This is a genomic window from Sphingomonas sp. GW821-FHT10F11, assembly GCF_058809095.1.
Genome location: NZ_JBXASH010000005.1, coordinates 57,672 through 114,578, shown reverse-complemented (window position 1 = coordinate 114,578; position 56,907 = coordinate 57,672). Strand labels below are relative to the sequence as shown.

General features: G+C 64.8%; 52 protein-coding genes and 1 tRNA gene (2 of these 53 running past the window's edge). 25 read left to right on the top strand and 28 right to left on the bottom strand.

All coding sequences use genetic code 11. The annotated features are described in order from the left end of the window. From erpA to AC1RT8_RS15850, 3 genes are all read left to right on the top strand, one after another. Positions 1-274, top strand: partial view of an iron-sulfur cluster insertion protein ErpA gene (erpA, locus tag AC1RT8_RS15860; RefSeq protein ID WP_493076621.1) — the 3' portion only. 68 nt of this gene lie to the left of the window's left edge; only the last 274 of its 342 coding nucleotides appear in the window; its start codon lies beyond the left edge, outside the window; the stop codon is at positions 272-274. A 5-nt stretch (positions 275-279) separates the two neighbouring features. Beyond that, the gene (xth, locus tag AC1RT8_RS15855; protein ID WP_493076620.1) at positions 280-1,050 is read left to right on the top strand and encodes an exodeoxyribonuclease III; all 771 of its coding nucleotides are present in this window, start codon (positions 280-282) and stop codon (positions 1,048-1,050) included. Between the two features lie 79 nt (positions 1,051-1,129). Further along, positions 1,130-1,918, top strand: a complete 789-nt coding sequence (locus AC1RT8_RS15850; protein ID WP_493076619.1) for a transporter — start codon at positions 1,130-1,132, stop codon at positions 1,916-1,918. 13 nt (positions 1,919-1,931) lie between these two features. Here AC1RT8_RS15850 and AC1RT8_RS15845 read toward each other — a convergent pair whose 3' ends face one another. Next, positions 1,932-3,092, bottom strand: a complete 1,161-nt coding sequence (locus AC1RT8_RS15845) for an N-acetyltransferase (protein WP_493076618.1) — start codon at positions 3,090-3,092, stop codon at positions 1,932-1,934. Between the two features lie 151 nt (positions 3,093-3,243). On the opposite strand from AC1RT8_RS15845, the gene AC1RT8_RS15840 reads away from it, so the two are divergent. After that, entirely contained in the window at positions 3,244-4,350 is a 1,107-nt protein-coding gene (locus AC1RT8_RS15840; protein WP_493076617.1) for a fatty acid desaturase family protein, read from the top strand. Between the two features lie 312 nt (positions 4,351-4,662). On the opposite strand, the gene lptG is transcribed toward AC1RT8_RS15840, so the two are convergent. From lptG to AC1RT8_RS15815, 5 genes are all read right to left on the bottom strand, one after another. Next, positions 4,663-5,760, bottom strand: a complete 1,098-nt coding sequence (gene lptG, locus AC1RT8_RS15835) for an LPS export ABC transporter permease LptG (RefSeq protein WP_493076616.1) — start codon at positions 5,758-5,760, stop codon at positions 4,663-4,665. Next, the gene (lptF, locus tag AC1RT8_RS15830) at positions 5,757-6,968 is read right to left on the bottom strand and encodes an LPS export ABC transporter permease LptF (protein ID WP_493076615.1); all 1,212 of its coding nucleotides are present in this window, start codon (positions 6,966-6,968) and stop codon (positions 5,757-5,759) included. Before lptF ends, lptG begins: the two co-directional genes overlap by 4 nt. 93 nt (positions 6,969-7,061) lie before the next feature. Further along, positions 7,062-9,002 (bottom strand): hybrid sensor histidine kinase/response regulator, encoded by a 1,941-nt coding sequence (locus tag AC1RT8_RS15825; protein ID WP_493076614.1) that lies wholly within the window; start codon positions 9,000-9,002, stop codon positions 7,062-7,064. Positions 9,003-9,056: 54 nt separating this feature from the next. Further along, entirely contained in the window at positions 9,057-10,319 is a 1,263-nt protein-coding gene (gene spt, locus AC1RT8_RS15820; protein WP_493076613.1) for a serine palmitoyltransferase, read from the bottom strand. A gap of 5 nt (positions 10,320-10,324) precedes the next feature. Then, positions 10,325-10,567 carry an acyl carrier protein gene (locus AC1RT8_RS15815; protein ID WP_478014889.1) on the bottom strand — a complete coding sequence of 81 codons (243 nt, stop codon included), beginning with the start codon at positions 10,565-10,567 and terminating at the stop codon, positions 10,325-10,327. Positions 10,568-10,830: 263 nt separating this feature from the next. Here AC1RT8_RS15815 and AC1RT8_RS15810 point away from each other — a divergent pair, with 263 nt between their 5' ends. Then, positions 10,831-11,292: a Pycsar system effector family protein gene (locus tag AC1RT8_RS15810; RefSeq protein ID WP_493076612.1), complete on the top strand. Its 462-nt coding sequence runs from the start codon at positions 10,831-10,833 to the stop codon at positions 11,290-11,292. Here the strand turns inward: AC1RT8_RS15810 and AC1RT8_RS15805 are convergent, their stop codons facing one another. The 4 genes from AC1RT8_RS15805 to AC1RT8_RS15790 are packed head-to-tail and all read right to left on the bottom strand — an operon-like array spanning position 11,293 to position 14,990. Further along, complete coding sequence (locus AC1RT8_RS15805) at positions 11,293-12,198, bottom strand: NAD-dependent epimerase/dehydratase family protein (protein WP_493076611.1); 906 nt, start codon at positions 12,196-12,198, stop codon at positions 11,293-11,295. Continuing rightward, positions 12,195-13,307, bottom strand: a complete 1,113-nt coding sequence (proB, locus tag AC1RT8_RS15800) for a glutamate 5-kinase (RefSeq protein WP_493076610.1) — start codon at positions 13,305-13,307, stop codon at positions 12,195-12,197. The genes AC1RT8_RS15805 and proB overlap by 4 nt, the downstream gene beginning before the upstream one ends. Positions 13,308-13,311: 4 nt before the next feature. Next, entirely contained in the window at positions 13,312-14,358 is a 1,047-nt protein-coding gene (gene obgE, locus AC1RT8_RS15795) for a GTPase ObgE (protein WP_493076609.1), read from the bottom strand. A gap of 47 nt (positions 14,359-14,405) precedes the next feature. Continuing rightward, positions 14,406-14,990, bottom strand: a complete 585-nt coding sequence (locus AC1RT8_RS15790) for a TetR/AcrR family transcriptional regulator (protein ID WP_372848325.1) — start codon at positions 14,988-14,990, stop codon at positions 14,406-14,408. Positions 14,991-15,056: 66 nt separating this feature from the next. Here AC1RT8_RS15790 and AC1RT8_RS15785 point away from each other — a divergent pair, with 66 nt between their 5' ends. Continuing rightward, a complete protein-coding gene (locus AC1RT8_RS15785; protein WP_493076608.1) occupies positions 15,057-15,917 on the top strand; it encodes a metal-dependent hydrolase in 861 nt (286 codons plus the stop codon). A 33-nt stretch (positions 15,918-15,950) separates the two neighbouring features. Here the strand turns inward: AC1RT8_RS15785 and AC1RT8_RS15780 are convergent, their stop codons facing one another. The 5 genes from AC1RT8_RS15780 to AC1RT8_RS15760 form a co-directional block, all read right to left on the bottom strand. Further along, on the bottom strand, positions 15,951-18,443 hold the full coding sequence (locus tag AC1RT8_RS15780) for a TonB-dependent receptor plug domain-containing protein (RefSeq protein WP_493076607.1): 2,493 nt from the start codon (positions 18,441-18,443) through the stop codon (positions 15,951-15,953). A 182-nt stretch (positions 18,444-18,625) separates the two neighbouring features. After that, positions 18,626-19,171, bottom strand: a complete 546-nt coding sequence (locus tag AC1RT8_RS15775) for a GNAT family N-acetyltransferase (RefSeq protein ID WP_493076606.1) — start codon at positions 19,169-19,171, stop codon at positions 18,626-18,628. Between the two features lie 171 nt (positions 19,172-19,342). Further along, a complete protein-coding gene (gene rpmA / locus AC1RT8_RS15770) occupies positions 19,343-19,612 on the bottom strand; it encodes a 50S ribosomal protein L27 (protein ID WP_493076605.1) in 270 nt (89 codons plus the stop codon). A 13-nt stretch (positions 19,613-19,625) separates the two neighbouring features. Next, positions 19,626-20,003: a 50S ribosomal protein L21 gene (rplU, locus tag AC1RT8_RS15765; RefSeq protein ID WP_493076604.1), complete on the bottom strand. Its 378-nt coding sequence runs from the start codon at positions 20,001-20,003 to the stop codon at positions 19,626-19,628. 176 nt (positions 20,004-20,179) lie between these two features. Beyond that, the gene (locus tag AC1RT8_RS15760) at positions 20,180-20,824 is read right to left on the bottom strand and encodes a glyoxalase superfamily protein (RefSeq protein WP_493076603.1); all 645 of its coding nucleotides are present in this window, start codon (positions 20,822-20,824) and stop codon (positions 20,180-20,182) included. 276 nt (positions 20,825-21,100) lie between these two features. Here AC1RT8_RS15760 and AC1RT8_RS15755 point away from each other — a divergent pair, with 276 nt between their 5' ends. Next, complete coding sequence (locus tag AC1RT8_RS15755) at positions 21,101-23,851, top strand: TonB-dependent receptor plug domain-containing protein (protein ID WP_493076602.1); 2,751 nt, start codon at positions 21,101-21,103, stop codon at positions 23,849-23,851. Positions 23,852-23,925: 74 nt separating this feature from the next. On the opposite strand, the gene hspQ is transcribed toward AC1RT8_RS15755, so the two are convergent. Next, positions 23,926-24,306: a heat shock protein HspQ gene (gene hspQ, locus AC1RT8_RS15750; protein ID WP_272627605.1), complete on the bottom strand. Its 381-nt coding sequence runs from the start codon at positions 24,304-24,306 to the stop codon at positions 23,926-23,928. A 148-nt stretch (positions 24,307-24,454) separates the two neighbouring features. Between hspQ and AC1RT8_RS15745 the strand changes: the two genes are divergently transcribed. The 5 genes from AC1RT8_RS15745 (at position 24,455) to AC1RT8_RS15725 (ending at position 29,448) form a co-directional block, all read left to right on the top strand. Further along, positions 24,455-24,542: transfer RNA gene (locus AC1RT8_RS15745), tRNA-Ser, on the top strand. Between the two features lie 222 nt (positions 24,543-24,764). Then, positions 24,765-25,673: a hypothetical protein gene (locus AC1RT8_RS15740; RefSeq protein ID WP_493076601.1), complete on the top strand. Its 909-nt coding sequence runs from the start codon at positions 24,765-24,767 to the stop codon at positions 25,671-25,673. Between the two features lie 240 nt (positions 25,674-25,913). Further along, positions 25,914-28,013, top strand: a complete 2,100-nt coding sequence (locus AC1RT8_RS15735; RefSeq protein WP_493076600.1) for a TonB-dependent receptor — start codon at positions 25,914-25,916, stop codon at positions 28,011-28,013. A gap of 109 nt (positions 28,014-28,122) precedes the next feature. Next, a complete protein-coding gene (locus tag AC1RT8_RS15730) occupies positions 28,123-28,656 on the top strand; it encodes a GlcG/HbpS family heme-binding protein (protein ID WP_493076599.1) in 534 nt (177 codons plus the stop codon). A 210-nt stretch (positions 28,657-28,866) separates the two neighbouring features. Further along, positions 28,867-29,448, top strand: a complete 582-nt coding sequence (locus tag AC1RT8_RS15725; RefSeq protein WP_493076598.1) for a hypothetical protein — start codon at positions 28,867-28,869, stop codon at positions 29,446-29,448. Between the two features lie 40 nt (positions 29,449-29,488). Here the strand turns inward: AC1RT8_RS15725 and AC1RT8_RS15720 are convergent, their stop codons facing one another. Next, positions 29,489-29,971, bottom strand: a complete 483-nt coding sequence (locus AC1RT8_RS15720) for a carboxymuconolactone decarboxylase family protein (protein WP_493076597.1) — start codon at positions 29,969-29,971, stop codon at positions 29,489-29,491. A 241-nt stretch (positions 29,972-30,212) separates the two neighbouring features. Here AC1RT8_RS15720 and AC1RT8_RS15715 point away from each other — a divergent pair, with 241 nt between their 5' ends. From AC1RT8_RS15715 to AC1RT8_RS15705, 3 genes are read left to right on the top strand one after another with little or no spacing between them, the layout of a single operon-like run. Next, complete coding sequence (locus AC1RT8_RS15715; protein WP_493076596.1) at positions 30,213-30,605, top strand: DUF6152 family protein; 393 nt, start codon at positions 30,213-30,215, stop codon at positions 30,603-30,605. A 5-nt stretch (positions 30,606-30,610) separates the two neighbouring features. Continuing rightward, positions 30,611-31,462: a hypothetical protein gene (locus tag AC1RT8_RS15710; RefSeq protein WP_493076595.1), complete on the top strand. Its 852-nt coding sequence runs from the start codon at positions 30,611-30,613 to the stop codon at positions 31,460-31,462. Beyond that, positions 31,459-32,169, top strand: coding sequence for a hypothetical protein (locus tag AC1RT8_RS15705; protein ID WP_493076594.1), 711 nt, complete (start codon positions 31,459-31,461; stop codon positions 32,167-32,169). Before AC1RT8_RS15710 ends, AC1RT8_RS15705 begins: the two co-directional genes overlap by 4 nt. A gap of 32 nt (positions 32,170-32,201) precedes the next feature. Here AC1RT8_RS15705 and AC1RT8_RS15700 read toward each other — a convergent pair whose 3' ends face one another. Continuing rightward, the gene (locus AC1RT8_RS15700; RefSeq protein ID WP_493076593.1) at positions 32,202-33,470 is read right to left on the bottom strand and encodes a cation:dicarboxylate symporter family transporter; all 1,269 of its coding nucleotides are present in this window, start codon (positions 33,468-33,470) and stop codon (positions 32,202-32,204) included. Between the two features lie 613 nt (positions 33,471-34,083). Between AC1RT8_RS15700 and AC1RT8_RS15695 the strand changes: the two genes are divergently transcribed. Next, entirely contained in the window at positions 34,084-34,806 is a 723-nt protein-coding gene (locus AC1RT8_RS15695) for a GntR family transcriptional regulator (protein WP_493076592.1), read from the top strand. Positions 34,807-35,085: 279 nt separating this feature from the next. Further along, positions 35,086-36,000, top strand: a complete 915-nt coding sequence (locus AC1RT8_RS15690; protein WP_493076591.1) for an MBL fold metallo-hydrolase — start codon at positions 35,086-35,088, stop codon at positions 35,998-36,000. Positions 36,001-36,083: 83 nt separating this feature from the next. Here AC1RT8_RS15690 and AC1RT8_RS15685 read toward each other — a convergent pair whose 3' ends face one another. Beyond that, positions 36,084-36,986, bottom strand: coding sequence for a hypothetical protein (locus AC1RT8_RS15685; RefSeq protein WP_493076590.1), 903 nt, complete (start codon positions 36,984-36,986; stop codon positions 36,084-36,086). 232 nt (positions 36,987-37,218) lie between these two features. Between AC1RT8_RS15685 and AC1RT8_RS15680 the strand changes: the two genes are divergently transcribed. Continuing rightward, complete coding sequence (locus AC1RT8_RS15680; protein WP_493076589.1) at positions 37,219-37,980, top strand: SDR family oxidoreductase; 762 nt, start codon at positions 37,219-37,221, stop codon at positions 37,978-37,980. Positions 37,981-38,005: 25 nt separating this feature from the next. Here the strand turns inward: AC1RT8_RS15680 and pdxR are convergent, their stop codons facing one another. Next, entirely contained in the window at positions 38,006-39,439 is a 1,434-nt protein-coding gene (gene pdxR / locus AC1RT8_RS15675) for a MocR-like pyridoxine biosynthesis transcription factor PdxR (RefSeq protein ID WP_493076588.1), read from the bottom strand. Between the two features lie 398 nt (positions 39,440-39,837). Between pdxR and AC1RT8_RS15670 the strand changes: the two genes are divergently transcribed. Further along, positions 39,838-40,767 (top strand): hypothetical protein, encoded by a 930-nt coding sequence (locus AC1RT8_RS15670; RefSeq protein ID WP_493076587.1) that lies wholly within the window; start codon positions 39,838-39,840, stop codon positions 40,765-40,767. Here the strand turns inward: AC1RT8_RS15670 and AC1RT8_RS15665 are convergent. Genes AC1RT8_RS15665 through AC1RT8_RS15655 form a run of 3 tightly spaced genes read right to left on the bottom strand, consistent with a single transcriptional unit; the run spans position 40,743 to position 46,358 of the window. Then, the gene (locus AC1RT8_RS15665; protein ID WP_493076586.1) at positions 40,743-41,039 is read right to left on the bottom strand and encodes a PqqD family protein; all 297 of its coding nucleotides are present in this window, start codon (positions 41,037-41,039) and stop codon (positions 40,743-40,745) included. The genes AC1RT8_RS15670 and AC1RT8_RS15665 overlap by 25 nt on opposite strands. Before the next feature lie 16 nt (positions 41,040-41,055). Continuing rightward, entirely contained in the window at positions 41,056-41,208 is a 153-nt protein-coding gene (locus AC1RT8_RS15660) for a hypothetical protein (RefSeq protein ID WP_372848309.1), read from the bottom strand. A gap of 38 nt (positions 41,209-41,246) precedes the next feature. Next, the gene (locus tag AC1RT8_RS15655; RefSeq protein WP_493076585.1) at positions 41,247-46,358 is read right to left on the bottom strand and encodes a beta strand repeat-containing protein; all 5,112 of its coding nucleotides are present in this window, start codon (positions 46,356-46,358) and stop codon (positions 41,247-41,249) included. Positions 46,359-46,574: 216 nt separating this feature from the next. On the opposite strand from AC1RT8_RS15655, the gene AC1RT8_RS15650 reads away from it, so the two are divergent. After that, positions 46,575-46,907, top strand: a complete 333-nt coding sequence (locus AC1RT8_RS15650; RefSeq protein ID WP_493076584.1) for a DUF6481 family protein — start codon at positions 46,575-46,577, stop codon at positions 46,905-46,907. Between the two features lie 85 nt (positions 46,908-46,992). Here AC1RT8_RS15650 and AC1RT8_RS15645 read toward each other — a convergent pair whose 3' ends face one another. Further along, positions 46,993-49,041 (bottom strand): NAD(+) synthase, encoded by a 2,049-nt coding sequence (locus AC1RT8_RS15645; protein WP_493076583.1) that lies wholly within the window; start codon positions 49,039-49,041, stop codon positions 46,993-46,995. A 90-nt stretch (positions 49,042-49,131) separates the two neighbouring features. Between AC1RT8_RS15645 and AC1RT8_RS15640 the strand changes: the two genes are divergently transcribed. Beyond that, a complete protein-coding gene (locus AC1RT8_RS15640) occupies positions 49,132-49,338 on the top strand; it encodes a TOBE domain-containing protein (RefSeq protein ID WP_493076582.1) in 207 nt (68 codons plus the stop codon). After that, positions 49,338-49,730, top strand: coding sequence for a winged helix-turn-helix domain-containing protein (locus AC1RT8_RS15635; RefSeq protein WP_493076829.1), 393 nt, complete (start codon positions 49,338-49,340; stop codon positions 49,728-49,730). Before AC1RT8_RS15640 ends, AC1RT8_RS15635 begins: the two co-directional genes overlap by 1 nt. On the opposite strand, the gene AC1RT8_RS15630 is transcribed toward AC1RT8_RS15635, so the two are convergent. Together AC1RT8_RS15630 and AC1RT8_RS15625 are read right to left on the bottom strand one after the other, a co-directional pair. Continuing rightward, positions 49,725-50,594, bottom strand: coding sequence for a cytochrome-c peroxidase (locus AC1RT8_RS15630; protein WP_493076581.1), 870 nt, complete (start codon positions 50,592-50,594; stop codon positions 49,725-49,727). The genes AC1RT8_RS15635 and AC1RT8_RS15630 overlap by 6 nt on opposite strands. Positions 50,595-50,716: 122 nt before the next feature. After that, positions 50,717-51,268: a homogentisate 1,2-dioxygenase gene (locus AC1RT8_RS15625; RefSeq protein WP_493076580.1), complete on the bottom strand. Its 552-nt coding sequence runs from the start codon at positions 51,266-51,268 to the stop codon at positions 50,717-50,719. A gap of 85 nt (positions 51,269-51,353) precedes the next feature. Between AC1RT8_RS15625 and AC1RT8_RS15620 the strand changes: the two genes are divergently transcribed. The 3 genes from AC1RT8_RS15620 to AC1RT8_RS15610 all read left to right on the top strand — a co-directional run bounded on the left by AC1RT8_RS15620 (position 51,354) and on the right by AC1RT8_RS15610 (position 55,342). Beyond that, a complete protein-coding gene (locus AC1RT8_RS15620) occupies positions 51,354-53,510 on the top strand; it encodes a TonB-dependent receptor plug domain-containing protein (RefSeq protein ID WP_493076579.1) in 2,157 nt (718 codons plus the stop codon). 78 nt (positions 53,511-53,588) lie between these two features. Continuing rightward, on the top strand, positions 53,589-54,980 hold the full coding sequence (locus tag AC1RT8_RS15615) for a M20/M25/M40 family metallo-hydrolase (RefSeq protein ID WP_493076578.1): 1,392 nt from the start codon (positions 53,589-53,591) through the stop codon (positions 54,978-54,980). Continuing rightward, positions 54,977-55,342: an immunity protein CdiI family protein gene (locus AC1RT8_RS15610; protein ID WP_493076828.1), complete on the top strand. Its 366-nt coding sequence runs from the start codon at positions 54,977-54,979 to the stop codon at positions 55,340-55,342. Before AC1RT8_RS15615 ends, AC1RT8_RS15610 begins: the two co-directional genes overlap by 4 nt. Before the next feature lie 37 nt (positions 55,343-55,379). Here the strand turns inward: AC1RT8_RS15610 and AC1RT8_RS15605 are convergent, their stop codons facing one another. Both AC1RT8_RS15605 and AC1RT8_RS15600 read right to left on the bottom strand, forming a co-directional pair. Next, complete coding sequence (locus AC1RT8_RS15605) at positions 55,380-56,321, bottom strand: 3-keto-disaccharide hydrolase (RefSeq protein WP_493076577.1); 942 nt, start codon at positions 56,319-56,321, stop codon at positions 55,380-55,382. Positions 56,322-56,459: 138 nt separating this feature from the next. Continuing rightward, positions 56,460-56,907: the end of a TonB-dependent receptor gene (locus AC1RT8_RS15600; RefSeq protein WP_493076576.1), read on the bottom strand. 2,138 nt of this gene lie beyond the right edge of the window; 448 of the gene's 2,586 nt are visible here — the last part of the coding sequence; its start codon lies beyond the right edge, outside the window — the gene reads right to left on this strand; the stop codon is at positions 56,460-56,462.

Sequence of the window (56,907 nt, the reverse complement as noted above, 5' to 3'; positions counted from 1 at the left end):
GGAGAAGCAGGGCAAACCCGCCATCCTTCGCCTTTCGGTCGATGGCGGCGGCTGTTCGGGCTTTCAGTACAGGTTCGGATTTGCCGACGCGGTCGACGCGGATGACGCAGTGGCCGAGAATCATGGGGTGAAACTGGTGGTCGATTCGATCAGCCTCGATCTCGTGCGCGGTTCAGCGGTCGATTATGTCGAGGATCTGGGCGGCGCCGCGTTCAAGGTGACGAACCCCAATGCCGCGTCCGGCTGCGGCTGCGGCTCAAGCTTTTCGGTCTGATCCCTTTGAGAATCGTCACCTACAACGTCAACGGCATCAAGGCTCGCCTGCCGCGCCTGCTGGAGTATCTCGCCGAGCAGGCGCCCGATGTGGTGTGCCTGCAGGAGCTGAAATCGAGCGACGAGACCTTTCCCGAAGCGGATATCCGCGCTGCCGGATACGGTGCGGTGTGGCATGGGCAGAAGGGCTTCAACGGCGTCGCGGTGCTGGCCAAGGGCAGCGATCCGGTCGAGCGGCACCGTGGACTCGCCGGCGATCCGGACGACGAGCACAGCCGTTACCTGGAGGCCGAGGTCGACGGCGTGGTGATCGCCTCGATCTACCTGCCCAACGGCAATCCCCAGCCGGGCCCGAAATTCGACTACAAGCTCAAGTGGATCGAGCGCCTGTCGGATCGCGCCCGCGCATTGCTCGCCGAGGAAAAGCCGGTGGTGCTCGCGGGCGACTATAACGTCATTCCCAATGACGACGACACTTTCTCCGTCCGCGCGATGCAGAACGACGCGCTGATGCAGCCGGAAAGCCGGTCGGGCTATCGCGCTTTGGTCGCCCAGGGCTGGACCGACGCGCTGCGCACCCGTCATCCCAAGGGCGGAGTCTGGACCTTCTGGGATTATCAGGCCGGCGGCTGGCAGCGCGATGCGGGGTTCCGGATCGATCATCTGCTGCTCAGCCCGCTCGCCGCCGATCGGCTGGCGGATGCAGGTGTCGACAAGGAATATCGCGGCCGGGAGAAGGCGAGCGATCATGCCCCGACATGGGTGCGGCTGCGATAGGTCTTATGGCCTTCGACCTCCAGAAGGTGCTTCGCCGCAAGAGCGAGGAACCGGGCGACCTGTTGCGGGCACGCCTCGCATGAAGCGGCTGGCGATCGCGTTTCTGTTGCTGCCGACCGCCGCCTTTGCCGATGATCGCGACTATTGCCCGGCGCGGCCGGGGCTCGGCACGCCCGCCTGCACGATCGCGCCTGGCCGCGTCTCGGTCGAGATGGGGCTGGCGGACTGGACGCGCGACGACAATCCGGACACGCGCGACGACACGATCCTGATCGGCGATACGCTGGTGCGGATCGGACTGACCGACATAGTGGAGGCACAGGTCGGCTGGACGGCATTCGGCCATGTCCGGACGCGCGACAAGACCACCGGACGTGTCGACACCGTCGATCGTGCCGGTGACGCGCTGCTCGGCCTGAAGGTCAATCTCCATCACCCGGACGGCAGCGGTTTCTCCGCGGCGGTGCAGCCCTTCGTCACGCTGCCGGTCGGGCGGTCGCCGGTCGGGGTGGGGGACTGGGGCGCGGGCATGGTGGTTCCGGTCAGCTTCGACCTCGGTCACAAGCTCAGCCTGCAAGTCGCACCCGAAGCGGATGCGGCGGTGGATCAGGACGGGAAGGGGCGACATTTCGCGGCCAGTGCTACGATTGGGCTCGGTCTGGCGATCAGCGATACGGTGAGCGGGACGATCGAATTCCAGGCGGCGCGGGACGACGATCCGTCGGGACGGACCAGCCAGGCGCTGTCGTCGATATCGTTCGGATGGATGCCGCGCGACGACTGGCAATTCGATGTTGGCGCCGTTGCCGGGCTGAACCGCGATGCGCCCGATGCGGAACTCTATATCGGCGTTTCGCGCCGCCTATAGGCGACCCGACGATTCATAGTGTCCGCTGATAGATCTCGTAGGTCTTGTTGACCCGGCTCTGGATCGTCTCGGCGATGGCGTTCATGCCCTGGTTGTCGTCGAGCACCCAGCCGATCTCGCCGCGTGTCGCGCCGTAGTTCGCCAGGGCGGCACGGCGGATATATTCGATCATCATGAAGGCGAGCTGGCTCGCCATGCGCGAGGACTGGAGTTCCTTCAGCACGCCCATCAGCGGCACGCGCATCGTGCGCACCTGCGGTTTGCGCAGCCAGAGCAGCAGCCTGGCCCAGCCGAAGGGCAGCAGGCTGCCGTTCAGCGGCTTGATCGCCTCGTTGAGGTCGGGGAGCGTGATCATGAAGGCGACAGGGCGCCCGTCCAGTTCGGCGATGCGGATCAGGTCGTTGAACACGATCGGCTTCAGCTTGACGCCGACATCGGCGATCTCGGGCGGGGTGAGGGGCACGAAGCCCCAATTGTCCGACCAGGCATCGTTGAGGATGGCGAGGATGATCGCCGCTTCCTCGTCGAACTTCGACTTGTCGACCTCGCGGATGCGGATACGCGGATTCTTCTCGCCCGACTGGATGATCCGCTTCACGATCGGCGGGAATTCCTGCGTGATATCGAGATCATAGGTGTAAAGCGTCTTGGCCGGGGCATAGCCCGCCGCCTCGATCCAGCCGCGATATTCCGGCTTGGCATGGCCCATCATGATCGTCGGCGCGTGATCATAGCCCTGGATCAGCAGGCCGGGTTCTTCCCAGATCGACATGCTGATCGGGCCGAGCACCTTGGTCATGCCCTTGTTGCGCAGCCAGCCCTCGGCCGCGTTGATCAGCGCCTGGGCGGTATTGGCGTCCTCCGCATCAAACAGGCCGAACTGGCCGCAGCCCGGGCCGAAACCCTGTTCCGCCGGCATGGTCAGCGCGAGCGTGTCGATATGGGCCGAGATGCGGCCGACAACCTGATTGCCGCGCTCGGCCAGGAAAAGCTGTGCCTCGGCATGGCTGAACCAGCCATTCTTTTCCGGCGTGATCAGCCCCAGCGCTTCGCTCTTCAGCGGCGGCACCCAGTTGGGGTCGTCCTTGTAGAGCCGGAAGGGCAGATCGACGAATTTCTTGCGATCGGCCTTGCTGCTGATCGGTCGGATGGAAAGCGGGTGCGTGTTAGCCAAGACGACAAGCCTCTCTGTAAGAACTGCGCACTCCCGCGTGCCGCACAAGCTGTCAAGCGCGCTCCTGTCAAGCGCCGGCGATCATGGGGGGCAACGCCATACCCTGTTGCTGCCACCATATAGCCACTATCTTTGTGCAATGCCGCGAACCATGAACACATCGCTTGCCTTCGATCGGCGCGACATCGCGTCGGGCCAGAGCGCCGCCCTGCGAACCGCGCCGGAGCGCATCGCCGATGACAAGGCGATGCTGCGCACGGCCGCCGAACTGACGCGCGACCTCAATGCGCCGAAGCCCGCCATCTACTGGACCGACCTGATCCTGTCGGCCGCGATCGGCTATGCCACACTTGCCGCCACGATCCTGGCGCCCTCGACCGGCTGGTCCGTGGCGGCGGGCGTCGTCGCGATCCTTGCCCTGTACCGTGCCGACAGCTTCATCCACGAAATCACCCATATCAAGCATTCGGCGCTGCCCGGCTTCCGCCTCGGCTGGAACCTGATCGCCGGCATCCCGATGATGGTGCCGTCCTTCATGTATGAGGGCGTGCACAACCTGCACCATGCGCGCACGCGCTACGGCACGGTCGAGGACCCCGAATACCTGCCGCTGGCGCTGATGAAACCGTGGACCCTCCCATTGTTCGTGGTCACCTCGCTGCTGGCGCCTTTCGCGCTGCTGGTGCGCTTCGCAGTGCTCGCCCCGATCGCCCTGGTCTTCCCGAAGATGCGTACCCTGCTCGACGAGCGCTATTCGAGCCTGTCGATCAACCCCAGCTTCCGCCGCCGCCCGCCGGAAGGCGCGTTCAAGACGCATTGGCGCCGGATGGAAGCCGCGACCAGCGTCTGGGCGATCGCGCTGCTGACCCTGACCGCCACGGGCGTCATCCCGTTGCGCGCGCTGCTGATCTTCCTCGGGATCACTTCGGGCGTTGCCATCCTCAACCAGGTGCGGACCCTCGTCGCGCATCTGTGGGAGAATGAAGGGGAGACGATGACCGTCACCGCGCAGTATCTCGACACCGTGAACGTGCCGCCGCCGGCGCTGCTGCCGGTGCTGTGGGCGCCGGTTGGCCTGCGCTACCACGCGCTCCACCATCTGCTGCCCGGTGTGCCCTATCATGGGCTGGCCGAGGCGCATCGCCGCCTGTCCGCTGCGCTGGGCGAGCAGTCGCCCTATCACAAGGCGAGCTATCCCGGTCTGCCGGGCCTGGTCGACCGGCTGGTGCGCAGCACGATGGGCCGCCGCGTGGGTTGATTGAGGCGGCCGGGCATTCGTGCAGGGCGCGCGCTTCACCGGGCGGATCGACATTCAAATGCGCTGCTTTTTTTCCTCTCCAGTGGGAGAGGATACGAAGACTTGAGAGCGAAGCGATCTAGTCGGAGTTGGTGAGGGGCTCCGGAGTTCTCGATAGCTCCCGGAGCCCCTCACCAAGTTACGCTAGGCAGCAAGCTGCCAAGCTACACTATCCTCTCCCACCGGAGAGGAGTCTGTGTGGTTCCCTAGCTACTGTAAGCAAGCGGCTACAGTGGCGAGTGCGCTGCCGTACCGCCGATGTAGCGCGCGGTGCTATTCCTCGGTGCGGACCAGCACCGCTTCGCCGATCAGGAAGAATAGCAGGAACGGCGCCCAGGCGGCGAGGAAGGGCGGGTAGGCGCCCAGATTGCCCATCGCCAGCGCGAAATTGTCGGCCACGAAATAGGTGAAGCCGAGTGCCATGCCGATCACGGCGCGGATGAACAGCCGGCCCGACCGGGCGAGGCCGAACGCGGCCACGGCGCCGAGCAGCGGCATCAGCACCGACGACAGCGGCCCGGACAGCTTGTGCCACAGCGAGCCCTCAAGCGCCTTGGTCGGCCGGCCGGCGTCAGACAGGTCCGAGATCGCCGAACTCAGCGCGTCGAACGATAGGCCGTCGGGATCGACCGTTGCCAGGGTGAACTGATCCGGGCGCACGCCCTTGGCTACGATGATCGTGCCGAGCGGGGTCTTCTTGCCGCTCTTCACATCGAAACGGCTCGCGGGGCCGACCCGCCACGCATCACCGTCGCGCCTGCCGTGCGGGGCGCTGATGATGCCGACCAGATTGCCGCCCTGGCGGTCGTACAGTGTGATGCTGGCGAGCGTGGCCGCATTGCCGCGACCGCGAATCTGGCCGACCTCGATCAGATCGTCGCCGTCTCGCACCCAGACATTGGAGCGGTCGCCACGATCGATCGGCACCGGCGCATATTCGGCCTTTTGCCACTGATCGAGCGTGCCCGTCGCGCGCGCGACGATCCGGTCGTTGAAGGTGAAGGAGATGAGCGCGACGCCCAGGCTGGCGACGATCAGCGGCGCCAGCACCTGATGCGCCGACAGGCCCGATGCCTTGAGCGCGACGATCTCGCTGTTCTGATTCAGGGTCGTCAGGGTGATGATCGTGCCGAGCAGTACCGAAAAGGGCAGGAAGCGCGCGATGATCTCCGGTGTGCGAAGGCTGACGTAGCGCCAGATCTCCGCATCGCCATTGCCGGCATGGGCGAGGATCCGTCCGGATTCGCTCAGCAGGTCGAGCGACTGGAGCACCAGCACCAATGCCGCGAGGATCGCGAAGGTGCGCACCAGGAACATCCGGCCCATATAGAGGGACACGGTGCGGGACGGGAAAAGCTGCAGCGCGATCATGTCGTTGCCGCCTCCTCTTCCTGATCCTTGGGTTTCGCGCCGGGCAGCCAGCGGCCGAGCAGCTTGCCGGCCTTGGAGAAGACCCGCTCGAGCGCGCCGATCGGCTGACCGCCGGGCACATAGGCGATGGTGTAGTACATCCAGAAAATCAGGGCCGAGAAGATGAGGAAGGGTGCCCAAAGGGCGATCAGCGGGTCGACCGTGCCCATGCCGCCAATGTCCCGGGCATATTCGTTCACCTTGTGATAGGTGACGATCATCACGATCGACAGGAAGACGCCCAGCGCCGAGGTCGATCTCTTGGGCGGCACGCCGAGCGACAGCGCCAGGAACGGCAGCAGGAACATCGTTGCCACTTCCACCACGCGGAAATGGAGGGCGGCGCGGCTGGTGTCGCGCAATTTCTCCGGTGCGGCCTGGTTGCCGCCGATCTTCGCGAGTTCGGGCAGGGTCAGTTCGTTCCTGCCCTCCCGGTTCCGGAAATTCTCGTATTTCGGCAGGGCGATGGGCAGGTCGTGGAGACTGAAGGTCAGCACACGCGGCGTCGGCACGCCCGGTTCGTTGCGCACCAGCGTGCCGTTGGTCAGGCGGAAGACGATCTCGTCGGGATTGTCGGTCGCGAAGAACTGCCCGTGATCGGCGGTCACCGCATAGTCGCCACCCTTCTTGTCGACCATGTGCACGAAGATGCCCGAGAGCTTGCGGCCCTGCTCGCGGCTCCGCTCGATGCGGATCGTCATCTTGTCGCCGAAATGGGTGAACTCGCCTACCTTGATCGACGCGCCGAGTGCGCCGGTGCGCAACTCGAACCGCAGCTTCTCATAGGCATAGCGCGCATCGGGCTGGACGAAGCCGACGATCGCGAGGTTCACGGCGGCAAGCCCGATCGCGTACATGAAGGGCACCCGCAACAGGCGCGTGTAGCTCATCCCGACGGCGCGGAGCACGTCAAGCTCCGACGTCGTGGCGAGCTTGCGGAAGGCGAGCAGGATGCCGAGCATCAGCCCGATCGGAATGCCCAGGCCGAGATATTCCGGCAGCAGGTTCGCCAGCATCTTCCAGACGACATTGACCGGCCCGCCTTCGGTGGCGACGAAATCGAAGAGCTTCAGCATGCGATCGAGCACCAGCAGCATCGCGGAGATGATGAGGGTCGAAAACAGCGGCACCGCGATCAGCCGGGCCATGTAGCGGTCGATGGACTTCATGGAGCTAGCGGCTACAGCCTTTACGGAAGGGCAGGGTGAGGCCGCCCGGTCGAGCGGCTATATCCGGGGTAAGGGGCGGCGTCAGCTACCAAATCACTCTGCGGCGATACTGTCGGGGCCGGTATTGCGCGGCGCGGCGATCGCGGCGGCGATCGCGCGCTCCAGGGCGGTGATGGTGAAGGGTTTGCGCAGCACGTGACGCCCGCCAAAGGCAGCCTCATTCGCGTCCCCGGCATAGCCGGTGACGTAGAGGACGGCGACATGGGCATAGCCGTCCGCCAGCGACGCGATCATCTCGGGACCGGTCTGTTGCGGCATCAGCACGTCCGAGACGATCAGGTCGATCCCGCCCATGCGGTCGAGCAGTGCCCGCGCGAGCAGCGGATCGTCGCAGGCAAGGGGGCGGTGGCCCAACTCGGTCAGCGCGGCCATGGTCGCGGTGAGCACGCGCGGATCGTCCTCGACCACCAATATATCCAGGGACTCGGCCGCTGCGACGTCGACCTGCTCCTCCCGTTGCGCCTCGACGATCATGGCACCCATATGGCGCGGCAAATACAGAGTGACGGTCGTGCCCCGGCCCGGCTCCGACTCGATGCCGATCTCGCCATCGGCCTGGCGCACAAAGGCGAATATCTGGCTCAGGCCCAGGCCGGTGCCCTTGCCGACTGGCTTGGTGGTGAAGAAGGGCTCGAACACGCGCTCCAGCACTTCGGGCGTCATACCGCAGCCGGTGTCGGTCACCGCGATCGTCACATACTCGCCAGCGGGGCAGGTGCCGACCTGTTCCGCCGCCAGCGCGGTGCCCGCGGTGGCGATGGTCAGCCGGCCACGCCCGTCCATCGCGTCACGGGCATTGACCGCGAGGTTGAGCAGCACGTTTTCGAACTGGTACCGGTCAGCACGGATTTGCCACCCATCGCCGGCATCGTTCGTCGTGACGGTGATGGCGTCGCCCAGGGTCCGGTCGAGCAGATCGGACATGCCAGCGACCAGCGGGCCGGGCTCGATCGGCTCGAGCTTCAGCGCTTCCTCGCGCGAGAAGGCGAGGAGGCGTCGCGTCAGCGCAGCAGCGCGGTTGGCGCCCTCCATGGCATTGTCGATATGGCGCCTGGCCTGGTCGGGATCGGCGACATTGCGGCGCGCCAGTTCCAGCCCGCCAAGAACGACGGCAAGCATATTGTTGAAATCATGGGCGATGCCGCCGGTAAGCTGGCCGACCGCCTCCATCTTCTGGACCTGGCGAAGCCGCGCCTCCTTTTCGAGCAGGTCGGCTGTCGCCTTGGCGACCGCAGCCTCCAGATCCTCGGCGCGCAGCCGTTCCGCCTCGGCCTCGGCATTCGCCGCCGCGCGTTCGCCGAGCGCGCGGACCGTCATCCAGCCAAGCACGATCGCGCCAAGCACGATGAGGATGCCGAATGCGCCGAGCACGCGCGCGACGCGGGTCGATTGCGCGACTGATCGCAACGCCTCCCCGGTGCGGGCATCCAGCACCGAGCGCTCGCGGGCGATGATCTGATCGAGCAGGGTGTTGATCTGACCCAGCGACGCTGCCTCGCGCGCCTGGTAATAGCGCGCCAGTGCCTGGTCGTTCTTGTGGTAGTTGGTGCTGAGCGCGATCAACGACAATTCCCTGCCGCGTACCTCATAGGAGCGCTGCAGGGCATCGGTCAGCTTCTGCTGCTCCGCATTGTCGCCGGTCACCCGGTCAAGCTTGGCGATCTGCCCGCCCGCCACGCGCCATTCGTCGTAGAAGCGCCGGCCGAGCGACTTGTCGCCGCTGATCACATAGCGGCCGAGCGACGCCTCCGAGCCGGAGATGGTCCCGGACAATGTCCGGGCGAGGATCATCACCTCGAAGCTGTGGGTCTGCAGACGGAGCGCCCGGTCACGCTCGTTATTGGCGCTGTTGAGCGTCAGTATCAGGGCGACGAGCACCAGCGCGCCCAGCAGCCCCATCACGACCAGCATGATAGTGCGCCAGGCGCCCCCAGGCTCCCCGGGAGCCGCGGCTTCGCCTTCGTTCCCGCTCATTGGCCGCGATTCTACCCGCAAGCGAGACTCATGAAAAGCCGTCCTATTTTCGGCTCAGCTTATCGCGCCGGTCGCCTGTCCCGCGGACCTGAACATCTCGATGATCGTTTCGATCTGTGCGGGGCTGTGTTCGGCGCAGACCGAGCAGCGCAGCAGATAGGTGCCGGCCGGCGTCGCGGGCGGGCGCGCCATGTTCACATAGAGCCCGCCCTCGAGCAGCGCCTGCCACATCGCGACGGCCTGGGTCTGGTCCTCAAGGATCACCGCGACGATCGCCGATTCAGGCGTGGCCGTGCCGAGCTTGAAGCCCATGTCGGTCAAGCCGCCATGCAGTCGCCTGCTGTTCTCCCATAGATGAGCGCGCTTGTTATGGGCGTACATCAGTTTGCGGATCGAGGTGGCGGCGGTCGCAACGACCGACGGGGGAAGCGAGGCGGTGAAGATATAGGGGCGCGACACGAAGCGCATGATCTCGAACTTCGGATGGTTCGAGACGCAGAAGCCGCCGACCGTGCCGACCGATTTGGAGAAGGTGCCGACGACGAAATCGACCTGGTCCTCAAGCCCCTGGTCCTCATAGACGCCGCGGCCATTGGGGCCGAAAAAGCCCATCGAGTGCGCCTCGTCGACCAGCACCATGGCACCGTGCTTCTTTGAGACGGCGACCATTTCCTTCAGTGGGGCGATGTCGCCCATCATCGAATAGACGCCTTCGAGCACGACGAGCTTGCCCGGTTCCGGCGGGAGGCGGCCGAGACGCTTGTCGAGATCCTCGACCGAATTGTGGCGGAAGCGCACGATCTCGGCATTGCCCATCGCGCAGCCGTCATAGATCGATGCATGGCTGTCGGCATCGAGGATGATGTACTCCCCCTTGCCGGCGAGCGCGGAGATCATGCCCAGATTGGCCTGATAGCCGGTCGAGAAGACGATCGCGCCGGTGGTGCCGTAGAATTCGCGGAGCGCCGCCTCGACATCGGCATGGTCGCGGAAGGTGCCGTTGAACACGCGGCTGCCGTTGGTGCCCGAACCATATTGGTCGAGCGCGTCCTTGCCGGCCTGGATGACATCGGGATCGAACGTCATGCCCATATAATTATAGGTGCCGAGCAGGATGGTCTCCTTGCCCTTGATCACCGCGACGGTCGGCGACTTCACCTCGTCCATCACGATCGCGAAGGGATCGCGCACGCCGGTGTCGAGCAGCGCCTGGCGCTCGGCGATCAGCGGGTCGTATTTGGTGAAAAGGTCGCGTTCGGGCGGGATGATCGGCGGATCGATCGGCAGCGCGTCGGCGGTCTGGGCGGAATCGGTCATCGGTTTCAGGCTTTCAGCTTCATCACCGCATCGACGAGCTGCCCGACCGTCTCGATCTCGGCCTGCATGTTCATCGTGATGATGATCTCGAATTCGTCCTCGATCGCCGCCACGAAATCCATCACCGTCAGGCTGTCCCACTCCAGGTCGCCCTGGAAGGTCGTCGCGTCGGAGAGCGCGACGCCCTTTTTGTTGAAGGGTTCGATCAGGCCGGTGACGGTGTCGAAAACGTGTGCGCGGTCGGTCAAGACATGTCCTTCGAAGAGTGGAGCCGAGCCCTGCCAAGAAAATGCGGCGGCTTTCTGACGATCCTATAGCAGCCCCGAACGGCGATGCCACCGGGCGGCCGCATTAAGGGGACGCGGGCATGATCGGGAGCCGGATTGAATCGATGGACGATAAATCACGCTGACCCCTTTTTCGGGATCGGTTGGCAAATCGGGAGAGGTCGTGGCACTCTCCGGGGATGGAGCCTCAGCCGCCTCGCACCTTTGCGCCCAATGCGGTTCATATGGTCCGCACCGCGCAGGCGATCCATGTCCAGCTGAGCGCGATGGCGGACCAGAAGGCGAGCATCCTGATGGGTGCGAGCTTCGTGATCTTCACCATCACGATCAACCAGAGCCATGGCACGCTGCCGCCGCTGCCGCTGCTGGTGTTGGGCAGCTTCGCCTTTGCCAGCGCCGTGCTGGCGGTGTTGGCGATCATTCCCAGGACGAAGATGCCGGCGGATGCGCCGGTCAATCTGCTGTTCTTCGGATCCTTCACGCAGCTGTCGCAGGATGCGTTCGTCGATCGGGTCGTGGACGCGATGGCTGACGAGGAGACGATGCTGCGCACCGTCGCGGCCGATCTCTACGGCAATGGCCTGGTGCTTCAGCGGAAGAAATATCGCCGGCTGGAGCTGGCGTACAAGGTGTTCCTGACCGGCCTGGTCGCCTCGGCGATCGCCTTCGTCGCCCAGTTCGTCTGATCAGAGCAAGCCGTTCGCCCGGTACCAGGCGGCAGTGGCGGCAAGGCCGCGCTGAGTCGGCACCTCGGGCTGCCAGAGCGAAGGGGCGGGGCGGCGTGCGGGGTCGATCGTCCAGTCGGGATGCGAGAGATAGCCGACGCGGTCCGCGGTGAGTTTCGCGTTCGGGCCGCGAAACAGCCGGTCGCCCTTGGCCGCCAGGGACAGCAGTGCTCTGGGCAAGGCGAGGGGAAGCACGCGTTGGCCTACCGCCGCGCCGATCGCGCGGGCGAAGCCGTCATGAGTCCAGCCGCCCTCGACTCCGTCGTCCGCCTCCAGGATCACCCGGCCCGGATCGGTCGCGACCAGCGCGAGCAGCAGGCGGGCGAAATCGCCGACCTCGATCACCGATATCTTGCCCGGCGGCGGCAGCAGCGCGAGGCCACGCTTCGCCAGGCGGAACATATCGCGCATCTCCATGTCGCCCGGGCCGTAGATCGCGGTGGGCCGGACGATCGTCCAGTCGAGCGAGGAGACTTCGACGACATGCTCGGCGCCCGCCTTCGACCAGCCATAGGCGGACAGGGAAGGTTCGCGCGCGGCGAGCGAGGAGACGTGGATGAAGCGCCGGGCGCCAGCGCCGGTCGCCGCGTCGACCACCGCCTGGGTGCCGGCGATATTGCCCGAGGCGAAACCGTCGCGATCCGGCGCGTTCACCACGCCCGCGACATGGATCACGGCGTCGGCACCGCGCACGAGGCTGGTCAGCGCCATTCCGGTGTCGAGCGCGCCGGAGACCCAGGTGACGCGGGGAATGTCGGGCTGTGGACGGCGGGTGAGGGCGCGGACTTCATGGCCAGCCCGCACTGCCAGTTCGATCAGCGTCTTGCCGACGAATCCGGTGCCCCCGGTGATCGCGATCAGGCTCACACCAGCGCCATATGGTTGCGATGGACCAGGGCGGCGCGGGGCGCGTAGCCGAGGATCGCGGCGAGCGCGTCGCTGCGGCGGCCGATGATCTTGCCGGCGTCGGGCGCGTCATATTCGGCAAGCCCGCGCGCCACCGGCCTCCCGTCAGGTCCGCAGATCGCGACCAGGTCGCCGCGCCGGAACTTGCCCTCGATCCGCACGGCGCCGGCGGCGAGCAGGCTCTTGCCGCCGAGCAGCGCCTTCATGGCGCCGGCATCGATATGGATTTCGCCCTTGGCGGTCAGCCCGCCCGCGAGCCAGGCTTTCCGCGCGGGCGCCGTCTTCTCGGCGACGAACACCGTGCCGCGGCCGCTTTCGGCAAAGGCGCTGAGCGGGCTGATCTGATGGCCCGAAACGATGGCAAGATGCGCGCCGGCGGCGGTGGCGATGCGGGCGGCGGCGATCTTCGACACCATGCCGCCCGATCCCATGCCGGAACCGGAGCCGCGATCCGCCATCGCTTCTATCCTGGCGTCGATCCGCTCGACGCGGTCGATCATGGTCGCTTCGGGATTGGTGGTCGGGTTGGAATCGTAGAGGCCGTCGACATCGGACAACAGGATCACGCCCTGCGCGCCTGCCGCCTGGCCTACCCGGGCGGCGAGGCGGTCATTGTCGCCGAAGCGGATCTCTTCGGTCGCGACGCTGTCATTCTCGTTGATCACCGGCACGACGCCGAGCGCAAGCAACCGGCTGAGCGTGGCGGCGGCGTTGAGATAGCGGCGGCGATCCTCGAGATCGTCGAGCGTGATGAGAATCTGCGCCGCCGTCAGTCCCTCGGCACCGAGCAGCTCCGCCCAGACCTGGCTCAGCGCGATCTGCCCGGTCGCGGCGGCTGCCTGCGCATCCTCCAGGCTGGCGCGGCCGCCTTTGGGGAGCTTCAGGCGGCGTGCGCCCAGGGCGATCGCGCCGGAGGAGACCACGACGATCTCCTGTCCGGCCTTCGTCCGGGCGGCGATGTCGGCGACGAGGCTGGTCAGCCATTCGCGCCGCACCGTCCCGTCGGGGGCGACGAGCAGCGCGGAGCCGACCTTGACGATCAGGCGGGGGCAGGCGCGGGGCGAGAACATCAGATCAGAGCGGCGACCATTCGATCGCGTCTTCCGCGCCATCGTCACGCACCGGCGTCGTTGCGGCGGGTCCGATCGCGTCGAGCAGCCGGTCGAGCACTGCTTCGAGACCCTCGCCGCCGGCACCGGACATCGGCAGCACCTCCGCCTTGCTCGCGCGCTTGAGCTTGGTGATGAGCTTCTTCACCTCGGCGGGCTCCAGCGCATCGACCTTGTTGAGGCCGATCACCTGGGGCTTGTCGATCAGCCCGGCGCCATAGGCATCGAGTTCGCCGCGCACGATGCGATAATTGCCGACCGGATCCTCCTCGGTCGCGTCGACCAAGTGGAGCAGCACCTTGCAGCGCTCGATATGGCCGAGGAATCGGTCGCCGATGCCGGCGCCGTCAGCCGCGCCTTCGATCAGGCCGGGGATGTCGGCCACGACGAACTCGCGATTGTGGCGGCTGACCACGCCGAGCTGCGGGCGCACGGTGGTGAAGGGATAATCGCCGACCTTCGCCTTGGCGTTGGTGACGGCGTTGATGAAGGTCGATTTGCCGGCATTGGGCAGGCCGACCAGCCCGGCGTCGGCGAGCAACTTCAGCCGCAGCCACACCCAGGCTTCCTGATAGGGCCAGCCCGTGCCGTGCTGGCGCGGCGTGCGGTTGGTCGAGGTCTTGTAGCTGGCATTGCCGCGACCGCCATCGCCGCCGCGCAGAAACACTTCGCGCTGGCCGGCGACGGTGAAGTCGGCGAGCACTTCCTCCTTGTCCTCGGACAGGATCTGCGTGCCGACCGGCACCTGGATCACCAGATCGTCGCCACCGGCGCCAGTCATGTTCGAGCCGGAGCCGCCATGGCCGCGCGGCGCGCGGAAATGCTGGGTGTAGCGGAAGTCGATCAGCGTATTGAGACCGGCGACCGCCTCGAAGATGATGTCGCCACCCTTGCCGCCATTGCCGCCGTTCGGGCCGCCATATTCGATGAACTTCTCACGCCGGAAGGCGACGGCGCCGGGGCCGCCCGCGCCCGAACGGACGAAGATCTTTGCTTGGTCGAGAAAATGCATGGCCGCTCTCTAGCGGAAATCGCAATTTTATCCAGTAGAGGCGTGGATCAGGCGTTTTCGCCCTTGTGCGACGCCATCAGCACGTTGGCGGCAAGCTCTCGCGCCTTCTCGCGGGGCAGGCCGAGCGCCTTCGCCATCGGCCCGCCGAGCAAGGCGTCGCCGAGCGCAGTCAGCACGAGCTGGAGCGTTTCCTCATGGATCGTCATGCGGCCCGGCGCATGATCTTCCGACAATTCCTCGACGAGGTTGTGGATCGCCTCGAGGATCGGATCGAGCGCATCCTGGTTGCCGGTCAGGATCATCCAGGACGCCATCGCGCCGGCGCCGCGCGCAAAGGCGTCGAAAGTCATATCGACCACCTCGCGCGGATTCTGGTCAGTCTCGCGGGCGCGTTTTGCCGCCGCGCCGATCTGCGCGGTGATCTTGTCGGCGAGATGCTTGATCAGCGCGCGTTGCAGGTCGCCGGCCGAGCCGAAATGATGGAGGAGATTGGCGTGGGTCCGCCCGATCCGTGCCGCGACCGCCTTGAGCGTGACGGCCTGCGGCCCTTCCTCGACGAGCAGCGCGCGCGCCGCCTCGATCGCGGCTTCGCGTGATTCTTCCGGGCTGAGACGTTTGCGAATTATTGACACTAGTGTAAGTAAAGCCTATTGACAGTCTTGTAAGCGACCCATGTTTCTATCTGTTCGGAGGTTTTCGTGGCGAAAGCAACCACTCCCGGCGACCTGACCATCACGCCGCGCGATCGCCGGTTCGGCCGCGAGGCGCGAATGGGGCGCTGGTGGCTCAACCAGGACCCTTACGCTACGGCTTTCTACAACGCGTTGTCGGTGACCTTTCCCAAGGGCGAGGCCTTTTTCGTCGACAGCGTCCGCGCCTTTCGCGACGGCACGCCGCCCAAGCTGGCGGGCGAGATCCAGGCGTTCATCAAGCAGGAAGTGATGCACACGCGCGAGCATGTCGCGTTCAACCGGCATGTCGTGGACCAGGGTTATGACATCAGCCGGCTCGAGGCTCGGGTGCAGCAGGGGCTCGACCTGACCAAGGGTCGCCCGCCGATCGCGAACCTGACCGCGACGATGGTGCTCGAGCATTTCACGGCGATCATCGCGCATGAGCTGCTCGCCAATCCGCGCCATCTGGCCGGGGGCGAGGAGGAGTTCGCCAATCTGTGGCGCTGGCATGCCGCCGAGGAGATCGAACACAAGGGCGTCGCCTATGACACCTGGTTGCACGCAACGCAGGACTGGAGCGAGTGGCAACGCTTCAAGGTGAAGGCGCTGGTGATGTTGCGCGTCACCGCGAACTTCACGCGCGGCCGGACGCGCGGGATGCTCGACCTGCTGGCGCAGGACGGGCTTAGGGGGCCCAGGGTGTGGGCGAAGATGTTCTGGTATGCGTTCGGCCGGCCCGGCATGGCGCGCAAGGTTGCCGGGCAATGGTTCGCTTTCTTCTGGCCGAGCTTCCATCCGTGGAATCATGACGATCGGAAGCTGATCGGCATGTACGAGAGCGAATATGAGGCGGCGATCCTGCCCCGCGAGACCGTCGCGGCCTGAAGGGGAAGGCCGGCGAACCGGCCCTCCGCCCTTTTACCAGGTCACGCCGAGCCGGGCGTAGAGATAGCGCCCATTGAAGCCGAACGGCGAGTAATAGGGGAAGCCGACCAGGCCCGTGCTGTTGAGGATGGTCCCGCGCGACGAGGTGAGCTTCACATAGTCGGGATAGGTGTCGAACAGATTGTTCGCGCCCACCGCCAGGTTGATGTTGCGGATCACCTGATAGCGTGCCTCCAGATCGAAGATGGTGTGGCGGCCGGTATGGATGTCGTCCTCGGCAAAGCCGTTGCTGCTCGGTTGGGTGACGTCGCCATAATAGGAGCCGCGTGCCGTCACGCCGAGATCCCCGAGCGACCAGTCGACTGTGCCGACGATCTTGGTGCGCGGCGTGCCCTGTTCGAACGAGATGATTCGCTGCCGGCTGAAGATCGGCAGGACCACGCTGGTCGAGACCCCGTTGACCAGGGCAGTGATCGTTGCCGGGGCGGGGGCACGCGTCACCTTGATGTCGTTGAAATTGCCGGCGGCGGTGAAATCGAACGTGCCGATGCCGTCGGTCACTGCGCGGTAGTGCGCAACCACGTCGATACCCTTGGTCGTCGAACGGATGCCGTTGAGGAAGAAGCGCCCGGCGGTGACGTTGGCGGATGCGGGGTTGGACGCGAGCAGGGCGGCGACCACGGTGCCGCTGAGATTCTCCGACAGGGCGATCTGATCGCGTACCTTGATCCGATAGGCATCGACCGAAAGATCGAAGCCGCCCGAGCGCACCACCAGGCCGGCCGAGAGGTTGGTGGCCTTTTCCGGACGCAACGGCTTGCCGCCGAGTGCGGTGCCGACCGGGCTGACCGAGGGGAACAGGCCCGTCTCGACGATCCCGCCATTGCTCAGCACCGACGCGGTCGAGGTGAAATATTGCTGCTGCAACGACGGCGCACGGAAGCCGGTGGAGGCAGTGCCGCGGATCGCGATCCAGGGCGCGAATTCGTAGCGCGCGCTGAGCTTGCCGTTCACGGTCTCGCCGAAGTCCGAATAGCTCTCACCGCGGACCGCGGCGCCCAGGGTGAGTGCCTCGACCGGCTTGGCCTCGATATCGAGATAACCGGAGACGTTCGAACGGTGCACGTCGACCCGGTTCGATGGCTGGAAACCAGGAAAGCCCTGGGCGCCCGAGCCCAGTGTGGACGGCGCCGGAGTCGGGAGGCTTGGGTTGCGATCATAGGATGCCGGGTCGCCGGCCCCGATCTGGAAACCTTCGCGGCGGAATTCTCCGCCCCCGGCGATGTTGATCGTACCGTCGCCCAGCGGCAGTTCCTTGGAGACGTCGAGGCCGCCGACGATCTGGTCGTAGACCAGCCTGCCGTCATAGAATTCTCGGGCGGAGTTGGCGCCGTACGTCGCGTTGCCGGAATTGCGCGTGTAGAATGTCAGCTTGTTCCGGCCATAGGAGAGGTTCAGGTCGACCTTCCAGCCGGATACTTCGCCGCGCAGGCCTTCAGTGAGCGTCACATCCTCCGACTTGACGTTGATCAGCGGGGTGAAGCCGTCGGGATAGAGGGTGGCGAGAGCCGCCGCACTGAGATTGTTGTCGGTGCCGCCATTGATGCGCGGGGTGGCCGCACTGGTGCTGTCGCGGTGCTGATAGCCGCCGAATCCGTAAAACTCCCAGCCGCTGTCGCCCAATCCGTAGCCGGCATTGGCATAGATGCTGTACTGCTCCACCTCCGGGTCGCCAAACCGCGAGCGCACCCGGATCGGGGTCTTGCGCGGATCGAAATCGCCGCGGCTTGTGGCGTTGCGGTTCAGATATTCGGCGGACAGCGTCAGGAACCCTTGCGATCCCAGGGCGAAGCCCTGCCATCCGGCAACGGTGACCGTCTCGCCGTCATGCTCGTTGCGCTGGCCGCGCGCGGTCTTCACGTCAGTGACGTACTGGCCATAGGTGACGGTCGCGCCGCCGCCGCTACGTGCCTCGCGCAGGCGGAGGTTGACCACGCCGGCGATCGCGTCGGAGCCATATTGCGCGGCGGCGCCGTCACGCAGCACCTCGATCCGGTCGAGCGCGACCGACGGGATGGTGTTGAGGTCGACTGCTGCCGAACCGCGGCCCACCGAGCCGTTGGTGTTGAGCAACGCCGAGGTGTGCGCGCGGACGCCGTTGATCAGCACCAGCGTCTGGTCCGGCGAGAGGCCGCGCAAGGTGGCGGGGCGGATCGAATCGGTACCGTCCACGGCGGACGAGCGCGGGAAGTCGATCGAGGGCACCACCGCCGAGAGCGCGGCGCCAAGTTCGGTCGTGCCCTGACGCTGCAAGGTGGCGTTGCTCAGCACGTCGACCGGCGACGCGCTGTCGAAGCGCGAACGGCCCGTGGTACGGGTGCCGGTGACGACGATATCGTCCTGATCTGCCGGCGCTGCGGCATCGGCCGTGTCGGCGGGGGCGGGTACCTCCTGCGCCGCGGCCATCGAGCCATAAGTGAGAGCAATGGCGGACACTGCCAGGGCCAGGACGGATCGCGAAGTCATGTATGGAACCCCCTTTATTCTGCTTCCCAATCCATAATCTGGCCAAAGGTTGCACCACGGATCAGCGGGTTACCATTATCCCCCTATTCAGTAGGAATTGATGCGAAGAAATCGTTTTTGCGCCTAAAGCCGGCGCCGAAAACGGACATGCCGTCCTCTCCCCATGCCGGGGAGAGGACGGGTCATGCGGCCATCTTCACGTCGCACATTCGGCCCTCGTCGAGATCGAGTTCGAACACCGCGCACGGCACCTCGGTGCCGCGCCCGCGCGAATGGCGGGGGACGATATCGCCGGTCGGCCGGAAGCCGAGCTTGGTCAGAACCCGGCCTGAGGCGGGATTGTCGACGAAATGCCCGGCGCGGACATGCTTCACGCCGAGCGCGTGGCGCGCCATCTGGATCACGGCGCGCCCGGCCTCGGTCGCATAGCCGCGGCCCCAGGCCGAGGGCGTCAGCCAATAGCCGAGTTCCCAGGCATCGTCATCGAGCCACATCGCGATGGTGCCGACAATGCGCGGATACTCCGCCTCATGGCTGAGGATCACGAAGCGCGCGTCCTCGCCGCCGCGCGGGCGGGCGAGGAATTCCTCGGCATCGGCGAGCGTATAAGGCCAGGGCGCGCGCGACAATTTCGTCACGACCGCCTCATGGGCGATCGCCTGGGTCAGCGCCGGTGCGTCCTCGGGCCAGCCGGGGCGCAGCGTCAATCTTGCAGTCCGAGCGAACATGGTACTCCTCCTCGTCGGTCGCATCGCCGCTCGCACGCCGGGATGACGCGGGGACGACAATGGGTGGGGAGGGAGCATGAAAAAAGGGAGCCGGGGCGACCCGTCTCCCTTTTTCGGTTCTCTTGCGAAAACCCGGGTCGCCCAAGTGGGCAACCCGACCGGTTACCCGTTTTATTCGGCGGCAGCCGCCATAATCTCTACCGAGCAGAATTTGCGTCCAAGCTTGCCTTCCTTGAACGACACGCGGCCGTCCACGAGGGCGAACAGGGTATGATCCTTGCCCATGCCGACATTGGTGCCCGGATAGAACTTCGTGCCGCGCTGACGCACCAGGATGTTGCCCGGAACGACCACTTCACCACCGAACTTCTTCACGCCGAGACGACGGCCGGCCGAATCGCGACCGTTGCGCGAGGAGCCGCCTGCTTTCTTATGTGCCATCTGAAACTACTCCTTACGCCTGGGCGGCCGGGGCTTCGCCCTCAGCTGCTGCGGGGGCTGCATCGGCCTTCTTCGCCTTGGCCTTCTTCTCCTGGGCACCGATCGCGGTGATCTTCAGGATCGTGTGCTGCTGGCGATGGCCGTTCTTGCGGCGATAATTGTGACGACGCTTCTTCTTGAAGATGATGACCTTGTCGGCCTTCGCCTGGGCGATGATCTCGGCGGAGACCGTCAGGCCCTCGACCGACTTCAGCTCCGAGCCTTCGCCTGCAAGCAGGACGTCAGCGAGCGTGATCGACGCTCCCGCTTCGCCGTCGAGCTTCTCGACGACGATCTTGTCTCCAGCGGCAACGCGATACTGCTTGCCGCCCGTGCGCACCACTGCGAACATGGCCTCAATCACTTTCCAAATGCATGTGCCCGCGCAGGCATGCCCGGCGGGAGAAGGGGCGCAGCTAAGGGAGACAGGCGATTCTGTCAACGCCGAATTGCCCTTCCGCCGGTCGGCGGGGCCATGCCGGGGCGATATAGGGGCTCGTGCGCGAGTCGTCCACGCCACGGACGTCGTCAGGGGACGGTCGCCGGGCGATACTGGACGAAGGAGATGACGTTGCCGTCCGGATCGCGGACGTGGAAATCCGTGCCGCCCCAGGCCTGTTTGACGAGCCCCTGCGCGACCTTGACGCCGCGGGTGCCGAACTCCTCGAACAATGCCTTGACGTTGCTCACCTCGATCGTCGCCAGGATGAGCGAGCCTTCACGCGCCGCCAGCTCGGCGAAATTGGGCTGGTGCACGAATCGCAGGTGCAGGCACAGGCCGTCGCGCGACACGGAGCCGTAAAAGGGCGGGTTGCCGTGAAGGAAATCCACCGTGAAGCCGAGCTTCTCGCCGTACCAGGCGGCTGCCGCCGCGACGTCGCGCGCGAACAGGATGGGCGTGATGCCCTTCAGTGACGGCGGCGCAGGCTCCGCCCTTGGCTGCGCCAGGCCATCCAGGCCGGCCTTGAGCGCCGCCCAGGTCGGGAAGCCCGCTTCGACGGCAATGATCTCCTGCGCGAGGCCGAGGGGCAGAGGCATGTCGAGCGCCTCGCGATCGGTGAGGTGGCGATAGCGGTGCAACAGGCGGAGCTTGCCGCCGACGGAATAATTGCCCTCGCCATGCCAGCGGACCAGCAGCTTGGCGTGTTTGCGATAGGTTTCGAAACTGGGCATGGCATGGGCTCCGGCTGAGAGTGTCAGCGGGCGGGCCTGGCCCTTTCGGCACCATGCCGATGCACCCCGGGAGAGCGGTGTGAGACTAGGTTTTGCGCCTGCGCCCTGTCAATCGACCAGCCTCGGTAGCCAAGTGGCAGCTAGGTGATTGTGCTCGCAGGGCCACAGAAACTCAAATACGTCCGGGTTGGTCCTAATTACCATGGCGCGGGGGAGGATAGCGCATAGGCTGAGGTCATAAGGGGGACATCCCCCGTAAAAATGAGGGGACCTCCAATGCGTCGATCGATGTTTTCCATCCTGTCCGTATCCGCCTCGGCGCTCGCGCTATCCGCACCCGCCCACGCCCAGACCGCGCCGCCTGTGCAGGAAGAGGATGCGACTCCGGAGGATACGATCATCGTGACCGGTACGCGCGTCGCCAATCGCACCGCGTCGGACAGTGCCGTGCCGATCGACGTCATTTCCTCCAAGTCGCTGGAGGCATCGGGCCTGGGCGAGACCAACAAGATCCTCAACCAGCTCGTGCCGTCGTTCAATTTCCCGCAGCCTTCCATCTCGGACGGCTCCGACGTGCTGCGCCCGGCGACCTTGCGCGGCCTGAGCCCGGACCAGACGCTGGTGCTGGTCAACGGCAAGCGCCGGCACGTCTCCGCCCTGCTCAACATCAACGGCACGGTCGGCCGCGGATCGGCCGCGGTCGATCTCAATACCATCCCGGCGCTGGCGATCGAGCGGGTCGAGGTGCTGCGCGACGGCGCTTCGTCGCAATATGGCTCGGACGCGATCGCGGGCGTGATCAACATCCAGCTCAAGAAAGCCGCCAATGGCGGCCGCGCCCAGGCGAGCTTCGGCAAATACATCACGACCCTGGACGGCGTGGACAATGTCACCGGGCTGCAGACGACCGGTGGCGCGCCGTTCCTCAGCACCACCGATTCGCGCGTGTTCGCGGTCAACTCGAACGGCGAGCGCAAGGCGCGCGACGGCGAGTTCACGACGCTCGCGGCGAATATCGGCGTGCCGATCGGCGAGGGTTATGTGAACCTGACCGGCGAGTATCGCGACCGCAACGCGACCAACCGTTCCGGCGCCGATATCAGGCCCAATTATAACCGCCCGACCGCCGCGTTCGACCCGCGCGAGCTGACCTTCAACCGGCTCAACTTCAAATATGGCGACGCGAAGACCGAGGACTACAATGTCTTCGTTAATGCAGGCGTGCCCGTCGGCGGGCTCGAGCTTTACGCCTTTGGTTCCTACAGCCACCGCGACGGCCTGAGTGCGGCGAACTATCGCCAGCAAGTGACCGCCGCCAACCGCGATTATGGGTCGATCACGCCGGCGACGACGCCGAGCGCCGCCAATTTCACCGCGCTGACGCCCGACGGCTTCCTGCCTTATATCGCCACCGACCTGGACGATTATGCGGCGACGATCGGCCTCAAGGGCGACGTGATGGGCTGGGGCATGGACCTGTCGATCGGCACGGGGCGCAACCAGTTCGACTACCGCGTCGAGAACAGCCTCAACACGTCGTTCGGCACGGCGAGCAAGCGCAACTTCGATGCCGGCGGCCTGGCCTTCCGCCAGATCGTCGCCAATGCGGATTTCTCCAAATCCTATGATGTCGGTTTCGCGACACCATTGTCGGTCGCTGTCGGCGCCGAGTTCCGCAACGAGAATTTCAAGATCCGGCCGGGCGAGGTGCAATCCTATGCCGCCGGGCCGCTGTTTCAGCCCTCGGTCGCGACGACGGCGGCCAACTGCGTCACCTTGGGCGGCGTCTATACGGTGGCGACCGGCATCTGCAGTTTCCCGGGGCGTGCCGCGGCTGCGGGGGCGCAGGGCTTTCCCGGTATCCCCGCATCGGCGACCACCGATCGCAGCCGCAGCAGCTATGCCGCCTATATCGAATTCGACACCGATATCGTCGAAGGCCTGACCAGCACGGTCGCCGGCCGTTTCGAGCATTTCACCGATTTCGGCAACACGGTGAATGGCAAGCTGGCCCTGCGGTACGAGTTTACGCCCGGCTTTGCGCTGCGCGGCTCGATCTCAAACGGCTTTCGCGCACCGTCGCTCCAGCAGCAATATTTCACGACGACGTCGACCAACTTCATCGGCGGCCTTCCGGTGGATATCAGCACGCTCGCGGTCGATAGCCCGGTCGCAAGGACGCTCGGCTCGAAGCCATTGAAGCCGGAAAAATCGCTGAACCTGAGCTTCGGCGCGACAGCCAATCCGTTGCGCGGGCTCAACATCACGGTCGACTATTACAACATCAAGATCCGCGACCGCGTGGTGCTGACCGAGAATCTCGGCGCGGCGGGCAGCGGCACCGCGGTGGTCAACGCGGCCGTGAAGGCGATATTGGACGCAAATGGCTATCAGAGCGTCGGTGCGGCGCGCTTCTTCATCAACGGCCTGGATACGACCACCCAGGGCGTCGATGCGGTGGTGAGCTATCGCACGCCCGTGAGCGGGTTCGGTACCTGGAACCTGACCGCGGCGTACAACCACAGCAGCAACAAGATCGACAAGCGCCTCAACGCGCTTGGGCCGCTCGCGGCGATCCCGAACCTCGTGCTGTTCGGGCGGGTCGAGGGAATCCGCTTCACCGACGGCCAGCCGAGTTCGAAACTGGTGCTGAGCGCCGAGGGCGACATCGGAGACTTCGCCATCACCGCCCGCACGACGCGCTATGGCGAGGTCGTCGCGCCCGATGCGGCGACGCCGATCGCCAACCCGACCAGCCTGGTCGATCTGGGGCCGGACGATCAGGTGCTCAGTGCGAAGTTCATCACCGATCTGGAGATCCGCTATACCTTCGCGAAGACGGTGACCCTGGCGATCGGATCGGACAATATCTTCGATGTCTATCCCGATCGGCGGCCGACCGGCGCGCGCCCGGCCGCGGTGGGCGGCGTCTATCCCGCCAATTTCCAGTATCTGCCCTATACCGGCTTCTCGCCGTTCGGCTTCAACGGCCGATTCGTGTATGGGCGCGTGGCGATCAACTTCTGACCTGAAGCTCGGCATGAAAAAGGGGAGCTTCGGCTCCCCTTTTTTATTCGCTGACGTTCACGCCCGACGCTTGATCAGTGCTTGTGCTCGCGGCGCAGCTGATAGCGCCCGTCGGCGAAATCGGTGAACAGGTCGGAGATCGCCGGATGGTCGATCGGCTCGTCGGTGTCGTCGGCGATCAGGTTCTGCTGGCTGACATAGGCGACGTAGCTCGATTCCATGTTCTCCGCGAGCAGATGGTAGAAGGGCTGGTCCTTACGCGGACGGATATTCTCCGGAATCGCTTCATACCATTCCGCACTGTTGGCGAAGATCGGGTCGACGTCGAAGATGACGCCGCGGAAATCGAACATGCGATGCCGCACGACATCGCCGATGGCAAAGCGCGCATGGGACACGGGCGGCAGGGGGATCGTCGCGTCGAAGGGGTGAGCAGGGATATGGGCACGAGGCATGACGTCAATCTAAGGACTCTTTTGCGCTGCACAAGCGGATAGGCGCGAACCGGTGCTTGTGCGGCGATTGGCTTTGCGTTAGAGGCCCGCGCTCTTCGACCGGTACCCCTTGCTTTCACGGGCCTGGGTTGCTCGCAAAGACCTCTGCGGAGAGGTGCCAGAGTGGTCGATTGGGACGGTCTCGAAAACCGTTGTGCCGCAAGGTACCGTGGGTTCGAATCCCACCCTCTCCGCCACCTGGTCTTCGATATCAGCGATGAAGCAGAGACTGAGCAGGAAACCGCTCCGCTTCATTTCCGTCCGACTCCTTCGCCGTCGGACTCTGCTCAAGAGTCGGTCACACTTCAGGTGGCACGTCAGCATTGATGCTTTAAAAGCCCATTGTTATGGTCTATAGGATATTGGTCGGGCAGGCGAAGAATAGGCGCCGTCGGACGCATTATGGAGAGGGGCGGGCTATGAAGCATGGCTTCGAGAGGATTCGGCATCTCCTGGCGGGAGCCGTCCTGATCACAATCGCATCCGGTCCAAATCAGGCGCAGACGCCGTCCGGCGCCGGAGCGGCCGATGCCAGCGCGCCTCGTGCGGCGACGCCGTCCGATGTCGATCTCGGCAAACTCGATCTCGACCATGCCGATCCCAACGTGCCGAATATATCTGGATTCTGGCGCCCCGATCCCAAGGTGCCGCTCGAACGCTTCTTCCTTCTCGACGGCACGCAATTGCCGCTCCGCGACGCCTATGGGCAGGACAAATTCCCTTACCAGCCGGCGTGGCAGAAAGTCTATGACGCGCGGCGGCAGGCAGAACGGGCCGGACATCCTTATGGCGATCCGAGTGCACTCTGTTGGCCGAACGGCTTGTACAAGGATTATGTCGGCTATCCTGCGCCGCTGGAGATCGTCGAGGCTCCGGGCCGCGTGCTGTTGATGCACGAGCGGATGTCGCCCGTCAGGCGCGTCTATACCGATGGTCGAGGCCATCCGGGCCCCGACGACCTGATCCCGACCGCGAATGGTCACTCGATCGGGCATTGGGAAGGCAAGACGCTGGTGGTCGACACCATCGGCCTTCGCAAGGAATTCTCGCTCTCCGCATCGCCCGGCATGCCGCATTCGGAAGCGCTCCATGTCACCGAGCGGTTTACTCGAACCGATCCGGTGACGCTGACGATCGAAGTGATCCTCGACGATCCCGTCGCCTTCACGCAGCCCGTCAAGAACATCCTGGTCTACAAGCTCTGGGTTCATGATGAGATGGGCGAAGATTTCTGTCTCGACGGCAACAAGTACGTCGCCGACGAGAATCTGAGGATCCATATGGACATGACCGAGAAGAAGCACTTCGGGTTCGATCTTCCGCAATAAGCCGAACATCCCGTCGCCTCGCGGTGGGCATGCCGACTGCGGTCTCGGCCGGGCTGCGACATCCATTCCGCTTCGCGACCCTGTGCTCCTGGCCGCGGCATTATTCCAAGGCTCTTGCCGGGAGCGCCGGCCTGCGATAAAGCTTAAAACCTATAATATAATGTTATATATAAATAGCTGAATCGCGTCGATACGGGCAAAGCCGGGCGCGTGAAATGCAAAAAAAGGAGGGAGAGGAGCATGACCAAGGCGGTGAAAGTCTATATGGCTGGGGCGGCGCTTGCCTCGATGGTCGCGGGTACGGGTATGGCGCGCGCCCAGGAGGTCGCGCCTGAGAAAGCTGCCAGCCCCACGGATCAGAATGCCGCGTCACCCGACGACATCATCGTCACCGCGCGCCTGTCCAATGAGAATGCGCAGCAGGTGCCGGTGACGATGGACATCCTCGGCAGCAAGCTGATCCAGTCGGCTCAGGTCAACAGCGTCGACGATCTCCGCAAATTCTCGTCCAGCCTGGACATACGCACCAAGGCCGACAACACCGTCGACGTCACCATCCGGGGTGTCGGTTCGTTCGGCCTCACGCCGGGTGTCGGCTTCTACAATGACGGCGTCCAGGTCTTCGAAGGCCAGACTGCGCGGTTCAGCGACCTGGAGAGAATCGAGGTTCTAAAGGGGCCGCAAGGGACGCTCTATGGCGGCAGCAATATCGGCGGAGCGATCAAGTACATCACCAAGCGGCCGACCGATACCTTCCAGGGAGAGGCGTCGATCGAGGCGGGGAATTACGGCACGCGGAACGGCGATATCGCCGTGTCCGGGCCGATCATCCCAGGCGCGCTCGATGCCCGGATCAGTTATTCCCACAATTATACGGACGGCTATATCTATAATCGGGTGCTCGATACCGACAAGGCGGCCAAATCCACCGAGGATGGTTTACGGCTGACCCTGGCGCATGACAGCGCCAGGACCAGCGCCACGTTGTACCTTGCCGCCAACTGGCTCAAGACCCAGAACTCGAACGATTATCCGACGCCCGCTTCTCCCGACGACGTCACCTATACGATCAACCACGGTACTCAGAACATCTTCGTGCGATCCATCTATTCGGGATCGCTGAATATCGAGCACAAGTTCAGCGACGATCTGGTGCTGACGTCGATTTCCTCGGCGTTCCATTCGAACTATCGGACCGTCACCGACGTCGACAAGATCGCGCTGCCGATCCTGACGGGCTATGCGCATGGGAGCCGCGATGTCTTCAGTCAGGAACTACGCCTGGCGGGGGACGATCACACCTCGTTCAAGTGGCTCGTCGGCGCCTTTTTTCAGGCCAACAATCCAACCCGCAGGCTGGACTCGGTAACGTCGAGCGGCGCGGTCTCGACCAGCGACGCGCGCAACCAGAACCGCGAATATGCGGTATTCGGCGATGCCACATACTCGGTGGGCAATTGGGAAATCGAAGCGGGCGCGCGGCTCGGCCGGTCGATCGCGAAATTGTGGGATCCGCATGCCGGGCTGGTAGGAGAAACGGCCACGACCGCGTTCCTTCCGAAATTCTCGCTGACGCATAAATTCACTCCGGACATCATGATGTTCGGAACGATTTCGCGCGGCCAGACGCCGGGTGGGCTTTTCGAGGCCTTCGTCGCGCCGACCGTGCCCCAACTCATCACCTATCGTCCCGAAAAGACCTGGAATTACGAACTGGGTATCAAGACGACATTGCCCGGTCGGGTGCGCTTCAATGCGTCGGTATATTATATAAGATACACCGACCGCCTGTATCAGACGACGCAATTGCAAACGACGCAGACCGTCACCGTCATCCGGAACGTCGGCGCATCGAACAATTATGGCGCGGAGTTCGACCTTTTCGTCCCGTTGCTTCCTGGACTGGAGGCCAGCGGCAGCTTCAGTCTTCTTCGCGCGGAATGGAGCAGCGCACTCTTCTTCGATCCGAATACGAAAACAACGATCAATTTACAGGGGCTCACCGTCCCATACGCACCCGAATATCAAGGACGCATCGGCCTGGAATGGTCGCATGACATCGGCGGCGGCTTCAAACTCGGCGCGCGCGGCGATGTCTCGTTTGTCGGAACCGAATATTATTATCCGGTCGGCCGATATCACGGCAAACCATATCGGATCGCGAATCTCGGCGCCGATATTCAGAAGGGCAACTTACGCCTCTACGCCTATGCGTCGAACCTGTTCGATCATCGTTATTATTCGCACTTTTTCAGCGCCGCGGAATTAGGGGCGCCACGATCCGCGGCGCAGATCGCCGCTCCCCGGCAATGGAAGGTTGGATTGGCCTATAAATTCTAGGTGACCGGTCCCGAGGCGGCGCCGCGCCGCTCCGGGGCAGGCCGCCGGCCGACATGAACGAGAGCAGCACGCCGATCCGATCGGCTCATCGGACTGAAAGGAGAACAACATGCGGACGTTGGCGATAATTGGCGCGGCAGCGCTGGCAGCAACCCTATCGAGCGGCGGCAGCCGGGCGCAGACCCCGGTCCAGAATGTCGTGCAGATTCCGTCCTTGTCGGCCGACGCCGCCAAGATCATCGGCGACACCTGCATCGAATTTTCCAAGAAGAATGGCTGGCGCGAAGCCGTGACCATCCTCAATGCCCGAGGCCAGGTAATCTACTTCTTCCGCGTCGAGGGCACGACCGACATGGGAATGGAGACGTCGCGGCTGAAGGCCGAGGGTGCGCTCTATTCGCGCCGCGTCGGGCGAGACACCGGTCCGCTCAATCCCGAACTCATTCGCCTCAAGAATGTCCTCATGTCCCCCGGCGGCATCCCGATCATGGTCGGGAAGGATGCGATCGGAGCGATCGGTGTCGGCGGCGGCGTGAGCATCAACGATCACCAATGCGCGATGGCCGGCCTGGAGGCGGTCGGCCTCGCGCCGAAGGATGTGCCGCCAGCCGCGCTCGCGCCGCATTCGGCGGACAAGCCGTGAACGGCAACCCCGGCCGACCCGGATCATGTCAATCTCGATGAAGTCACCAACCCCCAATCAGGAGCAGCTGCCGTGAAACCGATCACCCATTTCATGCTGGCCGTCACAGGTTGCGTCGTTGCGTTGTCAGCTGCCATCGCCATGCAGCAGGAGGGCGGTAGAGCCGCCGCGCCGAACCAACCCGCCGCCCCGCCATTGCCACGAGGGCCGATGAGCTTTTTCGTGACGAGCGAACCGATCGGCGATGGCGGAAATCTGGGCGGCATCGCCGGCGGCGACGCGCTTTGCCAGCGGCTCGCCGCCGCCGTCGCCCGCGGTGGCGTGACGTGGCATGCCTATCTTTCCACTCAAGGCCCGAATGCGGTCAACGCGCGCGATCGCATCGGCAAGGGGCCGTGGTTCAACCAGCAGGGCATGCAGATCGCCGCCAATCTCAGCGAATTGCATGGCGACACGCTCGAACTGGCACGCAAGGGCATCATGCTCGGCGGCCCGACCGGGTTGAGCGAAAAGGGGCAGCGCATTTCCGGCTTTGGCGAGATCGGCAACGCCCATGACATCATGACCGGCACGCAGCCCGACGGTCGCGCTTTCCCGGATGGGACGGACAAGACCTGCCACAATTGGACCAGCGATCGCGAGGGATCCGCGCAACTCGGCCATGTCGACAAGGTCGGCGGCGGTAACGGCTCATGGAATTCCTCTCATGCCAGTCGCGGATGCAGCCAGGACGACATGCGCCGGACCGGCGGGCAAGGTCTCCTCTACTGCTTCGCCGTCGACACCAATTGACCGCTCGTACCGGTTCGACGGGATGCCGCTCCCTCCGCGCTCAGTCGGGAATGGCGAAGGGGTCGCCCGGGAAATCCGTCCGGGCGACGTTCATCGTCATCGCCAGCATCGCATAATAGCCGCAGAGCCCGACCAGTTCGACGACGCCGCGTTCGCCAAGGAGGTCCCGGGCGTCGCCATAGACCTCATCGGTCACGAATCGGACGCAGTGCAGATCATAGGCGAACGCATAGATCGCACGTTCGTCAGGCGCCGCGTCCACTGGTTCCCGGCCGCCGCTCAATGTCGCGATCGCGGCTCGCGAGACGCCTGCGGCCCGAGCCAGTGGTGCGTGCACGTCCCATTCATAGGCCTGTTGCCAAATGCGCGCGGTCACCAGGATCGTCCATTCCCTGAGCCTTGCGGGCACCGAGCAGCGATAGCGGAGGAACTCTCCGAGCCGTTGCGTCCTGTCCGCCAATTCGGGGCTGCGCAGCATCACGACGAAGGGCCCCCGTACCTGTCCGCGCGGGCTGTTGATCAAGGCTTTCGATGCGTTGCGCTGAGCTTCGTCATATCGGCCTGGGTCGATTTCCCCCAGGCGACTCCGTCCGGGGGGAATATCCAGCGGAGGAAGGTCGCGCACGTTTCTCGTTCCTTGTCCGAATCCGCCACCTTGCCGGAGCATGTATCTAAAACCTAGTCAAACAGACTTAACTGGCCTATGAAAGAATCGGACAAGGCGGTCAAGCGATGCGAACTGCCGGGCAATGCTGGAGTTGAGGATGACCATGGATCGCTTTTTCCGGCTGGGCGGAGGAGGTGTCGCGTTGGCGATTGCTTCAATTGGCCCATTTGCGAGCGCGCCGGCGGTTGCGCACCATTCCTTCGCCATGTTCGACGCCACCAAGCAGGTGGTCCTGGAAGGCACGGTGCGAACGATCGAGTGGACCAATCCGCATGTCTGGATTGAATTGGTCGTCTCGCAGAAGGGACAACCCGTCATCTACCGGATCGAGGGCGGCAGTCCGATCAGTCTGGGGCGAAAGGGGTGGACCCGGACCGCAGTAAAGCCGGGCGATAAAGTCATTCTCACGATCAATCCGTTGAAGAACGGCAATCCTGGCGGGGCGGTGAAGAAGATCCAACTCGCCGACGGACGGGCCTTCGAGGCGTGATCGACATGCCGGATAATAAGCCGGCGTCGCTGGGCCCGTCGCCATCGTCAAGCCAAGGGCGCCTCGCTCTTTTCGTCGTGGTCGCGATGCTCGGTCTGTGCGCCCCGGTCACGCAAGGCAATGCCGCACCGCAGAGCGAGGATGAAAGGGCCGGGAGCGGCGAGGATGAGCGGCCGTGGAACGTGAAGCCGGCACCGAGCGATCCTCGCGATTTCACCGGGGTGTGGATGGCGCGCCGCTACGTGCGCAGCCTCCGCCAGCTCGACGGTTCGCTGCCGCCGATGACGCCGGCGGGCAGGAAGCTGCGGGAACAGCGCCTCGCGCTCGAGAAAGCCGGCGTGCAGGTGAGGGATGCGCCGACCCAGTGCATTCCGGCAGGCGTGCCCCGCGTCAACATGGCACCCCATCCGATCCAGTTCGTCTACACGCGCGGGGCGATCATCATATTGTATGAGGTGATGCACAACGTCCGGTTCATCCACATGGACGGGAAACCCGTGCCGTCGGGCCTGCCGCGCACGCGGCTCGGCTATTCCAGAGCATATTGGGACGGCAACAGCCTGGTCGTCGAGACCACCAATCAGGTCAAGGGGACCGACGTCGACAAGGAATCGCCATCGCACGGCGAAGGGCTCAAGATCACCGAGCGATTCACGAAGGTCGCGAACGACAAGGGCGGCGTGGATCTTCAGGATATCATCACCATCGAGGATCCGGAGCGCTTCACCGCGCCGTGGTCGACCAAACTCACTTATGCTTGGCGCGGCGACCTGACGCTGGCTGAATATGCCTGCGAGGAGAATAACGAGTTCCTTCCAGGCGCACATGTGCCGGCAAAAGGGGAGGCGGGTCGATGAGTCGCAGGGCTGGCCATACGCTCGGTTGCGCTCTTCTGGGCTCGGCGCTGCTCGCACTGACAGCTGCCGCCCAGAGCGGTCCGGCACCCGACCGGGTCTATGACCCGCCCAGCGCGGGCCAGGCCGATTTCACCGGAAAATGGCTGGCCGATCGCCGCGAGATGGCAGGTGCCGGCGCTGCCACGCCGCCATTCACCGCCGTCGGCCGGGCGGCGTATCAGAAACGAAAGGTGGCGTTGAAGGCCGGCCGGGGCGGCGACCCCATCCGGCGTTGCCTGCCGCACGGGATTCCCCGCCTGCTTTATTCGCCTTATCCGTTCCTCATCCTCGAATATGGGAAGCAGGTGACGTTCATCCATGAGGTGAACCATAGCTTTCGGGTGGTCTATTTCGACGCTCCCATCGCGGACGCGCCGGACCCGACCTATCTTGGAACCGCGAACGCGAGCCGGGAGGGGGACGCGCTCGTCATTCGTAGCCGTGGTTTCAACAGCATGACCTGGCTTGATTATGCAGGCATGCCGCATGGCGAGAATTTGAAAGTCGAAGAGCGATACAGATTTGTCACGCCCAACAGGATTAGGCTGACGATCACTATCGACGACGGCCAATATTATACCAAGGCGTGGCAGACGAACCTCATGCTCGATCGACAGAGCGGGATGAGCCTGCGGGAATCGGTTTGCATTCTTGATCATCGAATGTGACCGATGCGGTCGCATTGTCGAGACCGGCGGCGTCAGATATCCGCCTGATCCACAAGGGCTTCGCTTAACGCGGCGTCGAGCTTGCTCGCATCGAACAGATTCTCGGACCGCGCGATCACGAAAACCGCCAGCGTATTGCCGATGATATTCGTCAGCGCCGTACATGTCGACATCAGTCGATCGACGCCGAACAACAGGCCCAGCGCGCCGAGCGGAAGGGATCGCACCGATTGCAGTGTCGCGGCAAGCTTGACGAACGCGCCTCCGGCTACAGTCGACCCCCCTTTGGACGTCAGCAGCAGCACGCCGAGCACGCCGGCCTGATCGATAAATGAAAATGGCGTATCGGTGGCCTGGGCGATGAAGCCCACCGCGATCGCCATGTAGATCGAGGTCCCGTCGAGATTGAAACTATATCCGGCGGGAAGGACAAAACCGACCACGGCGCCGTCGCATCCCGCGCGCTCCAGCTTGTGGAGCAGGCGCGGAAGAACGACTTCGCCCGATGCCGTCCCAAAAACGATCGCCAGTTCGCTTCGGATCAGGCGCAATATCTTGAAGAACGGCAATCGCAACAGCACCGCGATGCCGCCGAGGATCACGAAGACAAAGAACAGGCTGGTCAGCCAGTATAGAAGGACGAGTTTGCCGAGATAAAGCAACGTCGCCGCACCGAAACTGCCGATCGCCGCGGACATCGCGCCGAAGGTGCCCAGCGGCGCCAGCCGCATGATGAAGCCCAGGACCTTGAAGAGCAGATCCTGGAAGGAGGAGATGCCCTTTATCAGAGCCGATTGCTGCCCCATTCCGCTCGCGTTGATCGCGACGCCGAAGATGAGCGACACGAACAGGACTTGCAGGATTTCGCCATGGACAAAGGCAGCGGCCAGCGAGTCCGGAACGATGCCCATGAAGAAGCCGATCGCGGTGAATTGATGGGCCGATGATGCGGCATCCGCAACCTTGTCGGTCAGGGCCAGGCCGGTCGCATGCAAGCCGATCCCGGGCTGGAAGATATTGACCACAGCGAAGCCGAGGAACATCGCCAGAATCGTCACCGCCTCGAAATACAGGATCGATTTGAAGGCGAGGCGGCCGAGCTGTCGCATGTCGGCAATATGCGACAGGCCGATAACGACAGACGTGAAGATGATCGGCGCCAGCATCATGCGCAGAAGCTTGATGAATATGTCCCCCAACGGCTTCATCGCCACGGCGATCTGGGGGGATATCAATCCCAGGGCGACTGCCAGCAGCAGTGAGATCAGCACCTGAACGTAAAGTTGCCGTAAGATCTTCATTGTGAGCCCTGATCAAGATGCAGATTGCGGGCGGTCGCGGCGATCATACCGAGCCATGGCCGCGCTCTTGCGCGCTCCGTGCCGCTGCCCGGGATGTATGGCGACCAACGGCGTTTCTCGCATGCCGAATCCCCTCTCGACCCACCTTCAGGCGCATCGTCCGTGCGCTGACGACCTTGTCGGCGGTGGCGTTAGCCTAGCTACATTCTATATACTAGTTTTTTAGATCAAGCGACGGCGGCAATCAAGTATGGTAATCCTGCGTCGGGAAATATGCCGGGGAATTCGGCATGGGAAAGCTGGTTCCGGGGGTGGCGGTTTCGGCCGGCGGCAGCGATAATGCCTTGCTCGTTCGCCTGTAGTTTAGCATATATAGATAGGTTATAAGATAAGCAGGCATCCTGCACGACGCCTGTCGCGTCGCGCAAAACACGGCCTGCATGAGGCAAGATGAAGTTACGCTGGCCGTCGCGCGCCCCCTTTTTCGCAAGGCCTCATCGGTCGCCGCACGCGCTCCGGATTCGCCTATGATTCATGGATTTGTAGAACCATTCCTCTTGGTTTCTGGCTGGACGCAATTGAAAGTCGTCCCGCTTATCTTATGATGCGGGGCATGAGCTTTAAGACCGGAAACGGCGTCTCCCGTTACATTCAGCTGTCGACGCTGTTCCGGCATCGGATCGATTCGGGCTTGTGGGCCGAAGGGGCGCAGATTCCGACCATTGGTGAGCTTGCTGCCGAATATGGCGTGTCGCCGGTTACGATCCGTCAGGCTGTCGGGCTGCTCGTCGCGGACGGCCTTGTCATACGGCACCGCGCGAAGGGGACGTTCGTCACCAAGAAGGCCAGCGAACGTCTGTGGTGTGAGGTCGAGACTGATTGGCATGGGTTGCTAAACGCTCGCGCGGGCGCGGAGATTTGTGTCCTTCTCGACGAAACCGGGCCACTCGACATATCGCCGCCCCACGATATCGGCAGCGTCGCCGGGCGATACCGCCATCTTCGCCGTGTGCATTCGCGCGACGGGCAGCCCTATCTGGTGGCGGATGTGTTCATCGACGCCGATCTCGCGTCGCGGCTACCGGTGAGTTCCTTGACTACCATGACGGCGCTTCGCCTCGCCGCGAGCATTCCCCGGATCAAGATCGCCGACGCCAGGCAGACGTTGACCATTGGCATGGCCGATATGGAGAGTTCGCGCAGTCTCGACGTGCCGCTCAATGCACCGGTCTGTTTCATCGACCGGTCGGCATCGGATCAGCGAGGCCGGCTGATCCTGTTTTCTAAGGGCATTTATCGTGGCGACGTTGTCCGGATGGACATGAAGCTGCGCTGACGCGAGCCGCAGGTAGGGGTGAGATCAAAAAGATTCTGTCAAAGCGACTGCCTGGAGGCAAACGGGGCTGCCAATTGTTGGCGATGGCCAAGGCTGACAATTCCTTTCGCTGCTCCCCGATCATTGGCGCCCGGATCCGGGGACCTGGCAAATATGCCGTATTGTTTCGCTGTTGGTACAGTTGCATTGCCACCTCTCAGGTCTCGTAGTCGATCCACCCTTCCAATTATTGAGATGTCTCGAAACGCGGTGCCCAAACCGCGGATTCAGGAGACAAATATGAGCCTGGAATATGTCTCGGACCTCGGTGGATCGCGGTCCGAAGAATTGGTCCCTTCACGTTACGCGATGCGAATTGGCGAGATCGACGTGCTTGTGATCAGCGACGGCGTGCTGCCGCTGCCGACCGAGACGATGTCGACCAATGCCGAGCCGGCCGAGCGCTCGGCCTGGTTCAAGCAGATGTTCCTGCCGCAGGACGCGTTCGACTGGGCGCTGAACGTCGTCGTGGTGCGAAGCGGCGATCGGACCATCCTCGTCGACGCCGGCCTGGGCGGTCAGTTCCCCGGCTTCCCGCGCGCCGGGCAATGCATCCAGCGGCTGGAGGCCGCCGGTATCGACCTTGCGTCGGTGACCGACATCGTCCTCACCCATCTGCATATGGACCATGTGGGCGGGCTGCTCGGTGATGACGTGAAGAACAGGCTGCGCCCAGACCTGCGGATTCATGCCGCAGCCGCCGAGGTCGATTTCTGGGCCGCCCCCGATTTTGCCCATACCGAAATGCCGTCACCGGTGCCGGACGTGCTGCGGTCGACCGCCAAGCAGTTCCTGGACGAATACCACAACAGGCTCCAGACCTTCGAGGAGGAGTTTGAAGTTGCCCCGGGCGTGGTCGTGCAGCGTACCGGCGGCCACACGCCAGGACACAGTGTGGTCCGCGTGACGTCCGGCGGTGATCGGCTGATGTTCGCCGGCGATGCCCTGTTCCCCGTCGCCTTCGAGCATCCCGAATGGCACAACGGCTTTGAGCATGATCCCGAGGAGGCGGTCCGCGTTCGGATCCGTATCTTGCAAGAGGCGGCAGCGACCGGCGAGGTGCTGGTGGCCACGCACATGCCGTTCCCATCGGTAGGCCGGGTGGCGGTCGACGGCGATCGCTTCCGCTGGGTCGCGGCCTTCTGGGACTATTGACCGCTTGTGGGTGGGGGCCGCGCAAGATCACGCGGCCCCGATCGCAGTCATGATATCGAGGGCAATTCGGCGGACCCGCGCGATCATGCCACGGTTTCGTCCTCGGCAACCTGCCGGCCGGCCAGCCAGACCGCCAGGTTGCGGACATAGCGTCGGATGGCCCGCTGCGCTTCGGGCGAATGGGCCAGGGCGTCGCCCGGTTTTTCGGCGACGAAGCTGGGGCATCCCTTCGACGGATCCCAATTATAGTCGGCGAAGTGATGGAAAGTGGATTCGGCGAATCCGGGTCCCGCGTCGGCCGATGGTTCGAACGCCACGGCGAGATTGAACCGGTTGCCGCTTACCTGGCTCACGCCCGTCGCGATCACCCGTGCGGAGCCATCCCTTTGCGGCGCGCCGACCGCGCCCTCATGGGGGTGTGACGGGAGGAAACGGATCAGCCCTTCGGGCGTCGAGGGGTCGTGCAGCACGGGATGTGGCGGATCGACGATCGTGATCGTCTGAAAATCGCCATTCGCTCCGGAATGGTAATTGGGCCACAGGATATCGACTGATTCCCGATCGTCGATGACGTGGCGGGCCGCGTCGGGTTCGGGATGGTTGCTGTGAAAGAAGTGCGCGCTGCCGACGCCGCCTAGCGCGCACACTGAACAGCCCAGATCCATATGGTCGCGCGTCACCAGCAGGCCGCGGCCCTGCTCGCGAAAGCGGCCGATCGCCTCGCAATCCGCGGAGGTCAGGCCATCGCCGGTATCGACCGCGAACAGCCAGAGTTCGTCGAAATCCGACCGGTCGATCGTCGACAGCACCGGATCGGGGCTTCCTGGCCGCGTGCGATCACGCGCCGTCACCTCGCAAAGAGGAGCGCCGTCCTCGTCGACCAGGCTGGCGAGATGATCGCGCAGCATCGAGAAGCGTCCGATGTGCCAGTCATCGATGGTCGTCTGGATGGTCGTCTGCAGCAGGATACGGATGGGGGAGGTCATGATCTTCCTCGAGGCGCGTTTTTCGGATTGCCTTGTCCCGCCGGATAGCCAGGAGGGGCTGTCGCCTTAAGGCCCGAGAACCGGTATATGTACTGTACCATTTCTTCCGTTGGTACAGGTGCATTGCCACCTCTTGGGTCTCGTAGCCGGTCCACCTCTCCACTTATTCGAATGCAATCGAAAGGTGGCGCCGAGCCGCGAATTCACGAACGCTGAAAGGAACGCGAGGCTCATGAAGATCGTCGTAATCGGTGGAACCGGACTGATCGGCTCAAAGGTCGTGTCGATGCTCAACGGCAAGGGGCATCGGGCGATCGCAGCCGCGCCCAGCAGCGGGGTCAACACGATCACCGGTGAAGGGCTCGCGGCGGCGATGGAGGGGACGCAGGTCGTGGTCGACCTCGCTAACTCTCCAAGCTTCGAGGATCAGGCCGCGATGGATTTCTTCCTGACCGCCGGGAAGAACCTGATCGCGGCCGAAACCGTGGCGGGGGTCGGGTTGCATGTCGCCCTGTCGGTGGTGAACACCGAGCGGCTGCTCGATGCCGGTTATTTCCGTGCGAAACTCGTGCAGGAGGCGCTGATCCGCAATAGCCCGATCCCCTATACCTTGCTGCACGCAACCCAGTTCATGGAGTTCCTGCGCGGTATTGCCGACGAAGCGACGCGCGATGACGGTGTCCATCTGTCGCATGCCTTCATTCAGCCGATCGCGGCGGAAGATGTCGCGACCGCGGCGGTCGAGGCGGCGCTGGCGCCCGCAGCCAACCGGACGATCGAAATCGGCGGCCCCGAGAAGTTCCACCTCGACGAGTTGATCGCTCGCGTGCTCGAGCATGACAAGGATCCGCGCGCGGTGGTGACCGATCCCAATGCCCGCTACTTCGGTATCCACCTCAGTGAGAATTCGCTGATTCCAGGGCCCGACGCGCGGCTTGGCGTGACCTCCTTCGACCGCTGGATCGCCGATGTCCCTCCGCCGCCGAAACGTTGAGCGGCCGACCGCCGCGCAATCGTCCTCACGCCACGGAGGTCTCATGCTCGGCGATGAGCGCGGCGAGTACATCGCATGCCTTGTCGAGTTGGCCGTTGCGCAGATTGGTCACGCAAAGAAGGAAGCCGGGTCGAGCCTCGGCACGATCCTGGTGCCAGATCGAGAGCGGCAGCGGGGCGATCCCGCGGTCAAGCGCGAGTCGAGCCAACGCCACATCGTCCATGCCTGAGGGCAGCCGCGTCAACAAAGCGAGCCCGGTACAGCTTTCGACCGTGAGGCAGGGGCCCAGCCGCGCGCGCAGCGCATCCCGACGGTCCCGATACAATCGCTTCATATGGCGCAGGTGGCGAAGAAAATGACCGTCGGCGAGGAAGCCGGCGAGGGCGAGCTGGGTCGTCGTGTTCGGTGCGGGGTTGAGGCACGCCGCCACGTCGGCGAAGTGGGCGGCGAGCGATACCGGCGCGACCACGAAGCCGAGCCCGAGTGCCGGGCTCAGCGTCTTACTGAAGGTGCCGATATGGATGACGCGGCCGCTGGGATCCTGCGCTGCCAGCGCCGGCGCGGCGCGCCCGGAAAGCTGCAATTCACTCAAATAATCGTCCTCGACGATCCAGGAATCCTCGCGAATCGCCCAGGCAAGCAGGTCGCACCGTCGCTCAGGGGATAGCGACACGCCGGTCGGCGCCTGCTGGCCCGGCGTAACGATCGCGAATGCCGCATCCGGCGCGGCCGCGACGCCCAGGTCGACGCGCATTCCATCGGCGTCGACCGGCACGGCGATCGGCGTCACGCCAGCAAGCTCAAGCCCCATTCGCGTCACAGGAAAGCCGGGATCCTCGATCCAGGCCGATCGCCCCTGGGCCCGCAAGGCCAGGATCGTGAGGCACAACCCGTTCTTGTAACCGCTGGTCAGGATGATCTGATCGGGCACGCAACTGATACCGCGGGTGATGGCGAGGTTACTCGCGATTTGCGCGCGAAGCTCCGGGTGGCCGCGCGGATCGGGCGGGCCGACCGGCGCCATCGCGTCGTCTCGCGCGGCACGTGTGCGCAACCGCGCCCACAGCTTGGCGGGAAAGGCATCCTGAGCCGGGACACCCATCTGGAAGGGCAGGGGGGAAAGCGAGAATCCGGGCTCGATACCCTCGAGCGGTCGACGGATGCGAACGTCCTCGATCACCGGGCCGGCGGGCCGTCGATCAGCGACCCGGGTGCCGGCCGCTCCCGCCGAAGCGACGAGGAATTCATCGGCGAGCACCTCATAGGCGGCCTTCACCGTGCCTCTCGCCACGCCGAGCTGGGTCGCGAGGTCCAGCCACGAAGGCAGTCGGGCGCCCGGCGCCAGCCTGCCTTCCAGGATCGCCGAGCGCAGCGTGTCGGTGATCTGGACCGTGATCGGCGTGGCGCGCGACCGGTCGATCGCAAAGGCGAAGCCATTCGACGGCCAGGGTAGGGTCATCTTCTTCCTTCACATATTGACCAGTCTCGGGTCCGGAAACGTTCGAGCCTGCCCGCGCCGCCAGCGGATCCCTTGGCTCCCTTGACGATCCAGCTTCACGAAATGTGACATGATCCAGGGAAATCTACGATCATGGGTGGTGGGACGGAAATGGATGGCATTCAGCTTGACCGGGCGAATGGTGTGGAACGCCGGGGCTGCGGGGTGCTCGACGGCCCCTTTTGCCGAACGGTCATCGCTCGGGGGCTGGACCCATGCCGTCAGGGACCGAACCCCATCCTGCGGAGAGCGGCTCGCAACGGACTGACGGTAACGCCACGTCTTCCGGACGAATCGACAAGCGCCGCCGGGCCGCATAGCAGGGCCGTGTTTCAAGCCGAGGGAGTGTGCGCCGGACCATGACGGACCTTTCCGGCAAGCGGCTGACCCATCTTTATTCGCTGTTCGGCCTGACCGTTCGGTCGGAGATGGAGCTGCCCGAGCTTCACCCGGCTGATGGAACCGATGCCGATGTCGATGTCGATATCCGCTTCGACGACCTGGGTCCCGTGCGGTCGGCGGTACAGGAGTTGGTGGTGACCGAGACGGGCGCCGTGCTGCACGTGCCCGATATCGCGCGCTATGGCATCCAGCAGGGCTGCCGCATCCTTGTTGATCCCGTGGAGGGCGCATCACCGCGCAATGTGCGCCTGTTCCTGCTCGGCTCGGCGTTCGGTGCGCTCTTGCACCAGCGCGGGTTGATGCCGCTTCACGCCAACGCCGTGGTCGTCGGCGGTCGTGCGATCGCCTTCACCGGCGCGTCCGGCGCCGGCAAATCGACCCTGGCGTCGCTCTTCCACGATCGCGGCTATCCGCTGCTGTCGGACGATGTATGTGTGATCGGTTTCGACGAAGCGGGCCGGCCGGTCGCGCATCCCGGCATTCCGCACATGCGGTTGTGGCGCGATTCGCTCGAGCGGTCCGGCCGCACCACGGAAGGTTTCGAGCGGGCGCTCGACGGGCGGGACAAATATAATGTGCCGGCGCGTCGCGGCGAGGCACCGGCCCGCATGCCGCTGGGCGCCATCTTCGTGCTCAAACGCTCGGAGGAGGCGCAGCTTGTGGCCATCAGGCGGCTGCGCGGCGCGGAGGCGTTGAATGCCGTGCTCGCGAATACCTATCGCGGGCGGTACATCGCGGTGCTCGGCGATACGCAGCGCCATTGGTCAGCCAGCGTGGCGCTTGTCGGCAAGGTACCGGTACTGGAACTGGAACGGCCATGGAGCCCGGATTGGTTCGCCCCGACGCTCGACGTGGTGCAGGCCTATCTGGGCGCGGACGCCGACTGATGGCCTTCCAGGACGGCCAGGCCGTCCTTTTCCAGGTCTTGAAGTAAAAGCACGACCTGATCGCCGCAGGTGGCGGGATCGACATCGAAATCGGCCGTCAGGGCGTCGCAAATGTCAGCGATGCTCCTGGGGCGATCGAGCAGCGCCCAGATGCGCGCGGCGGTCGCGTTGAAGCTGTAGCAAGTGCCGTTCTCGATATGGAGCGCCACAAGCTCCCCATCGACCTCGGCCTCGACCAGCCCGGGCAGGCGGCGGGCCACAAGCGCGGTCATCACGGCCCCCGGCAGATCAGGAGCCGAAGCTGAGCGCGCCGTCCGGGATGATCGGATCGAAGCTGTTCTCAGCGTCGCCGGCCTTCATCTTTTCGACGCGCGGGGCCACCCAGGCGCGGCGCGGCTGCGATGCGCGCTGCGTCGTGGAAGGCTTGTCGACCTGCTTCATTCCGGTTTCCCCCTTTAAAACCTTGAACAATCCATCGCTTATAGGACGAAATCGGCGCCCGTGAAGCTGTATCCACCCAGCGTGGTGACGGCGATGGCGAAATCGGCGATTCCGTCTCCGTCCACATCGCCCTCGACCGTCCAGCTATTGCCTGCGCCCGACACGCGCAGTTCGCCCGCGACATGATTGAACGCGTCGCCGCCGATATAGGAAAAGACGTTGTTGCCCGCGCCCGAGGTGCTCGCATCGATCACCGAGAGATCGATATGGTCGCCGGCGTTGAAGTCGGTGATCTGGTCCATCGCACCGGTGGTCGATTCAGTGATGGCGCGGAAATTGAAGCTGTCGTTGCCGCCGCCGCCGGTCATCACGTCCTGGCCGAGCCTGCCCCAGAACTGGTCGGCATTCGCGCCGCCGGTCATCCTATCGTTGCCGGAGCCCATCATGAAGCGGAACGAGCCGTCGCTTTCGTCCGAGCCGTCGAAGATCACATCCTCGCCCGCCTTCAGCGCATTGGCCGAGATGGTCAGCACCTGGCCAGCGCCGACATTGGCGTCGTCGAGCGTGACATTGTAATCGAACGAGGTGCCCGGTGGGGCAAAGCGCGCGTCGGTCGCCGACATCAGCACCAGCGTCTCGATATTGGTCATCGTCGTCGCGAGGAAGGTGACCCCGCCCGAATAGTCGCCGCGCAAGCCCAGCTGGTCGTCCGCGCCGCCCTGGCCGTCGACCCGGTCCGCACCGGTGAAGCGCCCGCCATCGCCGAAGAAGAAGGCGTCGCTGCCCTGGCCGCCGGTCAGGTCGTCCTCGCCAAGGCCGCCATAGATGAGGAAGGCGCCATTGGTTTCCGCCGCGCCGTTGAAGGTCAGGCTCTCGCCCGCCTGCAGCAGATTGGCGTTGACCGTCAGCGTCTTGCCCGCATCGACATTCGCATCGACCGTCGTCAGATCGTAGCTGTACGAGTTGCCGCTGGTGTCGCCGAAGCTGGTCGTGCTCCCTGAGAAGATCACCAGCGTCTCGATGCCGCCCAGATTGTTCGCGCCGAACGTCAGCGCGTTCGCGCCGGTATAATCGCCCTGCAGCCCGACCTGATCGTCGCCGCCCGCGCCGCCATCGACGCTGTCCGTCGCGTCGAGCGCAGCGCCGAAATAGAAACCGTCATTGCCCCCGCCACCCGACGCGCTGTCGGTGCCACCATGCTGCAGCATGTAGAGATCGGATGCTGCCCGGCCGGTCAGGACGTTGTTGCCGGTATCCCCGGCGAGGCGGTCGTCCGCCGATGTTGCGCCGTTCACCGTCACCGATACCGTGGCGGTATCGCCGCCGGTCAGTTCATAGGTGAAGCTGTCGGTCGCGCTGGTGTTGAGCGCACCCGTTGCGGTGTGCGTGGCCAGCTCAACCAGCGAGTTGAACGCGCCGTGCGGATCATAGGTCAGCGTACCGTCGGCGTTCAGCGACACGCGGGCGCCGGACGTCAGGGTGGTGAAGTCGCCCGGATTGGTCAGCGTGACGCCGTTGACCGTCGCCAGCACGGCCGCCGGATTGTCGACATCGGTGTCGTTCGCCAGCACGTCGATGACGACGGTCGCGTTCTCCAATACCGTGAAGCCGCTATCGTCGATCGCCACCGCGGCATCGTCGACCGGATCGACGGTGATGCCCAGAATCGCGGAGATGCTGCCCGGGCCCCCAGTGCTGTCGTTATTATAGGTGGTGATGGTGCCGTCGAGCAGGTTGGTGACCACGATATCCAGGTCGCCGTCGCCATCCGCATCGCCCAGCGCGACGCCGACGGGCTGTCCGTCGCTGTCCAGATCGATCGGTGCCTGGAAGGTGCCGTCGCCATTGCCGGCCAGGATCGAGATCGTGCCCGGATCGTCGCCATTGGTGACGACGAGGTCGATGAAGCCGTCCCCGTTGAGGTCGCCCGCGACGATCTGCGCCGGCGCCCCGGTTGCGGTGGTGGTGTAGCCGACAGCGGTGGCGAAGGTGCCGTCGCCATTGCCCAGCGCGACCTGCACGCCGCTGATCGAGCTCGGGTCGGACAGGTCGGCGACCGAGGAGAAGGCGATGTCGAGATCGCCGTCGCCATTGAAGTCGGCCAGCACGACATCGGTGACATGGGCCGCGCCGCTCAGCATCTGAGTCGCAGGGTCGAAACTGCCGTCGCCATTACCGAGGAGCAGGTCGATCGATCCCGGCGAGACCTGGCCCGGCAGGGTGCCGGTATTGCCGGCCAGCACGTCGACGAACCCGTCGCCATTGACGTCGCCGATGGCGATCGCGCCGGTGAACTGGCTGGTCGTCGCTGAATAGACCGGCGGCTGGAACACACCCGGCGCGCTCTGCAGGATCACGCCGATTCGGCCGTTGTCGGCATCGGCGACGATCAGATCGGTCATGCCGTCGCCGTTCAGGTCCGCGGCGAGGAGATCCGTCGCGTAGGGGACAGCCGCAATCGTCTCGGTATCGCCGGTGAGCGACGAGACATAGCCGACATAGCCGGCACCGGCCGCATCATAGCTGGAGAAGCCGATATCGAGATCGCCGTCGCCGTCGAAGTCGCCAAAGGCGAAGGCGCTTGGCGCCCCGCTCGGAATCGGGAAGCTGCCGGCGATCGTGTTGCTGAACGCGACAATGCCGCCGTCGAGCCCGAAGATCAGGTCGGCGGCGCCGTCGCCGTCAAGGTCGGGGAAGGCGATTGCGGTCGCCGGCACGCCGAGCACGAGCGGCGGGAACTCGGTGAAGGCGATCGGCCCGCCCGAGCTGACGGCGGCTGCCGAAATGTCCAGCTGGTCAGCCCCGTTATAATCCTGTTCGCCCAGATAGGTGAGGCCGTTCGTCGCCGCGAGCGTCGCGTTGATCTGGTCCTGGGTGGCCGTGATGGTGATGCTGTACGAGCCGTTGGTGCCGCCCGTGATGGCGCTTGCGTCGATACCGCCGGCCACGTCGGTGCGGATGTCGAGCGTGCCGTGCGCAGCGCTGAAGGTGACCGTTACCATGCTCGTCGCCGGGTCGGCGGCGACGCCGTCGACCACGATGCCGGTCAGGGCAATCGCCGTGTCCTCGTCCCCGGTCACATCGGGTCCGGTGATGATCTCGGCAAAGGGAAGCACATCGAGTGCGACGGTCGCACTGGTGGTGTCGTCACCGCCGGCACCGTCTACGAAGGTGAAGGTGACGGTGCGCGAGCTGGCGGCGGTCAGATTGTCGGTGTTCTCATAGAGGATGCTGGCCGCGAGCAGTTCGATCGCACAGGCACAGGCATCGGCGTTGAAGGTGATGACCAGCGGCGCGCCGTTGACGCCGCCGCTCCACGTACCCACCACATCGCCTTCATAGGTGACGTTCGACCCGTCGAGGCCGAGTTCGCCGGGCCCGGTGCCGAAATCCTCGATGGTCAACTGATCGCCCGCAGTGCCGCCGGTGATCGCGATGGTCATCGTCGCGCCGTCCCAATCCTCGTTATCGTCGTCGAAGGTCGCGTAGAAGGCGAGATAGGCCGGCGGATCGCCCTCGACGAAGGTGGCGGCCGCATTGTTGCCGGGCGCGAAGAAATCGAGATCGAGCTGAGGCGCGTCATTGACCGCGGTGATGACGATATTCGCGGTCGTGCCGCCGCTTTGCTCGCCCCCGTCGCCGCTGTTGCCGCCGTCAAAGATGTCCAGCGTCAGCGTGGTGCTGGACGGCGGGGAATCATCGTCGGCGGTGTAGGTGACGACGCTGGTGGCGTCGCCGTTGAGCAGGGCGTTGATCTCGTCGATCGTGCCGGTCAGCGTCACTTCCCAGCTGTCATTGTCGGTGATGACGACGCTGGTGCCGCCTGCCTCGATGTGCAGCACGCCATAGTCGACGCCCAGGATCACCGTCACCTCGCCGGTGCCGGCATCGGTGTCGGCGACGGAGAGTCCGGTGTTCTTGAGGTCGAGCGCGACCTGCTCGGTCGCCGCATAATCCGTCAGCGGCGCGGTGGCGGTCGGCGCGTCGTTGGTCGCGGCGACGTCGAGCACGACCAGCGCGCTGCCCGTATCGAATCCGCCAAGATCGGTGCCGCCGCCATCGACCAGCGTGAAGCTCAGGGTCCGTTGGTCGGTTGAGGGGGTATCCGAATCATTGGCATAGGCGATGTTCGCCATCACCGTCTGCACCGCGCAGTGGCAGGCATCGGCGTTGAAGGTGATGACCAGCGCCGCGCCGTCCTCGCCCCCGCTGATGGTGGCGACGTCGACGCCCTCATAGCTGATCGTCGTCCCGACCACGGCGATCTCGCCGAGGCCGGTGCCGATGCTGTTGACCGTCAGCTGATCGTCCGCCGACCCGTTGATGTCGAACGCGATGGTGAGCGTCGCGCCGTCGAAGCTGTCATTGTCGTCGGCGAGCAAGGCAAAGGGCGCGAGCAGGAGAGGGGCGTCGCCCTCGGTGTAGCTGGCCACCGCATCATTGCCGGGCTCGAAGAAATCCAGGTCGAGCACCGGCGCATCGTTGACCGCCGCGATCGTGATCGTCGTCGTGTCGACGATCGGCACGCCGCCGCCATCGTCGATCGAGGTGCTGATCTCCGCGCTGGCAGGCGGCGTATCGGTATCGGCGAGATAGGTGATCGTGCTGGTGGCGTCGTCGTCGAGCAGCGCCTGGATCTGCGCCAGCGTGCCGGTGATGGTCACACTGCCCGTGCCGCTGTCGGCGACGTCCGCCCCGCTGGTGCCGGCGGTGACCGTCAGCACGCCATAGTCGACCGAGATGATGACGCTGATCGGGTTCAGGCCCGACCCCGGATCGTCGAGCAGGATGGTGCCCTTGAGATCGAACTCGACCTGCTCCGTCGCATCGTAGGTCGTGGTGAAGTCCTGGGGCTGGAGCTCGCCGCCATCGCGCAGCTGGGCACGAAACAGGGGAAGGGACAGGTCGGGTTCGAACGCGGGCTGGGTGTCGGCGGGGTCGGCAAACAGGCTCGCTACCGCCATCACGGCACGATGATCGTCGAGATAGCTATCGGCCGGCCGTTGTACTGCCGCAGACGAGAACAGGTCGCGATCGAGGTCCGAGAATATCGGCGCGATATTGTTGGCGGCAGGGTCGGATCGCTGGTCGAACGCGTCCAGATCGACGGCAACCACGTCCTCGTCGAACTCAAGTGCGACCTTAGCCATCGATATTCCCCCGTCAGCGCCTCGACCCGTCCCGCCCGGATTCGTGCGTACCCATTTTTTAGTAACCTTAATTTAGTTCATAATGGTGGCCCTTGTCACGGCACGATATAATGGCCCGGCAAATGCAAATTCCTTGGTTGCTATGGGATTGTGCGGCCTTTCTCCTCGCTGTCGAGCCCCATTTCCTATCGCGCGAAAAGGCTCTAAGGGGCGCCGATGGCATCGTATAAAGAACCCTCCTTCAAGGACCGTGCCGCGCTTTCCGCGCAGGCCAAGCAAGCAGCTCTCGAAAAACTGAAGGCGAAACCGCCGCTCGATCCGGCCGTGGCCGCCGAGCGCGCCGCAGCGCGCGCGGCCAAGGAAGCCGCCGAGGCGCAGAAGCGCGCCGACAAGAAGGCAGCGATGGAGCAGGCAAAGCTCGACAAGATCGCCAAGGCCGAAGCCGCAAAGGCCGAGGAAGCGCAGAAGACGGTCCGCGCCGAGCTGACCGAGGCCGAGAAGAAGGCGGCGCGCGACGCGCGTTACGCGGCGCGGAAGAAGCGGAAGTAATTTCCGGCGGGCGGCCTCGCTGGGCCGCCGCTGATATCACCTCTGCAGGAACCTCAATCTGCTTCCCCGGCGAAGGTCAAACGGGTCAGGGCAGGTTCTTCGCCAGCTCATCCAGCCACGGCTTGGCGGTGCCGTCCGAAGGCGCGCGCCAGTCACCCCGCGGCGAAAGCGCCCCGCCCGCTGAAACCTTCGGCCCGTTCGGAATCGCCGAACGCTTGAACTGACTCGTCACGAAGAAGCGGACGAGGAATTTCTCCAGCCAGCCGCGGATCGTCGCCAGATCATAGTCATGGCGGCTCGCGACCGGGAAGTCGCGCGGCCAGCGGCCTGCCGCGGCGTCGCGCCAGGCGTGGAGGGCGAGAAACGCGATCTTCGACGGCGCCATGCCGTGCCGCACGACATAGTGCAGGAAGAAATCGTTGAGCTCGTACGGCCCGATACGCGCCTCGGTGCTCTGTATCGCGCCGTCAGCGCCCGCGGGCACCAGCTCGGGCGAGATCTCGGTCGACAGGATCGCCTCGAGGATCGCATCGGTCTCGCGGTCATATTGATCGGTGCGGATGCACCAGCGGATCAGGAACTGGATCAGCGTCTTGGGCACGCCTGCGTTCACCGCATAATGGCTCATCTGGTCGCCGACGCCGTACGTGCACCAGCCAAGCGCAAGCTCGGACAGGTCGCCGGTGCCGACCACCAGCCCGCCGCGCTGGTTGGCGAGGCGGAACAGATAGTCGGTGCGAAGGCCCGCCTGGACGTTCTCGAAGGTCACGTCATAGACCGGCTCGCCATCCGCAAAGGGGTGGCCCATGTCGGCGAGCATCTGCCGGGCGGCGGGGCGGATATCGATCTCGTCGCCGTCGACGCCGAGCGCACGCATCAGCGCCCAGGCATTGCCCTTGGTATGCTCGCTAGTGGCGAAACCGGGCATGGTGAAGGCGAGGATGCGTTTGCGGGGCAGCCCGAGCCGATCCATCGCCTTGGCCGCGACGATCAGCGCATGAGTCGAATCGAGCCCGCCCGACACGCCGATCACCAGGCGTTCAGCCTTTGCCGCTTCGAAGCGCTTGAGCAGTCCTTCGACCTGGATGTTGAACGCCTCGTAGCAATCGGCATCGAGCTTTTCCGGCGTGTTGGGCACGAAGGGGAAGCGGCGGATGTCGCGCTCCAGCCCGATATCGGCGAAGTCGGGCTTGTGCTCGAAAGCGACGCGGCGGAAACGCGTTTCCGGATGGCCGGCGAACATGGTTGAATCGTTGAACGTGCCGGTGCGCATCCGCTCCTGTCGTATGCGGCCGCAATCCACATCGGCGATCAGCATGTCCGGCTTTTGTGGGAAGCGCTCGGACTCGGCGAGCAACTCGCCCAGTTCGTGGACCATGCCCTGGCCGTCCCAGGACAGGTCTGTGGTGCTTTCACCAGGCCCGGCGGCCGAGAAGACATAGGCGCAGACCGCCCGCGCGCTTTGCGAGGCACTGAGCAGCGCCCGCTCGCGGGCCTTGCCGACGACGATGTTGGAGGCGGAGAGATTGCAGCAGACCAGCGCCCCGGCGAGCGCGCCCATGGTCGAGGGCGGGGTGGGGGACCAGAAATCCTCGCAGATCTCGGCATGGAAGATGAAATGGGGCAGGTCGCTCGCGGCGAAGATAAGGTCGGGGCCGAACGGCGCGGTCTGGCCCGCCACCTCGATCTCGCCGCTCTGGCCGGCACCGCTCGCAAACCAGCGCTTCTCGTAATATTCGCGGTAATTGGGCAGGAAGGTCTTGGGCACCACGCCCAGCACCCGGCCCCGCGCGATGACGACGGCACAATTGTAGAGCCGGCCGTTGCGCGGGATCGCCGCGCCGACGAGCAGGACCGGACGCAGCTTCGCGCTGGCCGCGACCACCGATGCCAGCGCGTCCATCGTCGCGCGCTGCAGGGCGTCCTGCAAATGCAGGTCGTCGATCGCATAGGAGCTGATGTTGAGCTCGGGGAAGACGAGCAGGTCCGCGCCGCGCTTGTGGCCCTGCTTCGCCAGCGCGATCGTCTCCTCGGCATTGGCGGCGGGATCGCCCACCGTCGCATGCGGGGTGCAGGCGCCGACGCGGATCAGCTCATGGCTGTGGATCGAGTGGAAAGGGTGTGCCTTCGCCATGGTGCAAGCGCTTAGCGGGGTTTCCCCGCCAAAGCGACACCCTCGAAATTCGCGCACAACCTGATAGGCTCGGCGCACAGGAGACGGCAGATGCGGATCAGTGCGCGAAACCAGATCGAAGGCGTCATCGTCGGCATCACGCCCGGCGCGGTCAACGGCACCGTCAAGGTCGATATCGGCGGCGGGAACGTCATGACCTCGAGCATCACCGAGGAGGCGATCGCCGATCTGGGCCTCGCCGTCGGCGATCGGGTCACTGTGATCGTCAAGGCGAGCGATGTGCTGATCGGGAAATGATCCGGGTCGGGCCTCTCAAGCTGAAGGCGCAGCTGTTCTGCGGCGACGAGGCCGCGATGGGGCCGGGCAAGGCGGACCTGCTCGAGGCGATCGAACGCGAAGGCTCGATCTCGGCGGCAGGCCGCGCGCTGGGCATGAGCTACCGGCGGACCTGGATCCTGGTCGATGGCATGAATCGCTGCTTCCGGGAAAAGCTCGTCGAAACCACCCCGGGCGGCGGCAGCGCCAGGGGCGCCCGCCTCACCGAGACGGGGCGGTCGGTCCTGGCCGCTTATCGTGCGCTCGAGGCGGCATTGGCGAGCGCTGGCGCCAGCGATTCGCTCGCGCGGCTCACCGATCTGCTCCGCGACGCGCCGCTGCCGCCTGCGACCGATGGCCGGGCGGCGCTATAGCGGCCTGCCGCACGCCGTGTCGGGCAGCGCGAAGGCTTTGTCGGTGATGAAATGGGGGTCGGTCAGCGCCGAGAGGAAAGCTGTCAGCCGGGCCATGTCGGCATCGTTCGTCGCGCCGGCGCCGGGGTGCCTGCGGATCGCGGCCTCGATCGTCGCCGCCGACCCGTCATGGAAATAGGGGGCGGTGAGTGCGACGTTGCGCAGGCCAGGGGTGCGGAACCGGCCATTATCGGCCGCGCGCCCCGTGATCTCGCCAAGGCCAAGGTCGCGCGCGGCTGGCGCGACGATCCGGTGGAACCGGCCGTCGCTCAGCATCGGCCCGGCATGGCAGCCGGCACAGTGCTTCGCGAACAGCGCGCGTCCGGCGACGGCCGCCGGCGGCATCGCCGCCGCATCGCCGCGCCGCCAGGCATCATAGGGGCTGTCGAAGGAGATCAGCGTCCGCTGGAACGCGGCCAGCGCCTTCGCCATCTGCGCGAAATCTATCCTGCCACCGGTTTCGGGAAAGGCGGCGCGGAACATGGCGCCATAGCAGGCGTCACGGCCGAGCCGCTTTGCGATCTCCGCTTCCTGTCCCGCCATGCCCATCTCGACCGGACGCAGGCCCGTCATGGGAACTAGCGCCTGGGCCTCGAGCGTGGTGATGCGCGGGTCGCCCCAGGTCAGGCTCCTGGCCCAGGCGACATTGGCCAGTCCCGGCACGTTGCGGCGGCCGGGGTCGCCATGGACTCCTGCATGGGTCGTATTGCCGTCGGCAAAGGCGCGGTGCTGCTCATGGCAGGTCGCGCACGACATGCTGCCGTCGATCGACAGATCGGCATCGTGGAACAGGCGCCGGCCCAGTTCGACTTTGGCGACGCTCATTGCGTTGCCGCGTGGAACCACGGGGGCCGGCTGCTCTAGCGGCAGCGCCCAGCGCCACGGTGCCGCCGCCCCGCCCAGAGCCAGCGCGGCGACCGCCAGGGCAGCGAGGCGCAGGCGCGCGATCAGGGCAGCTTGACGATCGCCAGCGGCAGCGTCGCCGCGCCATTGCCGACGATCTGCAGCACATAGCTGCCCGGCTTGAGCGCGAAATCCACCATCTTGCGGACACCGCTGCAGGCCGGGCCATGGCCGTGACCCACGGATTCGAGCGACGTGCCGTCCCGCACCAGATCGATCCAGGCGCCCGAACCGATCGCGATACGATAGGTGCCCGCCTCGCCGACCACCACATTGGCCATGCCGCCATGGCTGACCGATCCGCCCGGACGCGTGGGGCGCAACACATAGGTCACCGCCGGGGTTGAGGCGAGCGCGAGATCGACCGCGGTGCCCGGCGCGAGCGCCGCGCCGGCGAGCGAGGCGGCATCGACTGCGGCCGTCATTGGCTTGCGGCTCGCCCAGCCGGCGAGTTCGGGCGGAAGCGGCGCGGCATCGCGCGGACAGACCGGCTGCGCCTCGGCTCCGCCCATCGCCGGTTGCTGCGGGGCCTGCCGGCCGGCGGCGGCGGTCGCGGCGGCCGACGCCAGCAGCACTGTCATCACGATACGTTTCAAACGACTTCTCCTCCGCGAATTTAGCTATATACGACCGGATATAGCACGAATCGGCGAATGATCGTGGAACGGGGGACGAAGATCAATGCGCACGCTGGGAATATTGGCGGGCACCGCCGCCTTTCTGACACTTTCTCCAGCCTGGGCGCAGAGCGCACCGGCCGATGCTGTTGCCCCTCCGGCGGACGGGAACGATCGGGCGTTCGGGCTCGGCGAAATCGTCGTGACCGGCCACAAGGACAGCGACGCGACGATCGGCGATTCGACCCTCTCGTCGCAGGCGATCTACACTTTCAACCGCGCGACGCTCGACGACGCGGTGAACCTGATCCCGGGCGCGTCGTCGGGCAATAGCGGCGGATCGCGCAACGAGCGGCTGATCTTCGTGCGCGGCTTCAACCGCTTCCAGGTGCCGCTGACCATCGACGGCATCCGCGTCTATCTGCCGGCGGACAACCGGCTCGATTACGGGCGGTTCCTCACGCCCGACATCGCCGAGATCCAGGTCGCCAAGGGCTATGTGTCGGTGCTCAACGGGCCGGACGGCATGGGCGGCGCGGTGAACCTGGTGTCGCGCACGCCGACCAAGGCACTCGAGGTCGAAGCGCGCGGCACGCTCTCGCTCGGGCATGACGCCAACTATACCGGCTACAACGTCTTCGGGCTGGTCGGCACCCGGCACGACCAATGGTACGCCCAGGCGAGCTATACACGGAACTTCCAGGATCATTGGGATCTGGCGAGCGGTTATACGCCGACCTCGGTCGAGGATGGCGGGCATCGCGGCCTGTCGCGCACCAAGGATTGGCGCGGCAACGTCAAGATCGGCTTCACCCCGAACGCGACCGACGAATATTCGATCAGCTACACGCGGCAGGAAGGGTCGAAGGCGGCGCCGCTGCACATCACGGATCCGATCGCGGGCCAGCGTTACTGGACCTGGCCGGCCTGGAATATCGACAGCGTCTATTTCCTGTCGACCACGGCGCTTGGCGAACGGGCGACGCTGAAGACCCGCGTCTATCGCAACAGCTTCTACAACCTCCTGCGTTCGTTCAGCACCGCGGCGGAAAACACCCAGGTGACGCCCAGGGCGTTCAACAGCCCCTATCATGACGAAGCGATCGGCGGCTCGGCGGAGCTGGCGGTGCAGCTCACCGACGCCGACCTGTTCAGCCTTGCCGCGCAATATCGCCGCGACAAGCATATCGAGGCGCAGCAGAGCTTTTCGCCCACCACCCTGCCCAACGGCACGACCGAGCCCGACCAGCAGGGCCTTGAGGAAACCTACAGCCTGGGCGCCGAGAACCGGCTGACGCTTGCGCCGGGGCTGATCCTGACGGTCGGCGCCGGCTATGACTGGCGCAACCTGATCAAAGCCGAGGAATATGGCGCGCCGCTCGGCTCGAACCCCGCCACCACGCCCAGCCGTATCTTCTCCTATCCGCTGCGCAACACCGGCACCTGGAGCCTGCAGGGCCAGATCGCCTGGCAGGCCGATGCCGATACGCGGCTGCATGCGAGCGTCTCGTCGCGCGGGCGCTTCCCGACGATCTTCGAGCGGTTCAGCCAGCGCTTCGGCACCTCGATCCCCAATCCGGACCTGAACCCGGAGCGGGCGACCAATTACGAGATCGGCGCGTCACGGCGTTTCGGCATCGTCCACGCGTCGGGTGCCGCCTTCTACTCGCGTATCGATAATGCGATCGTGTCCTATCCGACACTCGCCTATAGCTGCACCGGCACGACCACGCCGCCGCCCGCGCCGGTCCCCGGCTGCACCCAGGTGAGCCTGGTACAGAGCCGCAACCTCGGTTCGGGCGACTATTACGGCGCGGAGGTCTCGATCGACGCGCGCTTCGGCCTGAGCTTCTCGATCGGGGGCAACTACACCTGGGTTCACCGCGACCTGCACGATCCGTCCAACGCCGCGTTCCGGCCGACCGACGTGCCGACTCACAAGGCGTTCCTCTATGCCGACTGGTCGCCGGTCGAGGCGGTGCATGTCATCCCCAGCCTGGACATCGCGTCCGATCGCTGGACCGTCACCGACATCGCCCCGATCGTCTATTACCGCACCGGCAGCTACGCCAATGCCGGCCTGCGGGTGGATTTCCGGGTGGCGAAGGGCATCGACCTGGGGGTCGGCGCGCGCAACCTGTTCGACCGGAACTATACGCTGGTCGATGGTTTCCCGGAACCCGGCCGCAGCTTCTTCGTCAGCGCACGTGCCCGTTATTGATGGCAAAATCGCATCGACCGGCCATTGCGAGGGGAGAATGTCGGGCCTAGCGTCGCGCCACAACACAGGAGGCTTTTGATGCGGCGCTTGGCTCTTTCGGCATTCACGATTCTGGCGGTTACCGGCGCGGCGGAGGCCAAGACCGTGTCGCATCCCCAGGCCGAAGCGCAGGCGCTCGATCTCGCGAAGAAGGCCATCGCGCTGCGTTCCGTGCGCGGACCGGGCAACGAGACCGACAAGGTCGCCGCGCTCTACAAGGCGGCGTTGGTCGAGGGCGGCTTCGCCGACGGCGACGTCGAGATCACGCCGGTCGACGACACCGTCTATCTGATCGGGCGCTGGCGCGGGTCGGACCCCAAGGCCAAGCCGCTCGTCATTTCCGGCCATATGGACGTGGTCGAGGCCAAGCCGTCGGACTGGCAGCGCGATCCGTTCACCGCCGTGGTCGAGAACGGCTATCTGTTCGGCCGCGGCGCCAGCGACATGAAGCTCGACGGCACCATGGCGATCGCGGCGCTGATCGAGCTCAAGCGCTCGGGCTACAAGCCGAAGCGCGACATCGTCATCGAATTCTCGGGCGACGAGGAAACGGTGATGAAGACCTCCGCCATCATCGCCGACAAGCTCTCCAATGCCGAGATCGTACTCAACATCGATGGCGGCGGCGGGCTGCTGGACGAGAAGACGGGGAAGCCGGTGCTGTGGACCTGGCAGGGCGCCGAGAAGACCTATGCCGATTTCGAACTGACCGTGACCAATCCGGGTGGCCACAGCTCGGCCCCGCGCAAGGCCAATGCGATCAACCAGCTGTCGGCGGCGCTGGCGCGGATCGGCGACTATCAGTTCAAGCCCGAAGTCAGCGACCTGACCCGCGCCTATTTCGTCGAGGCGGCTAAATATGAGGATGCCGAGACGGCGGCGGCGATGCGCGCCTTTGCCGCCGATCCGACCGACAAGGCGGCGATCGCCACCCTGACCGCCAACCCGGCGACGATCGGCAAGATCGGCACGACCTGCGTTTCGACCATGGTCAGTGGCGGCCATGCGCTGAACGCGCTGCCGCAAAAGGCGACGGCGAACATCAACTGCCGCATCTTCCCCGGCCACAAGCCGGCGGACATCATGGCGGAACTGCAGAAGGTGGCGGCCGAACCGGCGGTGACCTTCAAGGATGTGACCGAGGGCTCGGTCGCAACCGACGCCTCGCCGATGCGGCCCGATTTCATCGCTGCGGTGAACAAGGCGATGAAGGCGACCTATCCGGGTGTTCCGGTGTTCCCGAGCATGTCCTCGGGCGCGAGCGACAGCATGTGGTTCCGCTACAAGGGCGTGGACAGCTATGGCGCGAGCCCGACCTTCAGCAAGGATTCGGACGATTTCAGCCACGGCCTGAACGAGCGCGCCCAGGTGTCGAACATTGCGCCGGGGATCAGCTATTATCTGTCGCTGTTCACTGACCTGTCGAAATAGGGCGACTTTTCGACATTCGACTATCGCGCGAACAAGGGGTTTCGAGTCTGGAACAAGCGGTCCGTATAAAGATCCTGCCGGACTATGGTTGCCATCCCCTTTGGTGGGATGAGGACCCTGCTGGGCGGATGGGCGACGTCAGCCCGGAGCGCCTTGGCTTGTCGGCAGCATTGTGCGGCGATCTCGACACTTGGGCGGCTGAGTTTGATGCAACCTTGAATCCCGACGATCCGGCTCGGTCTGGATTTCCGTCGCCTGCCACTGAGGCACGTTTTGTCGAGCGTGGATCGGTGCTGGCAAGACGCGTAGCGGCCGAAATTGGGCCAACGGGTTCTGTTCGGTATTGGCCTTCCAGATCGTAGGCCCGCTCCGCGACGATTGTCGTGGGGCCGCAACTCGCTAGCCGCCGGCGGCGACGATCCTGGGCAGCGCGCGGATCGGCTCGACGGTAATCGCCCGGAACCATGTCTCGGCGCCTTCGGACTGGAGCTGGATCTGGCCGTGAGTCAGCGGTGAGCGGGTGCCGTCGGGCAAAATGGTTGCCAGGCCCCGCACTTCGGCGACCGGCACGCCATTGACGACATGAACGGCACGGTCGCCAAGCACGTACAGATCGAGCGTGTTCCACTCGCCGATCGGCCGTTCCGCATCGCTTGCGCCCTCGACGTTCCAGGTCGGGGTGCCGTTGATCATGTCGATCTCCCGGCCGCCCATGCGGAAGCGGAGGTGCGGCGCGATCAGTGACGGGTCGAACGCCACGGTGGTTCGTGCCCGCACCGTCTTGCCGACGGTGACGATCATGCCGGTCGACCCCTTCATGATCTCGAATTCGACCGATGGCCGCCACGTCCCGAACACCTGCCCGGGCGCTCCGTGCGTGTGGTAGAGCAGGCCGTTATTCTGCGGCAGGCGCTCGCGCGGCGCCCAAGTCTTCGCGCCCCATTTATACTGGAGCCGAAGGTGATAGTCGCGAAAGTCGCCGCGGTGCACGAGGCTGCCCCAGGTCTCGCCTTTTACCCAGATCGCCGGCGCGCCGTCGACCTGCCGGACGGCGAAATCGCCGCTCGCGTCGCGGCTGGTGCCGATCGGCGCGGCGCCGGGATTGGCCTTGTAGGTCACGCCGGGGTCGGCATAGCCGAGCCAGGGCTGCCAGCCGCTAAGGCTGCGGCTGTCGAACAAGGCGGTCGCTTTTCCCGCTGTTTTGGGGAGATCGGCAAGGGTGAGGCGCTGTGCGGCGGTGGGCGCGGCGCCTGCGATGGTGCGTGCGCGTTCGGTCGAATCCTGCGCCAAAGCGGCGGCCGGCAGCGCAAGGGCGAACAGCAGCGCCCGGTTCATCGTCATGATCCCTCTCCCAATCTCCAGCGCAGAGTGCCTGCGGGCACGACCGGAGGGAAGGCGGATTATGGTCGCGGGTAGTTGAACGACAGACGAGGCCTCGATGAACGAGACTTCGCCTGCCGTTCCACCGCTACAACAGGGTCAGTAAGCGGCCGACAGCGTCAGGAACCACTGGCGCGGCGCGATCGGATAGGCCGAATAGCTGTTGGTCGCCGAACCGATCGACAGGGTCGATACCCCCTTCTTGTCGGCCAGGTTGGTGACGTTGAGCGCGATCTCCGCCTTGCGCAACGGCAGGATATTCTCCGGAAGCCGCGCGGCGAGACGCAGCGAGGTCAGAAAATAGGACGGCACGCTGGCATCGTTGGTGAAGGTGCTGAAGCGGCGGCCGACATAGTCGCCGATCAGCTGCGCCTCGATCGGGCCGACCGACACCGTCGCGACCGTCTTGTTCATCCATTTCGGCGTGCCGGGCAATTGCTTGCCGCAGGTCGGCACCACGCCATTGGTGACAATATAACCGCCGATGCAGGTATCGGTGGCGTTGCCGATGCCGAGCGCCACCGACGTATAGTCGCTCTGGTATTTG

Bases quoted from the DNA above. Each gene is read 5' to 3' on its own strand.
- AC1RT8_RS15850 (WP_493076619.1), top strand. From the start codon at position 1,130: ATGAAGCGGCTGGCGATCGCGTTTCTGTTGCTGCCGACCGCCGCCTTT.
- AC1RT8_RS15840 (WP_493076617.1), top strand. From the start codon at position 3,244: ATGAACACATCGCTTGCCTTCGATCGGCGCGACATCGCGTCGGGCCAG.
- lptG (WP_493076616.1), bottom strand. From the start codon at position 5,760: ATGATCGCGCTGCAGCTTTTCCCGTCCCGCACCGTGTCCCTCTATATG.
- lptF (WP_493076615.1), bottom strand. From the start codon at position 6,968: ATGAAGTCCATCGACCGCTACATGGCCCGGCTGATCGCGGTGCCGCTG.
- AC1RT8_RS15825 (WP_493076614.1), bottom strand. From the start codon at position 9,002: ATGAGCGGGAACGAAGGCGAAGCCGCGGCTCCCGGGGAGCCTGGGGGC.
- spt (WP_493076613.1), bottom strand. From the start codon at position 10,319: ATGACCGATTCCGCCCAGACCGCCGACGCGCTGCCGATCGATCCGCCG.
- AC1RT8_RS15810 (WP_493076612.1), top strand. From the start codon at position 10,831: ATGGTCCGCACCGCGCAGGCGATCCATGTCCAGCTGAGCGCGATGGCG.
- proB (WP_493076610.1), bottom strand. From the start codon at position 13,307: ATGTTCTCGCCCCGCGCCTGCCCCCGCCTGATCGTCAAGGTCGGCTCC.
- obgE (WP_493076609.1), bottom strand. From the start codon at position 14,358: ATGCATTTTCTCGACCAAGCAAAGATCTTCGTCCGTTCGGGCGCGGGC.
- AC1RT8_RS15780 (WP_493076607.1), bottom strand. From the start codon at position 18,443: ATGACTTCGCGATCCGTCCTGGCCCTGGCAGTGTCCGCCATTGCTCTC.
- AC1RT8_RS15775 (WP_493076606.1), bottom strand. From the start codon at position 19,171: ATGTTCGCTCGGACTGCAAGATTGACGCTGCGCCCCGGCTGGCCCGAG.
- rpmA (WP_493076605.1), bottom strand. From the start codon at position 19,612: ATGGCACATAAGAAAGCAGGCGGCTCCTCGCGCAACGGTCGCGATTCG.
- rplU (WP_493076604.1), bottom strand. From the start codon at position 20,003: ATGTTCGCAGTGGTGCGCACGGGCGGCAAGCAGTATCGCGTTGCCGCT.
- AC1RT8_RS15760 (WP_493076603.1), bottom strand. From the start codon at position 20,824: ATGCCCAGTTTCGAAACCTATCGCAAACACGCCAAGCTGCTGGTCCGC.
- AC1RT8_RS15755 (WP_493076602.1), top strand. From the start codon at position 21,101: ATGCGTCGATCGATGTTTTCCATCCTGTCCGTATCCGCCTCGGCGCTC.
- hspQ (WP_272627605.1), bottom strand. From the start codon at position 24,306: ATGCCTCGTGCCCATATCCCTGCTCACCCCTTCGACGCGACGATCCCC.
- AC1RT8_RS15740 (WP_493076601.1), top strand. From the start codon at position 24,765: ATGAAGCATGGCTTCGAGAGGATTCGGCATCTCCTGGCGGGAGCCGTC.
- AC1RT8_RS15735 (WP_493076600.1), top strand. From the start codon at position 25,914: ATGACCAAGGCGGTGAAAGTCTATATGGCTGGGGCGGCGCTTGCCTCG.
- AC1RT8_RS15730 (WP_493076599.1), top strand. From the start codon at position 28,123: ATGCGGACGTTGGCGATAATTGGCGCGGCAGCGCTGGCAGCAACCCTA.
- AC1RT8_RS15725 (WP_493076598.1), top strand. From the start codon at position 28,867: ATGAGCTTTTTCGTGACGAGCGAACCGATCGGCGATGGCGGAAATCTG.
- AC1RT8_RS15715 (WP_493076596.1), top strand. From the start codon at position 30,213: ATGACCATGGATCGCTTTTTCCGGCTGGGCGGAGGAGGTGTCGCGTTG.
- AC1RT8_RS15710 (WP_493076595.1), top strand. From the start codon at position 30,611: ATGCCGGATAATAAGCCGGCGTCGCTGGGCCCGTCGCCATCGTCAAGC.
- AC1RT8_RS15705 (WP_493076594.1), top strand. From the start codon at position 31,459: ATGAGTCGCAGGGCTGGCCATACGCTCGGTTGCGCTCTTCTGGGCTCG.
- AC1RT8_RS15700 (WP_493076593.1), bottom strand. From the start codon at position 33,470: ATGAAGATCTTACGGCAACTTTACGTTCAGGTGCTGATCTCACTGCTG.
- AC1RT8_RS15695 (WP_493076592.1), top strand. From the start codon at position 34,084: ATGAGCTTTAAGACCGGAAACGGCGTCTCCCGTTACATTCAGCTGTCG.
- AC1RT8_RS15690 (WP_493076591.1), top strand. From the start codon at position 35,086: ATGAGCCTGGAATATGTCTCGGACCTCGGTGGATCGCGGTCCGAAGAA.
- AC1RT8_RS15685 (WP_493076590.1), bottom strand. From the start codon at position 36,986: ATGACCTCCCCCATCCGTATCCTGCTGCAGACGACCATCCAGACGACC.
- AC1RT8_RS15680 (WP_493076589.1), top strand. From the start codon at position 37,219: ATGAAGATCGTCGTAATCGGTGGAACCGGACTGATCGGCTCAAAGGTC.
- pdxR (WP_493076588.1), bottom strand. From the start codon at position 39,439: ATGACCCTACCCTGGCCGTCGAATGGCTTCGCCTTTGCGATCGACCGG.
- AC1RT8_RS15670 (WP_493076587.1), top strand. From the start codon at position 39,838: ATGACGGACCTTTCCGGCAAGCGGCTGACCCATCTTTATTCGCTGTTC.
- AC1RT8_RS15665 (WP_493076586.1), bottom strand. From the start codon at position 41,039: ATGACCGCGCTTGTGGCCCGCCGCCTGCCCGGGCTGGTCGAGGCCGAG.
- AC1RT8_RS15660 (WP_372848309.1), bottom strand. From the start codon at position 41,208: ATGAAGCAGGTCGACAAGCCTTCCACGACGCAGCGCGCATCGCAGCCG.
- AC1RT8_RS15655 (WP_493076585.1), bottom strand. From the start codon at position 46,358: ATGGCTAAGGTCGCACTTGAGTTCGACGAGGACGTGGTTGCCGTCGAT.
- AC1RT8_RS15650 (WP_493076584.1), top strand. From the start codon at position 46,575: ATGGCATCGTATAAAGAACCCTCCTTCAAGGACCGTGCCGCGCTTTCC.
- AC1RT8_RS15645 (WP_493076583.1), bottom strand. From the start codon at position 49,041: ATGGCGAAGGCACACCCTTTCCACTCGATCCACAGCCATGAGCTGATC.
- AC1RT8_RS15640 (WP_493076582.1), top strand. From the start codon at position 49,132: ATGCGGATCAGTGCGCGAAACCAGATCGAAGGCGTCATCGTCGGCATC.
- AC1RT8_RS15630 (WP_493076581.1), bottom strand. From the start codon at position 50,594: ATGAGCGTCGCCAAAGTCGAACTGGGCCGGCGCCTGTTCCACGATGCC.
- AC1RT8_RS15620 (WP_493076579.1), top strand. From the start codon at position 51,354: ATGCGCACGCTGGGAATATTGGCGGGCACCGCCGCCTTTCTGACACTT.
- AC1RT8_RS15615 (WP_493076578.1), top strand. From the start codon at position 53,589: ATGCGGCGCTTGGCTCTTTCGGCATTCACGATTCTGGCGGTTACCGGC.
- AC1RT8_RS15605 (WP_493076577.1), bottom strand. From the start codon at position 56,321: ATGACGATGAACCGGGCGCTGCTGTTCGCCCTTGCGCTGCCGGCCGCC.